Annotated in this window: 53 protein-coding genes and 2 tRNA genes; 30 read left to right on the forward strand and 25 right to left on the reverse strand. The window is 60.6% G+C overall.

Annotation, left to right across the window (positions count from 1 at the left end; all coding sequences use genetic code 11):
• Positions 1-35 precede the first annotated feature (35 nt).
• The gene (def, locus tag NW851_RS06590; RefSeq protein ID WP_414335842.1) at positions 36-620 is read left to right on the forward strand and encodes a peptide deformylase; all 585 of its coding nucleotides are present in this window, start codon (positions 36-38) and stop codon (positions 618-620) included.
• Positions 621-658: 38 nt separating this feature from the next.
• Here def and NW851_RS06595 read toward each other — a convergent pair whose 3' ends face one another.
• Positions 659-1,012 (reverse strand): hypothetical protein, encoded by a 354-nt coding sequence (locus NW851_RS06595; RefSeq protein ID WP_414335844.1) that lies wholly within the window; start codon positions 1,010-1,012, stop codon positions 659-661.
• A 223-nt stretch (positions 1,013-1,235) separates the two neighbouring features.
• Here NW851_RS06595 and cbiD point away from each other — a divergent pair, with 223 nt between their 5' ends.
• On the forward strand, positions 1,236-2,360 hold the full coding sequence (gene cbiD / locus NW851_RS06600; RefSeq protein ID WP_414337348.1) for a cobalt-precorrin-5B (C(1))-methyltransferase CbiD: 1,125 nt from the start codon (positions 1,236-1,238) through the stop codon (positions 2,358-2,360).
• 279 nt (positions 2,361-2,639) lie between these two features.
• Here the strand turns inward: cbiD and NW851_RS06605 are convergent, their stop codons facing one another.
• Entirely contained in the window at positions 2,640-4,106 is a 1,467-nt protein-coding gene (locus NW851_RS06605; protein WP_414335847.1) for a hypothetical protein, read from the reverse strand.
• A 315-nt stretch (positions 4,107-4,421) separates the two neighbouring features.
• Between NW851_RS06605 and NW851_RS06610 the strand changes: the two genes are divergently transcribed.
• Positions 4,422-5,876, forward strand: coding sequence for a BCD family MFS transporter (locus NW851_RS06610; protein ID WP_414337349.1), 1,455 nt, complete (start codon positions 4,422-4,424; stop codon positions 5,874-5,876).
• Here NW851_RS06610 and NW851_RS06615 read toward each other — a convergent pair.
• The 3 genes from NW851_RS06615 to NW851_RS06625 all read right to left on the reverse strand — a co-directional run bounded on the left by NW851_RS06615 (position 5,873) and on the right by NW851_RS06625 (position 8,402).
• A complete protein-coding gene (locus NW851_RS06615) occupies positions 5,873-6,226 on the reverse strand; it encodes a DUF6464 family protein (protein WP_414337350.1) in 354 nt (117 codons plus the stop codon). The genes NW851_RS06610 and NW851_RS06615 overlap by 4 nt on opposite strands.
• A gap of 231 nt (positions 6,227-6,457) precedes the next feature.
• Positions 6,458-7,951, reverse strand: coding sequence for a YcjF family protein (locus NW851_RS06620; RefSeq protein WP_414337351.1), 1,494 nt, complete (start codon positions 7,949-7,951; stop codon positions 6,458-6,460).
• Between the two features lie 283 nt (positions 7,952-8,234).
• On the reverse strand, positions 8,235-8,402 hold the full coding sequence (locus NW851_RS06625; protein ID WP_414333977.1) for a hypothetical protein: 168 nt from the start codon (positions 8,400-8,402) through the stop codon (positions 8,235-8,237).
• Between the two features lie 103 nt (positions 8,403-8,505).
• On the opposite strand from NW851_RS06625, the gene NW851_RS06630 reads away from it, so the two are divergent.
• Complete coding sequence (locus NW851_RS06630; protein ID WP_414337352.1) at positions 8,506-10,374, forward strand: phospholipase D-like domain-containing protein; 1,869 nt, start codon at positions 8,506-8,508, stop codon at positions 10,372-10,374.
• Here NW851_RS06630 and NW851_RS06635 read toward each other — a convergent pair.
• Positions 10,271-11,257, reverse strand: coding sequence for an acetyl-CoA carboxylase carboxyltransferase subunit alpha (locus NW851_RS06635; protein ID WP_414337353.1), 987 nt, complete (start codon positions 11,255-11,257; stop codon positions 10,271-10,273). The genes NW851_RS06630 and NW851_RS06635 overlap by 104 nt on opposite strands.
• Positions 11,258-11,428: 171 nt before the next feature.
• Here NW851_RS06635 and NW851_RS06640 point away from each other — a divergent pair, with 171 nt between their 5' ends.
• Positions 11,429-11,962 carry a hypothetical protein gene (locus tag NW851_RS06640; protein WP_414333982.1) on the forward strand — a complete coding sequence of 178 codons (534 nt, stop codon included), beginning with the start codon at positions 11,429-11,431 and terminating at the stop codon, positions 11,960-11,962.
• Here NW851_RS06640 and NW851_RS06645 read toward each other — a convergent pair.
• The 9 genes from NW851_RS06645 to NW851_RS06685 form a co-directional block, all read right to left on the reverse strand.
• The gene (locus tag NW851_RS06645; RefSeq protein ID WP_414333983.1) at positions 11,938-12,420 is read right to left on the reverse strand and encodes a hypothetical protein; all 483 of its coding nucleotides are present in this window, start codon (positions 12,418-12,420) and stop codon (positions 11,938-11,940) included. The genes NW851_RS06640 and NW851_RS06645 overlap by 25 nt on opposite strands.
• A 3-nt stretch (positions 12,421-12,423) precedes the next feature.
• Entirely contained in the window at positions 12,424-15,177 is a 2,754-nt protein-coding gene (locus NW851_RS06650; RefSeq protein ID WP_414337354.1) for a response regulator, read from the reverse strand.
• A gap of 1 nt (position 15,178) precedes the next feature.
• Entirely contained in the window at positions 15,179-17,416 is a 2,238-nt protein-coding gene (locus tag NW851_RS06655) for a methyl-accepting chemotaxis protein (protein ID WP_414333986.1), read from the reverse strand.
• A 40-nt stretch (positions 17,417-17,456) separates the two neighbouring features.
• Positions 17,457-17,990 (reverse strand): chemotaxis protein CheW, encoded by a 534-nt coding sequence (locus tag NW851_RS06660; protein ID WP_414333988.1) that lies wholly within the window; start codon positions 17,988-17,990, stop codon positions 17,457-17,459.
• 106 nt (positions 17,991-18,096) lie between these two features.
• Entirely contained in the window at positions 18,097-18,462 is a 366-nt protein-coding gene (locus NW851_RS06665) for a response regulator (RefSeq protein WP_414337355.1), read from the reverse strand.
• Positions 18,463-18,509: 47 nt separating this feature from the next.
• Positions 18,510-19,769 (reverse strand): response regulator, encoded by a 1,260-nt coding sequence (locus NW851_RS06670; RefSeq protein WP_414337356.1) that lies wholly within the window; start codon positions 19,767-19,769, stop codon positions 18,510-18,512.
• A 355-nt stretch (positions 19,770-20,124) separates the two neighbouring features.
• On the reverse strand, positions 20,125-20,604 hold the full coding sequence (locus NW851_RS06675) for an NUDIX domain-containing protein (RefSeq protein ID WP_414333993.1): 480 nt from the start codon (positions 20,602-20,604) through the stop codon (positions 20,125-20,127).
• A 5-nt stretch (positions 20,605-20,609) separates the two neighbouring features.
• Positions 20,610-21,851 carry a hypothetical protein gene (locus tag NW851_RS06680; RefSeq protein WP_414337357.1) on the reverse strand — a complete coding sequence of 414 codons (1,242 nt, stop codon included), beginning with the start codon at positions 21,849-21,851 and terminating at the stop codon, positions 20,610-20,612.
• 82 nt (positions 21,852-21,933) lie between these two features.
• On the reverse strand, positions 21,934-22,092 hold the full coding sequence (locus NW851_RS06685) for a hypothetical protein (protein ID WP_414333997.1): 159 nt from the start codon (positions 22,090-22,092) through the stop codon (positions 21,934-21,936).
• Positions 22,093-22,256: 164 nt separating this feature from the next.
• Between NW851_RS06685 and NW851_RS06690 the strand changes: the two genes are divergently transcribed.
• The gene (locus tag NW851_RS06690; protein ID WP_414333999.1) at positions 22,257-23,594 is read left to right on the forward strand and encodes a protein kinase domain-containing protein; all 1,338 of its coding nucleotides are present in this window, start codon (positions 22,257-22,259) and stop codon (positions 23,592-23,594) included.
• On the opposite strand, the gene NW851_RS06695 is transcribed toward NW851_RS06690, so the two are convergent.
• Positions 23,566-23,898, reverse strand: coding sequence for a hypothetical protein (locus NW851_RS06695; RefSeq protein ID WP_414334001.1), 333 nt, complete (start codon positions 23,896-23,898; stop codon positions 23,566-23,568). The genes NW851_RS06690 and NW851_RS06695 overlap by 29 nt on opposite strands.
• A gap of 365 nt (positions 23,899-24,263) precedes the next feature.
• On the opposite strand from NW851_RS06695, the gene NW851_RS06700 reads away from it, so the two are divergent.
• On the forward strand, positions 24,264-24,716 hold the full coding sequence (locus NW851_RS06700) for a phosphomannose isomerase type II C-terminal cupin domain (RefSeq protein WP_414337358.1): 453 nt from the start codon (positions 24,264-24,266) through the stop codon (positions 24,714-24,716).
• A gap of 24 nt (positions 24,717-24,740) precedes the next feature.
• On the opposite strand, the gene NW851_RS06705 is transcribed toward NW851_RS06700, so the two are convergent.
• A complete protein-coding gene (locus NW851_RS06705; protein WP_414334005.1) occupies positions 24,741-27,122 on the reverse strand; it encodes a M48 family metalloprotease in 2,382 nt (793 codons plus the stop codon).
• A gap of 183 nt (positions 27,123-27,305) precedes the next feature.
• Positions 27,306-27,752, reverse strand: a complete 447-nt coding sequence (locus NW851_RS06710) for a Fur family transcriptional regulator (RefSeq protein ID WP_414334007.1) — start codon at positions 27,750-27,752, stop codon at positions 27,306-27,308.
• A 310-nt stretch (positions 27,753-28,062) separates the two neighbouring features.
• Here NW851_RS06710 and NW851_RS06715 point away from each other — a divergent pair, with 310 nt between their 5' ends.
• Both NW851_RS06715 and NW851_RS06720 read left to right on the forward strand, forming a co-directional pair.
• Positions 28,063-28,443: a hypothetical protein gene (locus NW851_RS06715; RefSeq protein WP_414337359.1), complete on the forward strand. Its 381-nt coding sequence runs from the start codon at positions 28,063-28,065 to the stop codon at positions 28,441-28,443.
• Positions 28,444-28,501: 58 nt separating this feature from the next.
• Positions 28,502-29,785, forward strand: a complete 1,284-nt coding sequence (locus NW851_RS06720) for a D-alanyl-D-alanine carboxypeptidase (RefSeq protein WP_414337360.1) — start codon at positions 28,502-28,504, stop codon at positions 29,783-29,785.
• A 25-nt stretch (positions 29,786-29,810) separates the two neighbouring features.
• Here NW851_RS06720 and NW851_RS06725 read toward each other — a convergent pair.
• Positions 29,811-29,883: transfer RNA gene (locus tag NW851_RS06725), tRNA-Ile, on the reverse strand.
• Positions 29,884-29,957: 74 nt separating this feature from the next.
• On the opposite strand from NW851_RS06725, the gene NW851_RS06730 reads away from it, so the two are divergent.
• From NW851_RS06730 to NW851_RS06795, 14 genes are all read left to right on the forward strand, one after another.
• Positions 29,958-30,593 carry a TMEM165/GDT1 family protein gene (locus NW851_RS06730; protein WP_414334011.1) on the forward strand — a complete coding sequence of 212 codons (636 nt, stop codon included), beginning with the start codon at positions 29,958-29,960 and terminating at the stop codon, positions 30,591-30,593.
• Complete coding sequence (locus NW851_RS06735; RefSeq protein WP_414334012.1) at positions 30,577-30,906, forward strand: TMEM165/GDT1 family protein; 330 nt, start codon at positions 30,577-30,579, stop codon at positions 30,904-30,906. The genes NW851_RS06730 and NW851_RS06735 overlap by 17 nt, the downstream gene beginning before the upstream one ends.
• 100 nt (positions 30,907-31,006) lie before the next feature.
• Positions 31,007-31,156: a hypothetical protein gene (locus NW851_RS06740; protein ID WP_414334013.1), complete on the forward strand. Its 150-nt coding sequence runs from the start codon at positions 31,007-31,009 to the stop codon at positions 31,154-31,156.
• Positions 31,157-31,254: 98 nt separating this feature from the next.
• Positions 31,255-32,013, forward strand: coding sequence for a UMP kinase (gene pyrH, locus NW851_RS06745; RefSeq protein WP_414334014.1), 759 nt, complete (start codon positions 31,255-31,257; stop codon positions 32,011-32,013).
• Between the two features lie 265 nt (positions 32,014-32,278).
• On the forward strand, positions 32,279-33,439 hold the full coding sequence (gene mltG, locus NW851_RS06750) for an endolytic transglycosylase MltG (protein WP_414334016.1): 1,161 nt from the start codon (positions 32,279-32,281) through the stop codon (positions 33,437-33,439).
• A 6-nt stretch (positions 33,440-33,445) separates the two neighbouring features.
• Complete coding sequence (locus tag NW851_RS06755; protein ID WP_414334017.1) at positions 33,446-33,934, forward strand: YqeG family HAD IIIA-type phosphatase; 489 nt, start codon at positions 33,446-33,448, stop codon at positions 33,932-33,934.
• Positions 33,935-34,241: 307 nt separating this feature from the next.
• Positions 34,242-34,889 (forward strand): thermonuclease family protein, encoded by a 648-nt coding sequence (locus tag NW851_RS06760; RefSeq protein ID WP_414334614.1) that lies wholly within the window; start codon positions 34,242-34,244, stop codon positions 34,887-34,889.
• Positions 34,890-35,168: 279 nt separating this feature from the next.
• Positions 35,169-36,119, forward strand: a complete 951-nt coding sequence (locus NW851_RS06765; protein ID WP_414337362.1) for a LysR substrate-binding domain-containing protein — start codon at positions 35,169-35,171, stop codon at positions 36,117-36,119.
• Positions 36,120-36,291: 172 nt separating this feature from the next.
• Positions 36,292-37,224: an alpha/beta fold hydrolase gene (locus tag NW851_RS06770; RefSeq protein WP_414337364.1), complete on the forward strand. Its 933-nt coding sequence runs from the start codon at positions 36,292-36,294 to the stop codon at positions 37,222-37,224.
• 74 nt (positions 37,225-37,298) lie between these two features.
• On the forward strand, positions 37,299-38,300 hold the full coding sequence (locus NW851_RS06775; RefSeq protein ID WP_414337365.1) for a zinc-dependent alcohol dehydrogenase family protein: 1,002 nt from the start codon (positions 37,299-37,301) through the stop codon (positions 38,298-38,300).
• Between the two features lie 2 nt (positions 38,301-38,302).
• A complete protein-coding gene (locus tag NW851_RS06780; RefSeq protein WP_414337366.1) occupies positions 38,303-38,902 on the forward strand; it encodes a hypothetical protein in 600 nt (199 codons plus the stop codon).
• 53 nt (positions 38,903-38,955) lie between these two features.
• Positions 38,956-40,572 (forward strand): AAA family ATPase, encoded by a 1,617-nt coding sequence (locus tag NW851_RS06785; protein ID WP_414337367.1) that lies wholly within the window; start codon positions 38,956-38,958, stop codon positions 40,570-40,572.
• Positions 40,573-40,932: 360 nt separating this feature from the next.
• Positions 40,933-41,586, forward strand: a complete 654-nt coding sequence (locus NW851_RS06790) for a Crp/Fnr family transcriptional regulator (protein WP_414337388.1) — start codon at positions 40,933-40,935, stop codon at positions 41,584-41,586.
• A 59-nt stretch (positions 41,587-41,645) separates the two neighbouring features.
• Positions 41,646-41,718 (forward strand) — tRNA-Phe (locus tag NW851_RS06795).
• Positions 41,719-41,857: 139 nt separating this feature from the next.
• On the opposite strand, the gene NW851_RS06800 is transcribed toward NW851_RS06795, so the two are convergent.
• Genes NW851_RS06800 through cobU form a run of 3 tightly spaced genes read right to left on the reverse strand, consistent with a single transcriptional unit; the run spans position 41,858 to position 43,484 of the window.
• On the reverse strand, positions 41,858-42,391 hold the full coding sequence (locus NW851_RS06800) for a hypothetical protein (protein WP_414337369.1): 534 nt from the start codon (positions 42,389-42,391) through the stop codon (positions 41,858-41,860).
• Positions 42,388-42,882 (reverse strand): CRR6 family NdhI maturation factor, encoded by a 495-nt coding sequence (locus tag NW851_RS06805; protein WP_414334781.1) that lies wholly within the window; start codon positions 42,880-42,882, stop codon positions 42,388-42,390. Before NW851_RS06805 ends, NW851_RS06800 begins: the two co-directional genes overlap by 4 nt.
• 44 nt (positions 42,883-42,926) lie before the next feature.
• The gene (gene cobU, locus NW851_RS06810; RefSeq protein WP_414334782.1) at positions 42,927-43,484 is read right to left on the reverse strand and encodes a bifunctional adenosylcobinamide kinase/adenosylcobinamide-phosphate guanylyltransferase; all 558 of its coding nucleotides are present in this window, start codon (positions 43,482-43,484) and stop codon (positions 42,927-42,929) included.
• A gap of 515 nt (positions 43,485-43,999) precedes the next feature.
• Here cobU and NW851_RS06815 point away from each other — a divergent pair.
• The 4 genes from NW851_RS06815 to NW851_RS06830 all read left to right on the forward strand — a co-directional run bounded on the left by NW851_RS06815 (position 44,000) and on the right by NW851_RS06830 (position 48,893).
• A complete protein-coding gene (locus NW851_RS06815; RefSeq protein WP_414334783.1) occupies positions 44,000-45,460 on the forward strand; it encodes a hypothetical protein in 1,461 nt (486 codons plus the stop codon).
• Entirely contained in the window at positions 45,460-47,889 is a 2,430-nt protein-coding gene (gene priA, locus NW851_RS06820) for a primosomal protein N' (RefSeq protein ID WP_414337371.1), read from the forward strand. Before NW851_RS06815 ends, priA begins: the two co-directional genes overlap by 1 nt.
• A gap of 96 nt (positions 47,890-47,985) precedes the next feature.
• Positions 47,986-48,357, forward strand: a complete 372-nt coding sequence (locus NW851_RS06825) for a YtxH domain-containing protein (protein ID WP_414334785.1) — start codon at positions 47,986-47,988, stop codon at positions 48,355-48,357.
• Positions 48,354-48,893, forward strand: a complete 540-nt coding sequence (locus NW851_RS06830; protein ID WP_414334786.1) for a hypothetical protein — start codon at positions 48,354-48,356, stop codon at positions 48,891-48,893. Before NW851_RS06825 ends, NW851_RS06830 begins: the two co-directional genes overlap by 4 nt.
• A gap of 3 nt (positions 48,894-48,896) precedes the next feature.
• On the opposite strand, the gene metG is transcribed toward NW851_RS06830, so the two are convergent.
• Positions 48,897-50,447 carry a methionine--tRNA ligase gene (gene metG, locus NW851_RS06835; RefSeq protein WP_414337373.1) on the reverse strand — a complete coding sequence of 517 codons (1,551 nt, stop codon included), beginning with the start codon at positions 50,445-50,447 and terminating at the stop codon, positions 48,897-48,899.
• A gap of 71 nt (positions 50,448-50,518) precedes the next feature.
• Between metG and NW851_RS06840 the strand changes: the two genes are divergently transcribed.
• Together NW851_RS06840 and NW851_RS06845 are read left to right on the forward strand one after the other, a co-directional pair.
• Positions 50,519-52,384: an FAD-dependent oxidoreductase gene (locus tag NW851_RS06840; RefSeq protein ID WP_414337374.1), complete on the forward strand. Its 1,866-nt coding sequence runs from the start codon at positions 50,519-50,521 to the stop codon at positions 52,382-52,384.
• Positions 52,385-52,421: 37 nt separating this feature from the next.
• Positions 52,422-52,739 carry a hypothetical protein gene (locus NW851_RS06845; protein ID WP_414334789.1) on the forward strand — a complete coding sequence of 106 codons (318 nt, stop codon included), beginning with the start codon at positions 52,422-52,424 and terminating at the stop codon, positions 52,737-52,739.
• A gap of 442 nt (positions 52,740-53,181) precedes the next feature.
• Here NW851_RS06845 and NW851_RS06850 read toward each other — a convergent pair whose 3' ends face one another.
• Positions 53,182-53,550 carry a hypothetical protein gene (locus NW851_RS06850; protein WP_414337376.1) on the reverse strand — a complete coding sequence of 123 codons (369 nt, stop codon included), beginning with the start codon at positions 53,548-53,550 and terminating at the stop codon, positions 53,182-53,184.
• 438 nt (positions 53,551-53,988) lie between these two features.
• Here NW851_RS06850 and NW851_RS06855 point away from each other — a divergent pair, with 438 nt between their 5' ends.
• Entirely contained in the window at positions 53,989-54,708 is a 720-nt protein-coding gene (locus NW851_RS06855; RefSeq protein ID WP_414337378.1) for a response regulator transcription factor, read from the forward strand.
• 28 nt (positions 54,709-54,736) lie between these two features.
• Here the strand turns inward: NW851_RS06855 and NW851_RS06860 are convergent, their stop codons facing one another.
• Positions 54,737-55,642, reverse strand: coding sequence for an ABC transporter ATP-binding protein (locus tag NW851_RS06860; RefSeq protein ID WP_414337380.1), 906 nt, complete (start codon positions 55,640-55,642; stop codon positions 54,737-54,739).
• Between the last annotated feature and the right edge of the window lie 30 nt (positions 55,643-55,672).

Below are 55,672 nucleotides of genomic sequence, written 5' to 3' on the forward strand. Positions count from 1 at the left end.
ACGTCTGCTGTTGTTTATTCTGAGAGACCTGCCGGATGGTGGCCACTCTTTCTGTCCCCAAAGTGAAGCTCAAGCATCCGCCCCTGCGCATCTATCGCATGGGCGACAAGGTGCTGCGGCAGCCGGCCAAGCGTGTCAGCCAGGTCAACGATGAGATCCGCCAGCTTGCTCGCGACATGCTGCAGACCATGTACAGCTCGGATGGGATCGGTCTGGCGGCTCCGCAGGTGGGCATTCCCAAGCGCATGATTGTGGTGGATCCCCATCCCGACAAGCCGGAGGTGCCGCCGCTGGTGCTGATCAACCCGGAGATCCGCGAGTATATTGGCGAAGCAGTTGCCGGGCAGGAGGGCTGCCTGAGCATTCCGGGGGTATTTTGCGAGGTGATGCGCCCAGAAGGGATCGTGGTTTCGTTTAAAGATGAAACCGGTCGGCCCCGCACCATTCGAGCTGACGATTTGCTGGCGCGGGTGATCCAGCACGAAATCGATCACCTCAATGGTGTGCTGTTTGTGGATCACGTGGAAAACGAGCTGCTGCTGGATCAGGAGCTGCGCAAGCACGGCTTTCAGATGCAGGATGTACAGCGCAAAGGCAAGCCCTCTGTCGCCTCTCGCTGAAGCCCTGGCAAAGTTTTCACGTCTTAGTTTGTGTTGGTTTAGTGCTGCAGGCGCTGAGCCAAGAGCTGCTCCTCTAGGGCGGCGATGCGGTTGTAGGCAGCGGTTAATTGGGCACTCAGTCGCTGGACTTGGGCTTCTGGGGCAAGCTCGTGTCCCATGCTGCGGCTGCTTACCACGGTGGGTTCATCATCCAACAGGAAGTTGTGGCTGCCATCTTCCACCAAGTCTGAGATCAGAACGCTATAGCGGGAGGGGGCGGGGACATTTTTTTTAGCCTCCTGCTTTGCCAGAAGAGCAGCTGCCACCTGCTCCGGCATCCGCTCGATGGCAGCTTTCAGCTCCTGTATTTGCGACTCCAGACGCTCAAGATAGTGCTGCACTGCTTCGCTCATAGCTGCCCCAGTTTGACTCTTTACTTTTATTGAAAGAGATAAGTTCTCGCTTCTCCCCTTCTTCCCCTAGATCATTTAACGATTACGCAGTTGGAGAACTAAACGTCGGCTTCAGGAGTTTACCCTAGCAAGCCAGTCCTGCTGGTTGGCGTCGGCCACAATTGAGATAGGCTCTCTCCAAAGTTTTTTCCAGAGCAGGTTTCTCTCTATTTCCAGACAAAAAATGCAGGATGCGGTTCTCCCCTTTCCCCAACAGGGCTATACCTTGCCCGTGTTTGCGGTGGCTGCTGCTAAGGCTGCTCTCCACCGTCTCATCGGGATCGCTTTGGAGCAGGACGGCGCTCATCCTGTCATTGCCGTGCAGGTGGAGCCTGAGGCGGGATCCGCTGCCGGCTGGGTCAGGATCCCAGTAGAGCAGGTGGCAGCTTTGTCGGAGAACACGGCTCTGGCCATTACCCGCTCGGATCCCGGCCCTCACCTGGATCTCACCCGCAACACACCGGTCTGGGCCTGGGTGAGCTTGGAGGAACGGGATCCCACCGCTCTCCCTTTGCTCCTGGAAGCGGGGGAGGGGCTGGGGCGGCACGCCGACGGCAGCCCGGCCATCTATGCCTACGCCCGGCGCCTGTTTGAGATCAACCTTTTGTCTGGGATCCCAGAGGGTTATCGGCTGCGGGTGCGCATCATCTTGCCGGAGGGAAAACTCTTGGCGGAGCGGACTTCCAATGCGGCGTTTGGGGTGCTGGAAGGACTGGCTCTTTTGGGGACACGGGCGGAGGTGGAGCCTTCTGCCGGCGCCGAGAGCCTGGAGCGGGCCCGCTGCGAATTGCAGCAGAAGTTGGAAAAGCACAGGCATCTGGCCTTTTGCGTGGGTAGCCATGGGCAGCAGGTGGCCTTGAGGCAAGGGATCCCGGCGGAAGAGATTCTACTGGTGGCCAATTGGATCGGGCCGCTGCTGGTGGAAGCAGGGTTGCGGGGGGCGGAGTCGGTTCATTTGATCGGCTACCACGGCAAGCTGATCAAGCTGGCAGGGGGCATCTTCACCACTTCCAGCCATGTGGCCGATGCCCGCCTGGAAATCTTGGTGGCAGCCCTCATCCGCTGCGGGGGAACAGCCGAACAGGCGCGGCAGGTGCTAGAGCTAAGGACGGTGGAGGCAGCGGTGCAGTATCTGAAGGAGCTGGGCTGGGCAGAGCCGGTGCTGCAGGAGCTGTCCCGACAAATCCGCCAGCGGGCGACAGCCTATGTGCAAAAGTATGCTGCTCGATCCCTGCCGGTGCAGGTAACCCTGTTCGATCGGCAGGGCCAGGTTTGCGCTCAGGTTGGGATCTCCTCCCCAAGCCCTTGATCCCTGCTGTTGTTCCTCACCCCCAGCCCATCTCTCTAAGGCGAGCCCAAGCGCTCCGCGCCGCTAGCGCGACCACCCCCGGCCCCTCTCCCAAAGGGACACCCTCACCCCCGGCCCCTCTCCCAAAGGGAGAGGGGAGTTAGGGATCGCACTCCGCGCTGCCGGCACGTTTGCGACAGCGTTGCGTACCAAATAACGACGTAGAGAAACATTTCATTGCTATTTGAATTGCTACTTGAAACGACTCTAATGACCGTCAGGCTAGAGCCGAAAAAAAGGCTAATCTCCCAACTCAGGATCCGGCCGTACCCGCACCTCCATCTGGCGCAGCAGCCGCAGAGAGCTCTCCGGCCCGTCGATCATCTGCTGTTCGTTGATCCAGTAGGTGGCAATGCCCAGGTCTTCCAGAAATCGAATGTAGGGATCCGGGGGCGGACCATCGAAAACGGCCGCCTTGTGGACGGAGAAGCCCTGTTCGATCCAGGGGGTGAGGGCAAAGCGCTCGTAATAGAATAATTGCCCCACCACCTCCTGCAGCGCCTCTGCCGCATCTTTGTGGTGTAGCAATTTCACCTCGGCCAAAAGCAGGTTTCCATCTGCCACCGCCAGAAAGTCAAACGTGTGCTGGTCTTCCCGCACTTCTAGGCCAGCCAGGCGGAACCAGCGGCGAAAGTGGTGCAAGATCTCGTTGTGGCGCTCGCTGCGCTCCAACTGACGCCGACGGCGACGCTCTGCCATCAGCGGGTCTGTCCCCGCACAGGAAGGGATCCCACTGCTGCGAAACTGGGGCGGCTCATCCGGATCCAAGACCACCTTACCCCCGGCAGGTTGATGGAGAAGGGGCGGCATCTGGGGCAACAGCTCGGCGGATCCCCACTCCACCTCTGGTTGCGCTGCCAAAGCGAGCAGATGGCGATTGAGAGGGTGCTCAGGGTGGGTGTTGAACAACAGCTTGAGTTGAGAGTGGCTGAACTGAAAATCCAGGCGAAACTGCTCCACCGAAAGGCTGCTCCGCCCCTTCTGCAGAGTCTCCTGGCCAAAGTAGAGCAGCACCAGCAGAGGATAGATGGGCAGGGGGCGATGGGGCGGGATGAGCATGGCCCACATGTCCTCGGTCCAGTGGGGGAGCAAAATCTCCGCTTGCTTGCCCTTGCCCACCACCTGCAGCATTTTGGGATGCCCCGGTTGCCAGCCACAAGGGTGATCGTCGAAGCCGCAGGTTTGCCGCCCTTGATCCACGCTCAAGGGGTAGCGCCCGTCGTAGAGGCGAAAGGGACACAGATCCCGGTCTTCGGCCAGAAAACGCTCGTCCTGCCACAGATGGGCTGCCAGGGCATGACAACCAATGCCCTCCTGGCTGTTACAAGCTTTGAGCCAGCGCCGTTCTGCTAGTTTGCCGCCCACTTTGCTTGGCGCCAGGGGCTGGACAAGGCCATTTTCCCCTTGGTTGAACAAGGGCCACACCAAGGGCTCCCCCGTCTCCGGCAGGGTGGGCAGCAGGGGGTGGACTTTGCTGTAGAAGGGATCGCAAATGCGCTGGGCCACCTGCTGCAGAGGCAGGCCATGGGGGGATCCCACCGCCGGCAGAAGGGATCCCGAGCCGGCCTGGGCGCGATGGTACTGGATGGCCAGCGCCACCTCCACTCCCACCGGACGCAGTTCCGGCGTCAACTGCCGATAGCGCTGCAGCAGCCGCGAGGCTTGCACAAACAGGTCGTAGCGACGAACTGGAACTGCGTCAGCCATAAGGTTGCCGGGGAAATTCTTCGCCGACTTGAGCGAAAGTTGTCTATGGATTTGCCTCTCGGTCTCAAACAAGATCGAGATTGGGTTTGTTGTCTGTGCAAGGGCTGCAACTGCCGAGCGCCGCGGCCCGAAGGCTCGTTTCGCTTGGCACCAGGTCAGTTGTCAGTGTAGTAGAGAAACCCCAGCGCGGAAAGATTTAAGGCTCAGCTTTGTTCCCTCAGACAGGATTGGGTTGGGGCCTCTCCTTCTTTTCAGGATCCGGGGTTGGCTGGGCTACGATGAGAAGCTGTAGCGCCTTTGCCAACTTTGTCAATCATGGCTAGCATCCAACGGGATCCTGAGGTCAACGTGTCTGCGGCCACGGCCATTTCTTCAGAGTCTCAGCCTTCGGCACCCCCCTTGCCTTTGCCCGTCATGTTTCGCCTAGGCTTATTTCAGATGGGCCTGGGGATGATGTCGCTGCTGACGCTGGGGGTGCTCAACCGGGTCATGATCGACCTGGATCTCTTGGCCATCCCGGCCACGGTGGTGGGGGGATCCCTGGCCATGCACCAGTTGGTTTCCCCGGCCCGCGTCTGGTTTGGGCAGCTTTCCGATGCCAAGCCTTTGTTTGGGACGCACCGCAGCGGCTATGTGCGCCTGGGCTCGGTGCTGTTTGCCCTGTGCATCTTCTTGGCCGTGCAGGTGGTGTGGGGTTTGGGGCAGAGCTTTGCCAATAGCGGTTGGTCGCTGGCCACCTACGGTTGGATTGCTCTCGCCGCCTTGATGTTTGCTCTTTATGGGCTTTGCCTGAGCGCCTGCTCCACGCCCTTTGCGGCGCTGCTGGTGGATGTTTCCGATGAGCACAACCGCTCCCAGTTGGTGGGGATCGTCTGGTCGATGCTGATGGTGGGTATTGCCGGCGGGGCAATTGGCTCGGCAGTGCTGCTGCGCGGCCTGGATCCCGAGAACTTGCAGAGCACGATCAACCGCCTCTTCATTGTTATTCCTGCTGTGGTGATCCTGCTGGGGGTGATCGCCACCTGGGGGGTGGAAGAACGCTATTCCCGCTATGGATCCCGTTCCACCTTGGCCGGGCGAGAAGACCAGATCACCCTGGGCACGGCCCTCAAGGTGCTCACCGCCAGCCGCCAAACCCTGATCTTCTTTGGCTTTTTGGTTCTGATGACCATGGGCCTGTTTATCCAGCAGCCGGTTCTGGAGCCCTATGGCGGCGAGGTGTTCGGCATGACCGTATCCCAAAGCACCCAGCTCAACGCCTTCTGGAGCCTGGGCGTTCTGGCGGGAATTGTGGTGACCGGATTTCTGATCGTGCCCAGGCTGGGCAAGCAGCCAACGGCTCGGCTGGGCTGCCTGCTGGTGGCGATCTCCTTTGGGTTGACCATTTTGGCAGGGTTTACGGGTGAGCCAGCGATGTTGCAACTGTGCATGATCCTGTTTGGCCTGGCTTCCGGGATCACCACCAACGGCGCCATTAGCCTAATGTTGGACTTGACGGCAGCAGAAACCGCCGGCACCTTCATTGGAGCCTGGGGCCTGGCACAGGCCATGTCGCAGGCGCTCTCTACCCTCATTGGTGGCGCCTTGCTGGATCTGGGGCGGATTCTCTTTCCCTCTTCCCCCGTCCTCTCCTACGCCACTGTCTTCGGGGTGGAGGCGGCGGTGATGCTGCTGGCGGTGTATTTGCTGGGACGGGTGAGCGTAACCGAGTTCCGGGAGAAAACCAGCCGCGCCCTGACCGAGGTGCTGGCGCTGGAGCTGGAAGGCTAACGCCGCTGGGCCGGCTCGTAGTGGGGGCAGCCCTGGCAGGGCCCGCTGGGGTTGACGGCGCAGCGCAGCAGCGGCGAGTGGGCGTTGAACCGACAGGCGGGATCCCCTAGAAATTGGCCAACCTCAGGCGGGGAACTCACGGGGCGCACCAGAGCGCGGATGCCGCAGAGGTGATATTTGCCTTGCCGCAATTGGTAGGAGTGGCGCTTTTCCAAAACCAAATAGTGCTGCTCCGCCAGTTGAACGTAGGTGCCCGGATGGGGGCTGCTCTCCCAGGGGCATTCCTCCACCACCTCTCCCGAATCTGCATCGATCCACTGAATGGGCAAGGTCGGGTTGATGGAAGACATAGGGCGCCAAGGAAGTCAGTTTGGGGCAGCAGACTTGAGAATGCTGGACTGGGTCTGACCCATGATAAAACCTGTGCCGCTTTTCCCAGCAACACCGACTACAGTTAGTACAGACTTTACAGTCGTTTCAAACAAGATTGAGACGCTTTGCCCCCTCACCCCCAGCCCCTCTCCCTTTGGGAGAGGGGAGCTAGAGACGTAACAAACTGTTTCATTGCTGTTTGATAATGACTAGATGTTGGAGCGGGCTTGGCGAGCCAGTTGGGTGAGAAAAGCCAGCGGATGACGGTTGTGGAGTTGCTGCTTGAGCCGCTCTTGCAGAATCTCCTCCTGCCAGGGATCCCCCGATTGCAGCCACTCCAGGTAGCTGAGCCCCGCTACCCGCGTCAGGTAGGCCCCGCTGGCCGCCTGCAGGGGGATCCCCATGAGCATCCAGGGGCTGGCTTTGAGGGCAGAGCCCAGGGCCTGGGTGGCCAGCTCCAGTCCTCCTAGCTGCACGATCATTTGGGCCAGGCTGTGGGCCATTTGCTGGGCCTGCTGCAGGGTGATGCGGCGATCGAACACCTGATGCAGCTCGCCGATCATGCGCGCCTGGATGGCCACCCCCGCCAGCACATCCAAAGCCGGAAGAGGGGTCACGGCCAAGGCAGCAGCTGTCGCCCACTGCATCCGTTCCACGATCCGGCGACCCTGTTGGTGGCGCTCTTCCCGCAAAGCCTGCTGGACGGCCTCGCCCAGGGTTTGGGTCTGCAACAGGGCGTTGGCCAGGCGCAGATGGGATCCCTTTTGCTGCAGCAGGCGGGCCATCTGCTGGATGAGGGCGGCAGTATCGGGGGGCTGTGGCTCCCAGGTTTCTTGCCGGGATCCGTCTGGAAAGCAGTAGCGGACTTTCAAGGGCTCTGGGTCGGCAGCAATGGCCACCACCTGCTCAGGGGGGATGACGCCGGCGGTGCGCTGGCGCAGGTGGGCCAAGATGATCTCCACCTCTTCCGGCAGCATTTGATCCGTCTTGTTGAGGGCCAGGATGGTGGATTTCCCCAGCCGGGCCAGCTCCAGCAGCTCGGCATATTCCGAGGCCAGCAGATCCCCGGCCACCACCAAGATCAGCAGATCGGCCTTCTGGGCCAGGGCGCGCGCTTCTGCCTCGCCGGCGCCGCCGATGGTCAGCAGGCCAGGGGTATCGGTGAGGGAGATGGGGCCGCTCCAGCCCTCCAGTTGATAGGTGTGAATGGATCCCTGCTGGGTAGTGCCCAGGGTGGGAGCGGTTTCCCCCACAGGCTGCCCCATCAAGGCGTTGATCAGAGAAGTTTTGCCGGCAGAGGCAGTGCCGAACACCACCAGGTGCAATTCCTCCTGGGCCAGCCGCCGGTCGATTTCCTGCATCTTGGCTTGCAAGGCGCGACGGCTGATGTCGTTTTGCAGCTTCTGGATGAGGCGATCGACATCCTGCAGATCCGCCTGCACCTGATCCCGGGTCAACTTAACCCGCCGTTTGCCTGGGGTTGGATCCCTCTGCTGTTGGCGAGCCTGTTGCCACCAGTGCTGCACCGCCAGCCCTGCCGCCACCGTTCCTCCCAGGATGCCGGCCACCAGCAGATCTGCCAGCGGCACCGAATAGGGAGCAACAAAGCTGTAGATGCCACTAACCCATTGCAGGTATTGGCTGAGAGCCGCCAAGCCCAGCCCCGTCAATAACCACAGCCACGTGGAGCGCGACAGCACCATGCCAACCCACAGCTTGCCCAAATGCCCGATCCGGAACGGAGCCTGATCTCTAGAGAAGCTCTGAAGATCTATCCAGAGGTCTACAAAGGTGAGAGAAGCGATCGCAAATTCAGGACGGCTGAACCCTCTCCGCTGGCAACCCCGGCGCAAGCTGGATCCGCGGCCTCTTCTTTAGCATAGGGCTTAGTGTAGCTGAGCATACAATTTTTTCGGGTGAGCCGGCGCAGGGACGGCTGACCCCAGCTAGGGAATCAACGAGAGAGGCAGGCACTGGAGAGCGTCCTCAGCCCAAGCGGCCAGGGATCCCCGCCAAAACCGCCGGCGGCTCCAGCGGCGCCGGCAGAAACTCACCCCCCCGGTAGTCCAGTAGCTGCACCAGGAGCAAGTAGCCCACCCCCAGGGCAATGGCCAAAGCTCCCGTAACAATAGCCACCCACTTAGGCCGTTCCACGCTGCGCCTCCCCCGTCAACTGCCTATCCCTACCCATGATGCCCGAAACGACCACTTGCGGCCCAGCCAAGGATGTCTGGAAGTTTTTGTATCCTGAGGGGGTGTGAGGTCTGGAGAGATGATGAACGGGATCCCATCTTGGCGGCGGCAACTGCGGCGTTGGCTGCCCTGGGCTGCCCTGCTGCTGCTCCTGGTGGCAATTGGCTACTGGGTGGGCCCCCGACCCCGACCTTATCCCCAAGAGCCAGAGCTGCCCACCCTGGCCCCTCTGCCGCAGCACCCCCGCATCCGGGTGGCCTTCAACCAAAGCCGCGAGAGCACCTATCGAGATCCCTATCGCCAGGTCTATCGCTACGGCTACAACCTAGAGGAGTTGATTATCTCTCAGATTCGCTCTGCCCGGCAGTCGGTGGATGTGGCGGTGCAGGAGCTGAACCTGCCTCTCATTGCCCAAGCCCTGGCCGAGCGGCGGCAGGCCGGGATCCCGGTGCGGGTGATTACCGAAAACACCTATGTGCGGGCCTGGCACCAGCTCACCCCTGCCGAAGTGGGGGCGCTGGACGAGCGCAGCCGTCAAAAGTTCGAAGAGTACCGCCACCTGGTGGATGTGAACCGGGACGGACAGTTCTCCCCTGAGGAGATCGCCAGCCGGGATGTCTATGCCCTGCTCGATGGGGGGCAAGTGCCCTGGCTGGATGACACCGCCAACGGCTCCAAGGGCAGCGGCCTGATGCACCACAAGTTTGTGATTATCGACGGGCAGCGGGTGCTGACCGGGTCGGCCAATTTTACCCTCTCCGATATTCACGGGGATTTCGATGCCCCCGGCAGTGTGGGCAACGCCAATCACCTACTGCTGCTCGATAGCCCCGAGCTGGCCCGCATCTACACCGAGGAATTCAACCTCATGTGGGGGGATGGGCCAGGGGGATCGCCCGACAGCCGCTTCGGCGTGCAAAAGCTCAGGCGCCCCCTGGAGACGGTTTACCTTGACGATGCCATCGTGGGGGTGCATTTTTCCCCTGCCAGCCGCTCCCTGCCCTATGAGGCCACCTCCAACGGCCTCATCGCGGCCACCCTGGCCCAAGCGCGGCAGCAGGTGGATCTGGCTCTGTTTGTCTTTACCGACTCAGGCATTGCCAACCAGCTCAGGCAACTGCGCCAGGAGCGTAACGTAGAAATTCGCGGCCTGTTTGACCCTGGCTTTGCCTTTCGTGACTACAGCCGCACCCTGGAGATGTGGGGGCTGCTGCTCCCCGACGAAAACTGCCGGGTGGACGCGGCCCGCCTGCCCTGGACAGTGCCCGCCTCCTCTGTGGGCGTGCCCAACCTCGCTCCGGGAGACAAACTGCACCACAAGTTCGCCATCGTTGACCCCGGCACCCCCCAGGCCACGGTGATCACCGGATCCCACAATTGGTCGGTGGCGGCCAACCACCTCAACGACGAAAACCTCTTGATCATCCGCAACGGGCGGGTGGTGGATCACTTTGTGCGCGAGTTCGAGCGGCTCCTTGCCGAGGCCCGCTTTGGCCCCAGCCGCCGCCTGCAGCAACAGGCGGAAGAGAGAGCCCGCCTCTGCCCGAGCCCTGTCCCCGTTGCCCTCTCCCCATCTGAAGCAGAGCCGGAGCTGCTGGAAGTCGAGGCGATCTCCGTTCCTGACAGGGGATCCCCTTCCCAGCCGGCTACCCCGCAATCTTCTCGCGTGAACTTAAACACCGCCACCGCAGCGGAGCTGGAGCAGTTGCCCGGCATTGGCCCGGGCCTGGCGCAGCGCATCATCGAGGCCCGCCCCTTCTCCTCCTTGGAAGATCTGCAGCGGGTCAAGGGCATCGGCCCGGCCCGGATTGAGCAACTGCGGGATCGGGTCACCTGGTCTCCTGAGCCAGCTCCAGAAAAGCTCCCATACGACGAAACTTTTGGTAGCGCTCCTCCCGCAACTCCCGCCCGCTCAGGGCAGAAAGTTCCTTGAGATGTCGTAGGAGCGCCTCCTTTAGGGTCTGGGCAGCTTCCAGAGGAGCGCGGTGGGCGCCGCCAACCGGCTCTGGCAAGATCTCGTCGATCACCTCCAGTTGCAGCAGATCCTGGGCGGTAATGCGCAGGGCGGCAGCGGCTTGGGGCGCTTTCTTGGCATCTTTCCAAAGGATGGCCGCACAGCCTTCCGGCGAGATCACCGAATAAACGGCGTGCTCAAACATCAAGATGCGATCCCCAACGCCAATGGCCAAAGCCCCGCCGGATCCCCCTTCGCCGATGACAGTGCAGATGATGGGGATCTCCAGCCGAAACAGGGTCTGCAGGTTGGTGGCGATGGCCTCCCCTTGGCCCTCAGCCTCTGCCTTGACTCCCGGATAGGCCCCCGGCGTATCGATAAAGGTCAAGAGCGGCAGGCCAAAGCGGTGGGCGTGCTCCATCAGCCGCAGCGCCTTGCGGTAGCCGGCGGGGTTGGGCATGCCGAAGTTGCGGTGGATGTTGTCCTTGGTGTCGCGGCCTTTTTGGTGGCCCAGGATCATCACCGGCTGATCCCCCAGCTTGGCCAGGCCGCCGACGATGGCCGGATCGTCTTGGCCGTGGCGATCCCCGTGCAGCTCAAACCAGTCGTCGCAGATGGTCTGGACATAGTCCAAGGTGGTGGGGCGGCGGGGATGGCGGGCCACCTGCAGCCGCTCGACAGGCGTGAGCTGGCTGAAAATCTCGCGGCGCAGCTCTTCGGCTTTGGCCTCCAGCTGGCGAATCTGCTCGGAGGCGTCGATGTCGTTTTCTTCGGCCAAGGCCCGAATTTCCTGGATGCGCTGTTCGAGGGCGGCAACGGGCTGCTCAAACTCCAGCAGCAGTCGGTCGGTAGCTTTGGTCATGAGCAGTTGAAGTAACCTTGAGTTAAAGTGTGAGTCTGATGCGGGTCACAGCTTTTGAGGTGGTAGGCTGCTGAAGGCCAGGAGCCACTCGCATGGCGGCGCGTAGCGCTATCTTCTCACATCCGGATTTTCTAAGCTAGAGAAGGCCCTCTTCTGGCTCCGCTCAAACCTGTGTTTTCCTCCTCCCACTCCTCTGCACCTCTTCCCCCCTGGCTGCGCTGGGCGGTGGTGGGATCCGTCGTCCTGGCCATCGCAGGGGGCGCCTTTTGGCACTACGCCCAGCCGGAGCGGCAAATCCGAGTCCACACCCAGAGGTTGCTGCAAGCTGTAGAACGGCGAGATTGGGCCCAAGTAGAAAACTTAGTGGCCGCCACTTATCGCGATGGCTGGGGCTTGGACAAAGAGCAGGCACTGGCCTACAGCCGCGAGGTCTTCGGCCAGTTTTTGCGCCTGCGCATCCGGCCTCAAGAGCTACAGGTGCAGCTCGGCCCTGGGGATCAAGGCCAAGCCACCCTCTGGTTTATTATTGAGGGATCCGGCGGCCCTCTGGCCAACCTGACGCGGGATCAGGTAAACGCGCTGGAACAGCCCTTCCGCCTGGACTGGCAGCGGCGGGATCCCTACCGTTGGGAGCTAGCCCGCGTCGAGAACCCGGCACTGGAGTTACCCCCTATCCCCGCTCAGGGACGGACAGACCAAAGATGAGGGTCAAACACCAACAGGGGGAGCCGACCCTCGGCGGGCGGGATCCATCCCACAATGCCTCGTTGGCGGCCTTGGGCGGCGTAGCGGCTGGGGAGAGGTTGTACCTGAGAAGCAGCTAGGCGGCGCAGGATTGGCTGACTGGGAAGGGGCAGGGCCATCGTTTTCGAGTTATCGACCTGATTGGGTGGGCCGTCCTCACAACTGCCCGCTTGCAGCAACAGAACTCCCTGGGGCAGAAACGGGATCCCGCGGCCCAGCAATAGACGGCTGGTATCCAAAAGCTCAAGGCCGTCCTCCTGAACAGATTGAAAGTCTTGCCAGGCCAAAACCCGTCGCGCCCGTTCAATGGGTAGACCAAAACAGTAGGAGCTCAGTTGAAAGGTAATCAAGGTTTGCTGGTTTCTCAGGTGCTCCTGGCGGGCCAGACGGCGCAAGCGCAGAGGAGAGAGGAGGGCCATGGTCTACCTCGCTACCGACAATATCGGCGGGGCCGGCTGCAGCAGATCCCGTAACTGTTGGATCAGCTCCTGTTCCTGAAAGGGCTTGGAGAAATAGGCGCTGGCTCCCAGCCGTTGGGCCAATTGGCGATGTTTCTCGCCGCTGCGGGAAGTCAGGATGACCACAGGGAGCTGGCTATACAGGGAGTGGCCACGAATCCGGGCCAACAAGCCAAAGCCATCCAGCCGCGGCATTTCGATATCACTGATCACCGCTTGGATGGGAACTCCTTTCTCAAGCCGTTCCCAAGCCTCTTGTCCGTCGCGGGCTTGTTCAACCCGAAACCCCGCCCTTTCCAGGGTTATGGCCAAGAAGCGGCGCACGTTAACTGAATCTTCCACCACCAGCAGATGGGGCTGGGCGGCAAACCTGGACTGGGGAAGGGGATCCCTTGCTGGCCGGCAGGGCCGATCCCGCTGGGCCAGCAGCCAGCTTAGGAGGGCAGGCGGATCCACGAAAAGGGCCATTCGCCCATCCGCCAAAACGGTGCAGCCAGAGAACCCCGGCGGCAGAGGCAGACCTCCCTCCACCGGACGCAGGGTGACCTCTTGCTCCCGCCAGAACCGATCCAGCAACAGACCGTAGGGCTGGTTGCCTTCCGCCACCAACAGCACCACAGGTCGGTCGAGGAGGGGGGTCCCATCCATTTCCTGGACAGGCTGCCGGCGGGCAAAGCGAAACCAACGCCCTACGGGGATCAAAGGAACCTGCTCTCCCTCCCAAAGGAAGGCATCGGCAGGAAGCTCAGGAGCCAGCAGCACCTCTTCCACTGCGTTGGCCGGAAAGGCCAACATCAACCCCCGGCACTCTGTTAGCAGCACGCGGCTGACGCTCAGGGAAAGAGGCAGAGTCAGGGTAAACAGCGTACCCTCCCCCGCCCTAGATTCCACCTGAACCTGCCCCCCAATTTGTTCCAAGTTGGTGCGCACCACATCCAAACCCACCCCCCGCCCCGAGAGCTCGCTGACTTGCTCGGCGGTGCTGAAGCCCGGCTGGAAAATGAGCTCAAGCAGCTCCTCCTTGGAAGCCTGATCCAAGTCGGCGGCAGAAAAGCCCATTTGCAAGGCCCGGGCACGCACCTTGTCCAGAGAAATCCCTCTTCCATCGTCGCGTACCGTAATGAAGGTGCGGTTGCCCCGTTGGCTGGCGGCAATTTCAATCAGCCCTTTGGCCGGCTTGCCCCGAGCCAAGCGGGTGTCCGGATCTTCAATGCCGTGGTCGAAGGCGTTGCGCACCAAGTGCAACAAGGGATCCGCCAAAGCTTCCAAAATCGAACGCTCGATTAGGGTGGATCCCCCCAGAACCCGCAGCTCCACAGGCTTGCCATGGGCTAAGCTCAGCTCCCGCAGTGCCCTGGGAAAGCGATCCGTCAAATCCGACAGCGGCTGCATGCGCACCTGGTCGAGACGCATTTGCATTTGCCGGGAGAGGCGGCTGAGCTGGCGGGCGCTGCCCTCGGTCTCCTGCAGCGTGGTGTCGATATCGGCGGTAACCTCGTCAATTTGCACGATGGTCTCCATCATCTCTTGGGCCAAAAGGTGCAGCTCCCCATAGCGATCCATCTCCAAGAGGTCAAAGGTATCGACCAGGGTCAGGCCGGGATCCCTTGCTTGTGATAGCAGAGAGGCGGGCACAGTGGCGGCGACGCGGTCGTAGCTGCTGCGCAGGCGGCTGTTGGTTTCTTCTAGGGTGCGAACCCGCTGTTTGAACAAGTTGGCCAGCTCCCGCAGCCGCTGCAGGCGGCTGTTGAGGCGGTTGCGCTCACTCGTGAGCTCTCCCAACAGCTCCCCCAACTGTTCTAGAGGGCGAGCCGGCACCCGTAGCATCTCGGCGGGGCTTTTGGCCCTGGCTGAAATTGCATCCGGCAGCTCGGCAGTGGCCCCTGGGGGGGGAGGGGCTTCTGCTGCGGAGGAGACCGGAGGCTCTGCCGCATCCCAGGAGCTGGGGAGAAGATTCGTCTGGCCCACCAGCACTAGGGCCTGCGAGTGTCGCCAAGCCTGTAAAACCGCCTGAGCAACGGGCAACACCTGCTCTTTCTCAGTTGGCGGCAGCGCTTCCAGAGCCTGGGCTGCCGAGCTGCACAAGCTGACAAAGGCAGGCAGATCCAACATTTCCCCCAGCGCCCCCAGCTCTTGGGCAGCGATGAGAAACTCCTCCCGCAGACAGGGCTGGTCGGGCGCGGCCAAAACTCCCTCCAGCCGCTGCAGGCAGGCTTCCACCTCCGTTTCAAACAGCAGTACCCGGATATCGCCCCCGGCTTCTGCAGCCAACACCTGCGCGGTATCTTCCGGCCGCAACTCTCCCACCTGCTCCCGCAGCCGCTGGAAGATGGGCTCCACTTTCTCCCTCAGCCAGTCTTCTTGCAACGGCTGCCTCTGCTGGTGGCGCTGGACAATTTGGCGCATGCAATCCAACGCCGCCAACAGGGTACGCTCTACTGCGGGCTTGGCTTTTTGGGGATCCACCTGCAAGATCTTGAAGCCGTCCTCCAGGCGGTGGGCCAGGTCGCTGAGCGCCGAAAACCCCATCATCGCCGCCCCACCCTTGATGGAATGGGCAGCCCGCAGCAGGCGATCCAAACGGGGGCGATCCAACTGCCGGGATCCCAGCCCCACTACCTCTGTCTCCAGGGTGTTGAGGTAAGTCTGGGCCTCCTCCAAAAACTGCAGCCTCACCAGCCATTCGCGCGGGTCGAGGCCATCGGGATTTGGCTCCATACTAGACTGCCTCCCCCACCTTGAAGGTGGACACCGAAGCCTGTAGCTGACGGGCAACCGCCACCGTAGCTTGGAGAGAGTTGGCCACCTGTTGCGAAGCTGACGCCGTTTGGGCGGCAATGTTGGCGATCTGCTGCATCAACTGCCGCACCGTTTGGGAGGTGTCGACCTGGGCCTCGGTGGAGCGGGCGATGGCCTGGAACAGTTGGTTCACCTGCCGCGAGACTTCCACAATTTGCCCTAGGCTCTGCTTGGCTGTTTCCACCAGGCGGGTGCCTTCCACCACCTGGCCGGTGCTGGTTTCCATCGCCTGCACCACTTCGCTGGTCTCCCGTTGGATCCCTTCCACGATGCGCTCGATCTCGCGGGTGGCCTCCGCCGACTGGGCGGCCAGAGCCCCCACCTCTTCGGCAACCACCGCAAAACCCCGCCCTTCTTCCCCGGCGCGAGCCGCCTCAATGCTGGCGTTTACGGCCAACAGGTTGGTTTTCAGGGCAATCTGGTTAATCAAGGACACCACCTTGGAGATCTGCTGGGAAGATTCCCCCAGCCGTTTCACTTTCTTGGCCGTTTCGGCCACCGTCTCCCGCAGTTGCAGGATGTTCTGTACCGTGCGATCCATGGTCAAGCTGCTGTCGGTAGCCGTAGTGGCAGCAGACTCAGCTACTGTGGCAGCCTGCTGGGCCTTATCGGCCACCTCCTGGATCGAGAGCGTCATCTGTTCCACAGAGCGCAAGGTCTCTTCAATTTGGATGGCCTGCCGGAGAGCCGCCTCGGCCAGCTCGCGAATGGCTGCCTCGTCCCGGCCAATCGATTGGTTGACTTGCCCGGCAGCCTGCTGCACTTGAATCACGATGTCGCGCAAGCTCTCGATGATGACGTTGAAAAAGTCTGCCATGATGCCAACCTGTCCGGCGGTTAGCTGCGCCCGCACGGTGAGGTCTCCCCGCGAGGCCTCTGTAACCTCGCCAATAAGCTGCAGCAGCTCTCTTTGCAGCGCTTCCGACCGCTCTCGTTCTTGGGCGGCCACGGCCTTTTGCTCCAGCGCCCCCAGGTTACCCAAAGCTTGACTCAGGCGGTTGGCCAGCTCGGCCAGGTTTTTCTGGTCTTCGTCAGACCAGCTCTGGCTTTGGGCGCGGCCTACGGCCAAAAAACCGTAAAGCTCATCGCCACGTACCACCGGCGCCACCATCTCGGCTTTTAATTGGATTGTGCCCAACATCTGCAGGTGGTCGGCGCCCAGGTCTACCCCAGGCACCGGGCCAAAAGCGTAAACTTGCCCACTGTGGAGAGCCTGCTGGAGCGGAGCCGGGATCCGGCGGAGGAAGGTGCCCAAGGTGTCAGGCAGGCTGCTGTCGCGGGATTCAGCAATAACCTGCGCCTCTTCGGGAGCGGTCAGGCGATAGAAGGCCACTCGTTGGGCACCAAAGCGCTGACGCATCTCGCCCAACAGCTCGCTCAGGGGATCGATCAGCTCTTGCTCTTGGCGAATCCGGGCAATATCGGCAAACCGTTGGGCCAGCCGGGTATCGGAGACTTGTCGCTCGTAGGTGGCGTTGCGTTCCCGCACAAAGTTGCGCACCAGGATCAAGATGATCCCCCAGCTAACCAGCAGGATCGGGAAGCTGGTAGCCGAAAGGATCAAAGCCCCCAACAGATCCCGCTCGTAGAGCCGGACGCTGCTCTGAATGTTGCCGCGAATGGCCTCCAGGGTTTGGTTGATCCCTTCGGCGTAGATGCGCTTTTGCTCTTCGTACTCGGGGCTGTGCAGCAGGTCAAAGGCGCGTTCTTGCTCGCCGGCTCGAATCAAGTCAAAAGCCTGCACCTCCCACTCCACCAGTTTGATGTTGGCTTCTGTCGTTTTGGCTGCGTAGGCCTCGTAAGAAGCGGGATCCAATCGCTGAATCTCCGCCAGCACCTTATCCAACTGAGGTACATAGCGGTTGTAGCGCTCTTCCCAGGACAGATCCCCGCTGGCAGCAGCCATGCGGGCAGACATGGTCAAGACTTCATCCAAATAGATCACCTGATCGCTCAGGTTTTGCAGGGTGAACTGCCGCGAGATGGAAGGCTCGAAATCGAAGTAGGTGCGGGCTACGCTGCCGGCAGAAACGGCAAACAACAGGGAGCTGATGCCCAGCGGGAGACTGATCGCCAGAGCCAGACGGGATCCGGCGACTTTACCCTGGGGTCGAGAAGAGGGGGCCAACTTGAGGAAGAGGGGACGGAAGGAGACCATAGAGTTTTACCTATAGCTAGGAGAAAACGGTTGAGAGGGATCAAGGATTGGCTTGGGAATAGGCCGAGTTGAGCCTTTGGAGAATGGCAAGGGGGCTGAGTACCCAGAGAGTCTCTTCCTTTTCCTTTTCCCAGACCAAACCACTGCAACAGTCGCAGAGACTATCCAGCCGGAACCTATCTTGGACGGGTTGAGCTTCTGCTAGAGGCTGGATCTGCTGGCTGACCACTCGAGCCACCCCCCTCACTTGTTGCACAGCCAGGCCCAGCCCCCCACATTCTGGGCGCATCACCACCAGATGGTATTCGGGCTGCCCAACGTCCAAAGGCTCCAGGCCAAGAAACTGTCCCAGATCCACGCCCCAGAGGATGCGGTTGCGATAGTTGAACAAGCCCAGCACCCATGCGGGCTGGTTGGGGAGAAGAGTAAAGTGCTGTGGGGCAACAATTAGCACTTCCTGGGCAACTGTCATGGGCAAAAGGGCCCGACAGTCCACCCCCAACTGGAGATGTAAGTACAATTCTCCGGTGCGGACGGCAGTAGAGCTTTGGGAAGAAAAAGAGGTCGCCAGCATCTTTGCTCTCGCTCTGCAACGTCTAAGGCCCAACCAGACTGCACCCCAGAACCACGACCGCAACTTGGACTCAGCAAGGGAGATTCGCTGCAAAAAATCCCGAGACTCAACTCAGCAGCACCGACTTCACGGCCCGCACAATGTCCTCGCGGCTAAAAGGCTTGGTCAGATAAAGGTCGATCCCTTGCTTCATGCCCCAGAGTTTGTCCAGCTCTTGATTTTTAGAAGTGCAGGCCACAACGGGCAACTTTTGGGTCTCCGGGTTTTTCTTGATTTGGCGGCACAACTCCAGCCCGCTCATGCCTTCCATGACCAAGTCCGTCAGCACCACATCGGGTTTGTCGCTGCGGATCTGCTGCAATGCCTCTTGGGCGCTGGCCACTGCCACCACTTGATAGCCTTCTGCCCGCAGGTAATCGCTGATGAGCTGGCGCTCCGAGGCCACATCTTCCACCACCAAAACTTTCACCATGATCGACAACTCCTTTGTTTTTCAACCACCGTAAGCTTAAGGTGCCCCTAGGTAAGATAGCGAAACACCATCTGCAGCAATTCTTCCTGCCGAAAGGGCTTGGTCAGGTAATCGGTAGCACCGGCCAAGCGCGCCTTAACCCGATCGATCAGGCCTTTGTGGCCCGTAACCATCACCACCGGCACATCTTTGAGTACAGAGGACTTGCGGATAAGGCTGCACAATTGGTAACCGTCCACGTTGGGCATGCCCACGTCCAGCAGGATGAGATCCGGCTTGAGAGTGGTCAGCTTCATCAAGGCTTTCAAAGAGTCGCTGATGGTGTGGATGACCAAGTGGTGCCCTTCCAGCAACCGCTGCAGCTCGCTGAGCATGGCTTCACTGTCGTCAATACAAGCCACAACCCAGGTTTTCGAGACTGGGGGGGATGGGCCCAGATCCGCAAGCCCGTTGGCCAGTTGGAGAGGCACGGTGGGGGTTTCTGAGGGCTGCAATTCCGTCTCAAGCCTGGCCGCGTAGGTTTTGGGCAGCCGATCAAAGGGGGGCTGGGGATCCCGTAGGACAAGGATGCCGGCTTGGATCAAAGGATGTAGGCGGCGAGCGATCCGCAGGTCGTCTTGATCGAGAAGAGCGCTCAACTGGCGGAAGCTAAACCCCTTCAGCAACCGGCCCAGACGTTCCTGTTGCTCGGCGGGAAGGCGTTCTGCCTGAGCCCGGCTGGCAAAGTAGGGCCGTTGGTAGGGGGAGGTGATCTCAGGCCCCAAAGATTGCCAAGCCTGTAGCCGCTTTTGGGTCAGATCGAGCAGGGATCCCACCTCCCACTGACCCAGGGTGGGCACCGTGTCCAACGGGATGATCTCCTGCCGAAAGCTGGTTGGAACCAGCAACAGATTTTGCAGCACCTCCTCGCTGATCCAGGTGTTCAGCCGACGCGCAGCTTCCCAAGGCAGCAGTTGTTCCGTCACCATCCAACTCAGCCCCAGAAGGTCTGCGGGCAGAGGTCCCGTCTCCTGAGCCAGCAGCGCTTCCACCTGCCTATGGATACGCAGGCAATTTTGGCGGGTCAGAGAAAAAACTTGATGGCTGAGCCGACGCAGGTGGCGGTCCAGTCGCTCCAAAGGCTCGAAGCTGTGGTGTGCAAATCCCAGACGACCTTGGTGGAACACCAATGACCAAGTGTCCAGCTCCTCGCTTCTGTCCAGAGCACTGCAATACCGAACAACCCCTGTGAAACCAGCCTCCACCTTCAGCAAATGGTCAGAGACTTGCGTACAGACGTTGGGGCAATTCATCGGCGGAGAGGACATGCTTGGGCAATTTTCTGCGCTGAGATTGACAATATCGGTGCAACTCTATGCTCCACTCACAAGTCGGCGCAAGAATGTTTTCAAGAATACGATTCAAGTTCAAGCACAGCTCCGACCCAGACAACCGCTTTTGAACTAAGCCCAGCAGAACGGGACAAGGCTGCACAAAACTTAGAGTAGGTTTTACAGAGTAGGTTATCGATGACTGGGGATCACCAGTCGATCGTCACAAATGAGAATTAACCTTCAGATCGTCTGGCGGTTTTCTTCCCCGGAAACTGTCCACGGAAAGCCTGCAAGACGCAAGACAATATAGAAGTAATCCGAATAAATCTCTTCCGTAAACATACGGAACTTAGATGCTCTCCAATTTCCAAAGCGGCTCCAGATAGGCTTGGCAGCGGCGCAGCAGTTGCCGACTTTCTTCAAAGCTGATCTGCTCCAAGGCTTCGGGGTAGGAGCACCAGCGGTAGGCGGCCACCTCCTCCGGCTGTACCTGCAGCTGAGGGGGAGGAAACTGGGGCGGCAGCAGGGCCACGTAGTAGGTAACGGTCTTGGCCACCGCGTTCCCCTCTGGATCTGTGAAGGTGTAGGCCTCCTGCAGCGTCAGGGGGTCGGGCTGGCCGGGCAGGGTCAGAAGCTGGTAGTCGGTCAGGCCGGTTTCCTCGCGCAACTCCCGCTGGGCTGCGGCCAGGTCGCTTTCGCCCTCATCTTTGTGCCCTTTGGGGAAGGCCCAATGCCCTTTCTGGTGCTGGATGAGCAGGTAGAGGTGGGATCCCTGGGCGGGCGGGAGGGGCAGCACCGGGATCACGCCGTAGGCAGCATCGGTCAGCATGGGAGCTAGTCTCCAAAGAGTTTGATGGCAGGTGGCTTGGGATCAAAAACCCCGTTGGGATCCACCCGCGGGCGCTCCACCCCTTGCAGGGGCGAGAGAGGGCGACCGGTGTCGAATTGAAAGAGATAGATCGGCAACTGGCTGTCGCCTAATGGCAAGAAGGCCAAGGTATCGATCTGGGTGAGGGCATTGCGGCTGGCCGGTCGGGTGAGGTTAAAGGCGGCGATGCGGTCTTCCAAGGGGGTCTCTGCGGCGGTGCGTCTGCCCAGGCCAATGCTAAATTGCTGGTTCCCCCGCTCGTCCACTCCTAAGGGCCGCACCTCTCCCAGCTCCAGTTGGGGACTGCTCTCCGGCAGACCGGCCACCACCGGCGGTGCATCCAGCGGCGGCTGTGAGGGCAAAAAGCGCAACTGCACCCCCTCTGGCAGAAGGCGATAGTCCTGGTAGTCGTGCCGGATGGCAAGGGATCCCCTGAACACGCGGCGGGTCAGGCCCTCCAGCGTCCAAAACCCATAGCCCACATTGATGCGGCTGCTCTCCGGCAGCCAGTAACGGGCGCCTCCCTGGGGAGCAGGCACTGCCGTAAACCCCATGAGGACATAAGCCTGCCCCCACACCCCTGACAAAAACAAGAGCACCTGCCGCGGCAGCCCTGACTCCGGCTCCAGCCACAGCTCCCGCAACTGGCCCTCCTGCAGGGGCTCCAGGCGCAAGTGCTGGACAGGGGATCCCGCCAGATCTGCTCGTTCTGAGGAGACGACGCGGTAGCGGCTGGGATCAGCCTCTAGCTCAAAACTCACCGAGGGCAGGAGCGCTTCGGGCCGGCTCACGTACACCGAATACAGCTTGAGCAGGTCCGATTGGTTCACCACCTCCAGTTGCCGCGAATCCAACAGGCGAATGCGATCCCCTTCAGCTACCCACGCCTGCCAACTGCCGTCACGGCGGCGGAGCACATCCAGGGTGGCTGTGAAGGTTTGGGATCCCTCCACCCGCACCTGCTGGCGGTACTGCAAGTTGGGCAGCGGCGGCAATTGCTTTAGAGCAGTGTTGAAGCGCTGCAGCCAAGCTTGGGGATCCAGCTCGGAGCTTGGGGGAGCAGCGCGATCCGACTGGGCCAAGGCCGGATCTGCTGCCTGTAGGGCAACCAGCCCCATTAGCAGGAGCACCACTCCGCCGAGGTAGCCGCAGCCTCGAAGGGATCCCGGCCGTCGCCATCTCCTGAGTTCGGACTGTCCAGGGGACATTGGCTTACCTCAGCTCACCCTACCAAACGGGGACGCCTCCCAGACCCCAGAGAAAACCCTCCGCAAGGGATCCCTGGTACCTCTATTCGATGGAAATAGACTGGGGACCTTGGGTGGGGGCGGGCGAATCCTCCACCCTCAAGCCCTGCGACTCCAGCCAACTGCGCAGCGGATCTTGCCTGACATCCAAACGCAGCAGGCCGCTCAGGAAGCCCCCACAAAAAGGAACAGGATTGCTCAAAAAGGTCTTCCAGACCTCATTTATCTCCATAGCCACAACACCAACCACCCCCCAATCCTAGCAAGGACGGCAGTTGGGGATCCCCTACGGCCTGGCAATCGCAGCATTCCCGTATCCCCGCTGTTATTGGATATACTCAGCTCAGAGCTGCGCGGGCGCTTGTGATGACCTCTGCAAAACAGCTTGGCAAAATTCTGCTGGTGGACAGGGATCCCGCGGTTAGCCAGCAGTTGAAACGCAGCCTTGAGCAAGCTGGATACAGCGTCTTTGCAGCGCAAAACAACATCAAGGCTTTGGAAGCCATCATTCATCAATCGCCAGATCTGGTGCTGATGGAGTTGGTGCTGCCGGGGCTGAATGGGCTGGAGCTGTTGCAGAGGATCCGCTCGGCTCGTTCCCGCTTGGAGTTGCCGGTGCTGATCCTCTCCAGCTACAACGATGCAGCGGCCATGGTGGCCGCCTTTGACCTAGGGGCAGATGACTACCTCACCAAACCTTTCCTTCCTGAGGTGGTGCTGGCCCGCATTCGCTCTCAAATTGCTCTGGGCGCAGCCCGGCGAGCTGGCACTGCCAAGCAACCCAACCAGGTTGGCAAGGGGCGCTACCAAATGGAACGCTTGATCGGCATCGGCGGCTTCAGCCAAACCTACCTGGCCCGCGATACCCATCGTCCTGGCAACCCGCTCTGCGTGGTCAAGCGCCTGCGACGCATGGACGATAAAGAAGACAAAGACCGAACAGAAGAGCACGAGAAGATAGCGGAAATTGCCAGGGCAGCTTTTGAGCGGGAAGCGCAAATCCTCGAGAAGCTGGGCCATCATCCCTACATTCCCAAGCTGTTGGCCCACTTTGAAGAAGATGGGCAGTTCTACACGGTGCAAGATTTTGTCCGGGGATCCTCGCTGCGGCAGCATGCCAACCGGGGGGTGATCTGGTCGCCGGCCCAGACCGCCCACTTCCTTTGTGAACTCCTCAAGATCCTCGTCTTTGTCCACCAGCATGGCGTCATCCACGGCGATATCAAACCCTCGAATATCATCCAAACCCGACGAGACAAACGCACCCATTTCACCCTGATTGATTTCGGTGCCATCCAGCACATTGATGGCCCGCCTGGCCAAGATCCCTTCTCTGGCGTCTTCATCGGCACCGGCGACTATGCTCCTCCTGAACAGTTGTCTGGCTGCCCCCGCTTCAACAGCGATATTTTCGCCCTTGGTCGGGTGGCCGTAGAAATGTCTATGGGGACGTTGCCGCGGATCGGCGAACCCCTGGCCGAAGCCATTCCCTTCGGCTTCGGGGATCCGCGCCTGCTGGCCATTTTGGAGCGCATGGTTACCCCCGATGCAGATGCCCGTTACCCCACCGCCCAAGCCCTCTTGGATGAGATCCGGCCCCTATACAGGCAACTGCTGGCCGAATGCGCCCGACCCTCGCGGCAGCCGGTGCTTGTAGAACCGGAAGAGATGGAAATCACGGCTGCCGGGCGAGATCGTGGCTAAATGCCTCGGCTTCAAAGTGGCCGCTCATGCCCACAACTTGCCATTCGGCGCTGCGATTTCCCTGCTGGAAGCGCAACCGCTGCGCCCGCAGGGGCACCACCTGGATGACCTCGGCTGGAAACGCCTGGTACTCTCCCAGGTACTGCCGGGGATCCGGCGGCAGGTCGGCACTGCTTTCGATTTGAATCCAAAACACCCGCCCCGCCTGGTTGCCGTAGGCCCGGATCTGCTCTTGGCCCTGGTAGTGCTCCACGCCGCGTAGCCGCTGCCGCCCTACCTGCATAGACTTAGCCCACTCCGGCAAGGGATCCCCCAAACTCACAGCCCACGCCGGCCCGCATAGCCCCAGCCAACACAACAGCAGCAGCCCGCAAACCCAAGGCCATCGGTGTGACCTTCGGTTCCCGCTTTTCAAGGCTCGACCGAACATAGCAAGTTTTCCTCCGCAATTCAAAAAATCGCATCCCTCTCCCGGCTTTGGGGGCGGGGGAAGGAGTTGGGGGTGGACGACAAATTGTCAATTTGGGGCTTCTGGGTTTCCAATCTACCCTTTTAGACGCGGCCCAGTAGCAGCGCCCACAGCCGCCTGCTCTCCGGCAGGCGGGAGTTTACACCCTATCCCCAAACTACGTGAGATAAGCTGAAGGTAAGCCCTAAGGAGAGCATCCCATGCTGGAAACCCCCAATGCCAACCCGGCCTCCCTGGAAAAGCCCTCGCCTTTCCTTTCTGCCGAAACCCTCAACAGGCTGATCGAGAGCAATACTGAAACTCGTCCCTGGGGCAGTTTCACGGTGCTGGAAGAGGGCCCCGGCTACAAAATCAAGCGGATTGTGGTGCTGCCCAAGCATCGCCTCAGCTTACAGATGCACTACCACCGCAGCGAACACTGGATCGTCGTTGCCGGCACCGCCAAAGTTACCTGCGGCGATGAAGAGCGGCTGATCACCACCAACCAGTCCACCTACGTGCCCCCCTGCACCAAGCACCGCCTGGAAAATCCCGGCGTCATCCCCCTGGTGATCATCGAGGTGCAAAACGGCCAGTACCTGGGCGAAGACGACATCGTCCGCTTCAGCGACGACTACGCCCGCGCCAACGGTGGGCAACCGGCAAAAGCCTGAGCTTGGCATCCTTGGCCAGATAGCCTAGAACGGGAAAAAGACCATCAGCAGCAAGGCAGCAATCAAGCCCAGCGCCACCTGCACCGCCTGCCCAAAAGGAGGATGGCTGGTCACCACTTCGCCATAGCTGCTCTGGAAGCGGGACAGATCCAGGTAGGGAACTACCCCCCGCCGGAACCATCCCACCACCGCTCCTTCTTGGCCGATCAGCCTGCCTGCCCGGCTCTCCCCAAACAGGAAGTTGCCCAGCGGCCCAAACCGAGAAACATAGCGCAAGAAAATCATCCCCGTCTCATCCTGGAACTTGAGATCGGCGCCAAAGCGATAGCCTGGATCCCCTCGCCCAATCACCCGCCCCTGCAACTGCATCGGCAAGCCGCGCAAGGGGCTGGCGTAGGGGTTGCTCATCGCCTTCAACACCGTCAACGCCGGCGGGTTTTCCAAGCTGGGGTACATCACCGTCATCTTCAGCAGTAGGCCCAAGCTGGCTCCCGCCACGGCCAGGCCGGCAAACATGCCGTAAGACCCTGCCCGTAGAGCCGGGATCCCGAGCACCATCCCCAAGATCGCCCCCAGCCACTCGGCGTTTAACAAAACCACGTCCAGAAGAAAATTGCCGTAGAGCTGCTGGCGGTTGAGCTGCTTGCCCTGGGCCACCACGCTGGCCATGTCGAACTCCACCGGCAGATCCAGTTGTTCGGCATAGGTGCCCAGCGCCCGCACCCGCTTGCCGGTGAGGGGATGGGTGGAGTTCAGCTCCATCCACCAGGCCCAAGGGTTAAACAGATCCCACAAAAACACCCTGCCCACCTGGCTGGGATCCGCAGCCACCCGGTAAGCTGTCCCCGCCATCACCGCCGCCTTGGCATCGTAGATCCCCAAGGCCCGCGTCCCTTCCAGCAGGCGAGCACTGCGCTGTCGGGCTTCCTCATCCTGTTCCCGCTCCCCTTCTTGCACAATGCCAAAGGCTATTTTCACCAGAGCCCGCGAGAGGGCGTTGGGGTTGCCGGTGGTTTCGGCGGCAAAGTGATCGGCAAAGTACTCCCGCACCCGCGACAGATACAGCACCAAGTAGGAGCCAGCCACGTAGAAAAAGTAGGCGACCAGCGCCAAGGAACCTATGTTTTTGCCCCCTCTGCGATCCCGGCGCGTGTCGCGCAGGTAGACGTAGAGGAGGTAGAGGATCTGCACCAACGTGGAAGCCAGGGTCATGACCGCGAAATCCCAGTGGATCACATGCCCCAGCTCGTGGGCATAAACTGTAGCCACCTCCTCATCTTCCAAGTAGGTGAACAGGCCCTCGCTGACGACGATGCGGGCCGTATCCGGCAGGCTGCCATAGGTAAAGGCAGTGGGGTTTTGGTCGCGGATCAGACCCAGCTTCGGCTGCTTCAGCTTGTACTGGCGGCAGACCCGTTCGATCACCTCCGCGCTTTCGGGGCTGCGACGCCCGATTTCTGCCAGGCTCACCCACTGGGTGCCGTAGAGGCTGTGCTGGATCCAGTCCATCAGCCAGGGGGACAAAAAGAAAATCAGGGCGTTGAAGGCCAGGGTGAGCAAAACAGCAAAAAGGAGAGAGCCAAAAGAGAACCCCCCTTCCAAGGTGCCGAAAACGGCCAGGGCCAGCACAAACACCATGCCAAACAATAAGCTCAGGGTTACGCCGGCGGACATTGTCAGGTTGCCGGCAAAGCTGGCCAGAATCAGCGAAACCCCCACCTGGGGGGCGCGGTAGCTGCGCCTTGTTTGTCCGGTTTTAAGACCTGAGGTGGCGGGATCCAATTCGGCCAAGGTGCGGCTGGGATTGAAGCAATAGCGGCTCAGCCAAACGCTCAACAGGCGCAGCTCATGGGGATTGAGGCTTTTGAGAGGTTCCAGCCACAGGGATGCTTCCACCGACAACGTCACCGTCGAGACGGCGCCGGGGTTGCGGAACAAGGTGGGCAGTAGGGGCAAAACCTCCTCTTTTTGCCCAGCGGTGAGGCTATGAAAACCCAAGACCGCCTGGCGCACCACGCTCGAAGGTTGAGGCAGGTCGGCAGTGAGCAACTGGCGGTCTTGGACAAAGCAGTAGCGGCTGAGATCTGGACTGTCGGCGGGATCCCCCCTGCCCGTCGCCGCTTCCGGAGCCAGCCTCACCTGAGTTTTCCAGTTGGCCTGCTGTTGGCCGATGGGGCGGCTGTAGAGGGCCAAGCGCTTGACTTGAGGATAGCGGCTGGGAATTGCCTTCTGGAACCAGGCCGTCAGCCTCTCATGGTTGAGAGCAACGTGAGCAGGGTGGTTGATCATGACCACCAAGGCGTAGTCCTCGGCATTGTCTTGGAGGGGCTGGGCCTTCACCTGGATCCTCAGACGCAGGTTTGCCAAAGCTTGCTCTAGCCACTGCGCCACTTCCTGCTCGTTCATAGCCATCTCCCGGATTGGGTAGGGTAAGCTCAGCTATTGCTGCAACTGCCAATGGCTTGCGACTTTACAGCGGCTATTCTGGCATGTTCCCTGCCAAGGGGATCCCCATCTCCCTACAAACTCAGTACAGCCCCGCTGCCGGGAGAGCGCCCAGAGCCAGCCTGAGCTTCGGGAATTGTTTGGCTACAAAATCGAGCGCTGCCCCTCCGGGCTGATGCCGATGATGGTGAGCTGGCAATCCAGCACCTTAAAGCCGTACTTTTCGGCCACTTTCTGGGTGATGTTGAGGATGGCGCTGTTTTTGAACTCGATCACCTTGTTGGTCTTAACGCACACCAAATGGTGGTGGTGGTGGGGGGCCGGCTGGTTGATCTCGTAATGCTTGTGGCCTTCGGTCAGTTCCAGCTCGCGCAAAATGCCCATGCGAGCCATCAGCTTGACGGTACGATAAATGGTAGAAAGGCTGATGTTGTGGCCTTCTTCCCGCAGCTTTTTGTGCAGATCCTCCGCGCTCAGGTGAGTCCCCTCAGGCAAGTTTTGAAAGGTCTGGAGGATGATCTCCCGCTGCCGAGTGGCTCGCCAGCCTTTTGCATTCAGCTCTGCTTTGAAAGCTTCTTCCGTGTAGACCATGATGCCGCCCCTCCGCTGTTGGGCAACGTCGCCGTAACAGTCAATAAGTTCTGTAATTGATAATAACTGCATTTGCAGCGATGCTAACGACCTTGGTTGTCAACACCAGGAAACCTGCCGGCAGAGGGCGAGAAAGTGGGTGCGGGAAACCGGATGCCCTATTCATTCGGGATGAGCTAGCCTACAGAGCATGGCTAGGGGATGGATTTTTCTGGTGTGCGGGTGAGTCTGGGCTAACATACTCGGGAAAAGGCCCGCGGCATCCCGGCAGCGTTGGTCAGCGTAGTCAATACGGGAAGGGAAAACAAAGATGCGGTTTGAGCAGCCCAAAACCTATTCCATTTCTCTAACCGGCTGGGGCTTCTGGCTGGGATCCCTGGCCTTGGCAGCTTTGCTGACCCGTGTCGGGCTGGGGTGGCTGGTCGCCGGGTTGGTGGCTCTGTTGGTGTTCTTGCTCTCTCTGCCGGTGTTGGTGCTGCTGGCCTTTCGCTGGTGGGCGCGCCGCTGGATCGCCACGGATCGCTGCCCGGTGTGTGGGTCAGAATCGCAGGCCATCGAGGGCAGCCGCTTCTTTTGCCCCAGTTGTGGCGAGCCGCTGTTTGTTGCCGATGGACATTTTTATCGACAAACGCCCCCCGGCACCATCGATGTGGAGCCGCTAGAAGAAAGCGGCTGGGAGTTGCCGAGCTGAGGGATCCGCTCCTGCGGTGGGTCGGCGTTTTTAGAGGGCATTTTGGGTGAAAGGTGCTGTGCAATACTATTGCGAACGACAGCGGCGGGTCTGGCTGCTGGTTGCGATCTGGGTGGGGATGCTCTCGGCGGCGCTCCTGCTGTTGAGCTCAGCTCATTTTTGCCAGGCGACGGCGCAGGGATCCCTGCAACCCCAGGTGGAGACCTACTTGGCCCAGCTGAGCGGTCGCGGCTTTGCTTCCGCCGCCCAGGGGGTTTGGCTGCAGATGGGCGACCAGGTTTTGGGGCAACATCAAGGATCCAAGGCTCTGCCGGCGGCCTCTCTGACCAAGGTGGCCACTACCCTGGCCGCTTTGCAGCAGTTTGGCCCGCACCATCGCTTTGTGACTACCTACTTGACAACAGGTTCCCTGGGAGCGGATGGGGTTTTGCAGGGCGATCTCTGGGTGCTGGGAGGGGAGGATCCCTTTTTTGTTTGGGAGGAAGCCTTCGCGGTGGGGAACGCCCTCAACGCCCAGGGGATCCGCCAGGTGCAGGGGGATCTGGTGGTGGTGGGCCGCTTTTACATGAACTTTTTCCAGGATGTGGCCCGCTCGGGCGCGCTGTTGCGGCAGGGGCTGGATGCCCGCCTCTGGCCGCCGGAAGCCCAGGCGCAATTCCAGACCTTGCCCCCCGGCACGCCCAGGCCGCAGGTGGAGATTTTGGGATCGGTGCGGGTTGCCCAGCAGATCCCCTCGGAGGCCCAGGTCTTGCTCAGGCATGAATCGCCCCCCCTCATTCACCTGCTCAAGCTGATGAACCTCTACAGCAACAATGCCATGGCCGAGATGGTGGCCAATGCAGTGGGGGGAGCAGCTCAGGTGGCACAAATGGCCCAGGCCATCACCGCGATCCCGGCAGAAGAGCTGTACCTGATCAACGGCTCGGGGTTGGGGGTAGAAAACCGCATCTCTCCACGGGCCAACGTGGCCCTGTGGCAGGCGATCCAATCGCTTCTCGAGGAGCAGGGGCTTTCTCTGGCCGATGCTTTTGCCGTCGTCGGCCAGGACGTGGGGGTGCTGGAGCGGCGGCTGCTGCCGGCGATCTTGATCGCCAAGTCGGGCACCCTGAGCGGCGTCAGCACCTTGGCGGGGGTATTGCCCACCCAGCAGGGGGATATCTGGTTTGCCCTGATGAACGGCGGATCTGACCTGGCCGGCTTGCGCGCCCAGCAGGGGCAATTCCTCAGCCAGCTCCAAGCGCAATGGGGATCCCCTGCCGCCTTACCCAAACGCTGGACGCCCCGCTCTCTGGATACGGGATCCCGCACGGAGCCTTTGCTACGTCCTCTTTGGCCACTCTAACCCTTTTGCAGGGAAGCTTTGCCGATGGGGCGTACAGGGATCGAACCTGTGTAAGGCAAATTATGAGTTTGCTGCCTAAACCGCTCGGCCAACGCCCCTTATTCTTCTACTCTAGCGCTCTTGTCTTTATCCAAAACGGGGTGAAAAAGAGCTACTCGACGGGATAAGCTGCATGTCGGTGATTGTGAGGGCAGAGGCGATGGCAAGGGACTCCGTCCCGCTGGCGCGAACGGCGCGTTCTTGGCAGGGTCAACTGACGTTGGGCTTGGGTCTGATTGCCGTGTCCCTAGCCCTCTGTTTTGGCTTTTTGACCTTTGGTCAGCACTACCTCAACGGCGAGCGAGCCGCCGCGGATTTCCGGCCTGCCGGGGAGAGCTTGGCCCCCTCTGTTGCCCTCGATACTGAGCTTCCGACGGCACCGCCCCTCACTGACCTCCCCTCTGCCGAGGGATCCCCGCTGCAACTCTGGCTTGTTACTTTTTTAACTGTGTTTGTGGCGGAAATGGGCGACAAGACGCAGTTGGCAACCTTGCTCATGAGTGCCCAATCCCAATCTCCTTGGGCGATCTTTTTCGGTTCCGCCAGCGCTTTGGTAGCTGCCAGCTTGCTCAGCGTGGTGCTGGGGGAAGGTCTGGGGCAAGTCATCCCTCCAGGCTGGCTACAATGGTTGGCGGGTGCAGGGTTCCTGGTGATCGGGGGCTATGTGCTGTGGCAGGAATGGCGCGGCGACGATCCCCCAGAGCGCCAGCCCCTTCTAGAAGGCAGAACAGAGCAGAGAGCAACAGAGGAACGTGTTGATCCAAGATAACGACAGCCAGACCCCACCGTTTTTGCTGCGGCAAATGGCTGGACGGGCGGCGCTGGTGAGCTTCGGCTCGATTCTGCTGGCGGAAATGGGCGACAAAACTCAATTGGCCACTCTGCTCCTCAGCGCCCGCTCGCAAAACTCCGGGGTGATCTTTTTGGGCGCTGCTGCCGCTTTGATCAGCACCAGCCTCATCGGAGTGTGGGCAGGAGCTTGGGTGGCGCGAATGATTCCACCCCGCTGGATCAAGACCCTGGCAGGAGTGGGGTTTGTTTTGATGGGCCTGGCCCTGTTGGGGGAATCCCTAGCCGGCTGAGCAGAAGGCTCCAGAAAAGTGCCGGCCAAGCATGTTAGGATAAAAACCACCTTCTTTGGGCACTCCACTTCATACCGGATAACCGGTCAGGAAGACCAGCATGGCCAAAAAACGCAACCTGAAGCGGGAAAAAGCCGAGCGCAACCGCGAATATGCCAAGCAGTTTCAGAAAAGTCGTGCTCGCAATGGCCGCCGCTTCCGTTCTGCTCCCCGCGACAATGAGGCCAGCGCTGGCGAAGAACAGCCGTGAGGGGGGTTTTGTCGAGAGAGTCTGTGGATCCATCCTGTGAACAGAGCTAGCCCAACAAACCTGCTATCGTAGGCAGGGGTGGGCTGGAGCGGATGAAGATGAAATACCGACGAATTCTCCTAAAGCTGAGTGGTGAAGCCCTGATGGGGGAACGTCCCTATGGGATCGATCCCGAAATCTTGCAGGCCATTGCCAGCGAAGTGGCCGCGGTGGTGCGGGCCGGTGTGCAGGTGGCGATCGTGGTGGGCGGGGGCAATATCTGGCGCGGGCGCAAAGAGGCGGCTGCCCAAGGGATGGATCAGGCTTCTGCCGACTACGTGGGGATGCTGGCCACCGTCATCAACGCCCTGACCTTACAAGATGCCATCGAGCGAGCCGGGATCCCGACGCGGGTACAGACGGCCATCGCCATGCAAGAGGTGGCAGAGCCTTACATTCGTCGTCGCGCCATTCGTCACCTGGAAAAGGGGCGGGTGGTGATTTTTGGCGCTGGATCTGGAAATCCCTTCTTTACCACCGACACGACGGCGGCCTTGCGGGCGGCGGAGATCGATGCCGAGGTGATCTTCAAGGCCACCAAGGTGGATGGGGTTTACGATGCGGATCCCAAGACCCACCCCCAGGCCCGCCGCTACGATGTCCTCAGCTATCAGGATGTGCTCACCCACGATTTGCGGGTCATGGACAGCACCGCCATCGCCCTCTGCAAGGAAAATCAATTGCCCATTGTGGTCTTCGACCTGACCACCCCCGGCAACATCTATCGCGTGGTGCAGGGAGAGCCCATCGGCACTTGGATCGGGCAACGAACTGTCGAAAACAACGGGATCCCTGCCAGGTTGGCCCAGGAGACTTGATCCCAGCTGGGCGCAGTCCAGGCTACCCAAAAAACTGGGCCTAAGGCCCCGTCCTACCGCTACGCCGTTCCCCTTTGGTGGGCCGTAGGCCCTTGCTGTTGTAGAACCACCAGTAATCCTGACGCGAGGAGAATCCTTTGCCTCTAGGCGAGGGAGTATGTCAAACTGAGGTCGGCCCTGAGTGCCCAGCGATGCCCTGGCATGAGTTGGAGTTGAGGAGTAACCTGGCCCAAAGGTGTGCTCAGGCCATTGGGAGGAGAAGGCGATGACAGAGCAGATCCGGCATTCGGCCCCAGGGGATCCCGTCTCGCCCAGACCCTCTGCTGTCCAAAGCGCTCCCCGCCGCTTCCGTGGGCGCTGGGGTCGGCGCTTGCTGCAGGGCTTGGCTCTCCTGCTGGCTTTGGCCGTCGGCTTCGGCTACTGGCGGTGGCAGACTTGGATCCAGCCTGTAGGAGGTTCAGAGCCGATCCAGGTGAGGATCCAGCCGGGCAGCAGCAGCCGTCGGATCGGGCAACAACTGCGCCAAGCAGGGGTGATCCGCTCGGCTCTGGCCTGGGAGCTGTGGAGCCGCACCTTCGGGCGCGACTGGGTCTTCCAGGCGGGCACCTACGCTCTGGATCCCAACCAAGACATGCTGACCGTAGCCCAACAACTGCGGCAGGGAAGGATCTTGCAGAGACGGCTGACCATCCCGGAGGGTTGGCGCATCGAGCAGATGGCGGCAGCTTTGGCCGAGCGCAACTGGATGCCAGCCGAAGTTTTCATTGCCACAGCCCGCGTGATCCCTCCCCTTGATTGGCTGCCCCCCAGCTTGAGCTCTTTGGAAGGCTACCTGTTCCCGGATACCTATCTTTTTCCCGTCGAACAGGTGGAGGGATCCCTGCCGAACCGGCAAAAGGCCCAGGCGGTGATCGATGCCATGCTCCAGCGATTTGTTGCGGTGGCTCTGCCCCTGTTCCGGCAGCATGCCACTTCCCTGTCTCTGCATGAGTGGGTCACCCTGGCCAGTATTGTGGAGCGGGAAGCTGTGGTGCCGGAAGAGCGCGCTTTGATCGCGGGTGTCTTCTTGAACCGGCTCAAGCAGGGAATGCCCCTGGGAGCCGATCCGACGGTGGAATATGCCTTGAATATCCGGCAAACTCCGGATCGCCGCCTCACCCTTGCCGAGGTGCGTACTCCCTCTCCCTACAACACCTACCTCAACCCCGGCTTGCCCCCTGGCCCCATCGCCAGCCCAGGCTTGGCCAGCCTCAAAGCCGTTTTGGAGCCTGAAAAGACCGATTACCTCTACTTTGTAGCCCGCTACGATGGCACCCATGTTTTCAGCAAAACTTTAGCCGAGCACGAGGCAGCCCAATTGCAGATTCTTCAAGAGCGCCAGCAAGCTGCCCAGGGATCTCGGCCCAGTTCTCAAACAAGTCCTTAGCCGAGAATGGTACGTAAGCCTTGGTTCAAGCTCCTGCAACCGGATGTGGTGGTGCCCGGCACTGTCTTGAAGTTGCGGGCCGAAGACCTGTGGGCCTGGCAGGTAAAAGGCGTCATCTTCGATGTGGACGATACGCTGGTGCCGATCCGACAGGCTGAGGTGGCTCCTGCTGTGGCCGCTTGGCTGGAGCAGTTGCGTCCGCACTTTCAAATTTGGCTGGTGAGCAACAACATCAATCGCAACCGCATCCAACAAATTGGAGAAAGCCTGGATCTACCTTACATTCACCGCGCTGGGAAGCCTTCACGGCGGGCCTTGCGGCGGGCCGTAGCTCAGATGGGCTTGCCGGTGGAGGCAGTGGCCATGGTGGGAGATCGCCTATTGACCGATATTTTGGCGGGCAATCGGCTGGGCTTGGTGACCGTGCTGGTCAACTCCCTCCTATCCGCAGAAGTCGAGAAGAACCCTACTACCCTCTTGGATCCCCGCTTTTGAGAGATTCTTTGGACAGCCCAGGCGCTCCGCGCCGCTAGCGCGACCTCTCCCTCAGGGACAGCCCTCACCCCCGGCCCCTCTCCCTCAGGGAGAGGGGAGCTGGGAAATAACGAGCTGTTTCCTTGTTATTTGCAATGACTCTATAGATTGTCACGGGGTAGCGCATCCGCCAGTTGAAATCGAGAGATAGCCCGCAGAACCGACCCATCTGCCCAAGTTTTTTGTAGAGTGACGGCAGGCCGGATCCCGCATTGAGGCCCAGTGGGCGGCGGTGCGAGGGCGGCGTGAGATCTAGCCAAAGTTCAACATGCGAACCATCCCTATCGTCAAGTCTGTCCTGCAACGGCTAAAGTCCGTGCTGAAAAAATCTCTGCGTTCTGCTCCGAGTTCTCCTCGCCCCAGATCCCTGCTTGTAGCCAATGGACGGAGCCTTATCAAACTGGGCAGCGTTCTGGCTTTGCCCTTGCTGTGCTCGGCATGGCCCGCTTGGGCCCTGACACGGGTGGCGCGTCCGGAGCTGCGCGATCTAAAGCGTGCAGCCATAGTTCGGGTGGTCGACAACAACACCCTGGTTGTCCAGCTTGAAGGGGATTTGGATTTGCGGCTGGTGCAACTGATCGGGATCGATCCCCTGCCGGCGGAGATCAATCCTACGTGGACGGAGCTGCGCGGACAAACCCCTTTGGCGGTTTACAATGCCGGCCAATATTTGCAGACGGCTTTGCTGGGACGGGAGGTGTTTCTGGAGTTGGATCCTGCCCTGGCTCCCGCTCCCACGTTACCTGCCTACGTTTGGCAGGCCAATACCCTCATCAACCAGGAAATGCTGTTTTTGGGCCATGGCCTGTTGTCTGGGCGAACCGATGGCCTCAAGTATGGCCCTATCCTCAGAGAAGCAGCCACTGCGGCAAGGCAACAGGGGCGCGGCTATTGGACGTCCTATGGCCCTCGCTGACCTGCTCCCCACGGCCAGTCGCGTTGGCGGGATGAAGTCCTGGCGTAGCTCTTAACTGGGAACTTTAGGTCGCTTTTCGCTAAAACAGCCTGTAAGTTCCAGGCCTCCCTCTCTATCCTTGGCTGGTCAACCCCCGCAGCCGAGCTGCCGGGGAGGGGCTGAGCTGTTCTCTTTAGATTTCTCGCTTGTTTATGATGATCTCATGTGGGTTTCCAATCCTGGGCTGCCCAGCTCCTCAGGGAACTGAAAGAGATCCCGCCGGGCAGTTTGGAGTTCCTTATGCCGGATGAGTTGCCGTTTACCCTAGATCAACTTCTCATTGTGCGGGCAATTGCCCAGCAGGGTAGTTTTCGCCGTGCTGCCGATAGCCTGTTTGTCTCCCAACCCGCTGTCAGCTTGCAGGTGCAGAACCTGGAGCGGCAGTTGGGGGTGGTGTTGTTCGACCGCAGTGGGCGCAAGGTGGAGTTGACGGATGCCGGGAAAGTATTGCTGCAGTACAGCGAGCGCATCCTCAAGCTGTGCCATGAAACCCTCGAGGCTCTGGCAGATTTGCAAGCAATGGAGCGAGGGCACCTGGTTTTGGGGGCCAGCCAAACGGTGGGCACCTATGTCATGCCTTCTTTGATTGCGCAATATCACCGCTGCTATCCCCAGATTTCGATGCAGCTCTTGGTGCAATCCACGCGGCGAATCGCCCAGAAGTTGGTGGATGGTCAATTGGACGTGGCCATTGTCGGTGGGGAGATCCCGTTTGACTTACAGCGGCACTTGAAGGTGATGGCTCTGGCGGAAGATGAATACGTGCTGGTCGGCGCCCCCGGCTGTGCCGTTGACTCTCCTGCTCTAGCGGATCTGTTGACTTTGCCTTTTATCACTCTGGATCCCCAGTCTTCCACGCGGCAGACCATCGACCGGGTGTTGAATCGCCACGGCATCAACCCGGCTCAACTGAATGTGCGGCTGGAGCTCAGCTCGATTGAAGCCATCAAAAATGCAGTCCAGGCGGGTTTGGGGGTGGCTTTTTTGTCGACGGTGGCGGTGGGAGCCGATGTGGAGCAAGGTCGGTTCCAAAAGCTGGCGGTGGAAGGGCTGCAGATACGGCGTACCCTCTGGCTGGCTTTTAACCCGGAGCGCTATCAATCGCAGGCGGCCACCCGCTTTCTCCAAGGGCTACTGACCCGCCAGGACTGGCTGAAAATCCCCCCTCCCCATTTGCAGTTGCTCGGTTGAGTCGCAGCTTTTCCCGACCCCGTGGGAGTTTTTGGGATCAGTTAAGATCTCTACAAGATCCTCAGAAGAAGTGCTGCCTGGGATCCATCAAGGGCTCTGTCCCCTCACCCGTTCGCGGCGGGGTGACCTTGGCGTAGCACGGGAAAAGGCTGTATCTGCTGACGATGGGCCGATGATCGAGCAAGAGCTGTTGGAACGGCTGCCTTTGGCGCAGCGCCTGGCGGAGTTACGAGCGCGCGTTCAAGCGATCCCGCTGCAGAGGGTGAAATTGGAAGGATTGAACATCCCAGGGGCAGAGTCCTGCTGGGCCGCCTATCGAGAGTGGGGAGACGGGATCCCCCTGCTGTTTTTGCACGGTTTTATGGCCACCCACGCCAATTGGTGGCCGCTGATGCAGGGGTTGGGAGGCGAGTACCGCTGCATCGCCCTCGATTTGCTGGGGTTCGGGCAGTCCAGCCAGCCGGCCTTGCGCTACGACATCGGTGCAGAAGTGGAGTTTGTGCGCGGATTTGTCCAGGCGCTGGGCCTATCGGCTCCGGTTCTGGTGGGCCATTCTTTTGGCGGCTGGGTGGCAGCGGCCTATGCCGTGCGGTATCCACTGCGGGGGTTGGTCTTGTTGGCCCCTGCCGGGATCCGCGACGACAGCTTTGTCAAACGCTACCGCCATTTGCGGCCCTTGCTCTGGGAAAGCGTTTGGGTCGATTGGCTGTTGCGGGCGATCACCCCCCTGGCCCGATGGTGGCATTGGGAAGACAAACTGGCTCAACTCTTGTGGTTGCGCGGATCCCTGCGCCAACAACCGGTGGCCCGGCAATTTCTCCGACAACGTCTGCGCCCGCAAGCTGCCGTCGATACGGTTGAGCGTTACCTCAAACACATTCAGGCCCCCACCCTGGTGGTTGCCGCCGAACAGGACGACACCATCCCCCTCTGGCACTGCCGAACCTACGCCGCAGGGATCCCCGGAGCGCAGCTCAAGATCCTGCCCGGCGCCAGCCATGCTATCCCTGCCTTGCATGGGGAACAAGTGCTGCCCCTCATCGGGGAATTTCTCGATGCAGCTTTTTCCAAATGTTACCCGAATGCTATGGGAGTTCCCCGGTGATGGTCGATAATGCCAAGTCTTATCTTGCATCCATTGAACGGGCCAATCCAACCAGAACCGAACAACTTGAGCGCATGAAAGCTGTGGTCATGAGTGTGGCCGGTGGGCCAGAGGTTCTGCAGCTCCGAGAAGTCCCTGAACCTCAGATTCGCGGTGAGCGGGAGCTGCGCATCCGCCTCAGGGCAGCCGGCGTCAACCCCATCGACACCAAGCTGCGGCGGCGAGGCACCTTCTACCCCGAAGAGATGCCAGCCATCTTGGGGTGTGACGGTGCCGGCGTTGTGGAAGCCGTGGGATCCGGCGTCAGGCACTTTACGGTGGGAGATGAGGTTTACTTCTGCCACGGCGGTCTGGGCAGGCAGGCGGGCAACTATGCCGAGCTGATCGTGGTGGACGAGCGCTTTGTGGCTCCCAAGCCCAGAACACTGAGCTTTGCCGAAGCTGCGGCTGCTCCGCTGGTGCTGATCACCGCCTGGGAAGCCCTTTACGACCGGGGACGGCTGCAGGCCAGCCAACGTGTGCTTATCCACGGGGGAGCGGGTGGAGTTGGCCATGTGGCCATCCAACTGGCCCGCCTACGGGGATCCAAAGTGGCCACCACCGTGAGCACCCCAGAAAAGGCGGTGTTTGTCCGTTCTTTGGGGGCCGACTTGCCCATCTTCTACCGGCAGACCGACTTTGTGCGGGCCGTTTGGGACTGGACAGGGGGGGAAGGGGTGGATCTGGCCCTGGATACTTTGGGCGGCGCGATCTTGGAGCAGACCTTCCCCGCGGTGCGCGTGTACGGGGATATCGTCACCCTGCTGGCGCCGGCCCCGGAGACCGATTGGCGGGTGGCCCGCGACCGCAACTTGCGGGTGGGGTTCGAGCTGATGCTCACCCCGATGCTGAAAAACCTCACCAACGCCCAGCAAAACCAGGCGGAAATTCTCAGGCAGTGTGCCCGCCTCATCGACCAGGGCCAACTGCGGATCCAGCTCAGCCATACCTTTCCTCTGGCCGAAGCGGCTGCCGCCCACCGGCTGCTGGAGCAGGGATCCGTTCTGGGCAAAATTGCCTTAACCATCCCCGAGTAGGCATGCTGGAAAAGTTGGTCGAGGATCTGCCCATGGTCGCTCCTCTCACCCCCCACCTGTTGGAGAACGAGAGCTTCTACGAAAATGCCCTCTGCTGGCTGGGACGGCCCCAGACGGCCTATCGGCTGTTGAGTGAAGCGGTTTTTCCTGCCATCTCCTCTTGGGTGCGGGGAGAGGTGGATAGCCACTCTTTTAACCACTGGCAACTGGAGGATGTGCGCACCTTTCTGTATCCGGTGGTGGCCTTGGGAGACCAGGAAAGCCTCGTTCTCTGCAGTGAAGCCCTGCTCCTCTGTGGCATCGGCAACTATTACAACCCCTGTGACTTGGCCATTGTGGTGTTTGTGCAGCAGCCCCAGGAGCTGTTCAGCCAATTGATGCAGCGCATTCGCCGGGCCGAAGCCACCATCAGCCGCGGGCCAGAGGTGCGCATGCTCTCGGAACAGGTGAACCTGGCCAAGCGCGGACAAGACTACATCAACACCAAGTATCTGGTCTGGCCCTACGCCCTTTCCGGTGCAGCTCAAGATACCCTAATTAAGCAAGGGATCAGCCTGATCCGCCTCTCCCCTCAGGAGGCTGCCTTGCTCTTCAGGGAATAGGTGGCGGAAGATCGGGATCCCTAACCCCAACCTTTCCATCTCTATCGTTTTTCATGGCCGATGCCCACCTGCCCCCTTTGATCCAAGCGATGCTGGATCCCGCCTTCTACCCTCATCCGGCGCAGGATCCCATTCAGCTTATTCAAACCCACATTTCCTATATTCTGCTGACGGGGGACTATGCCTATAAGGTGAAAAAGCCTCTGGATTTCGGCTTTTTGAATTTCACCACCCTAGAGCAGCGGCGCCACTTTTGCCAAGAGGAGCTGCGCATGAACCAACGCGGCGCTCCCGGCCTTTATCTGCAGGTGTTGCCTATTTTTCAAACCAATGGCCGCTTTCAGTTCAGCGGCAGCGGCGAGCTTGTAGAATACGCCCTGCAAATGCGGCAATTTCCCCAAGAGCAACTGTTCAGCAACCTCTTTGAGCGAGGAGAGCTGACGCCGGCCTTGATGGAAGAGCTGGGGCGGGTGGTGGCGATGTTTCATGCCCGGGCCGAGACCAACGATTACATTCGCAGCTTTGGCCGGCCAGAACGGGTGCGCGAGGCCTTTGACGAGAATTACGCCCAAACCCAGCGCTACATCGGCGGCCCCCAAACAGCTCGGCAATATCGAGAAACCCGAGCCTACACCGATCGCTTTTTTGCCGAGCGGCAGGAGCTTTTCCAACAAAGAATAGAACAAGACCGCATTCGTGAATGCCACGGGGATTTGCACCTGCGCAACATCTGTTTTTGGGAAGGGAAGATCCTACTTTTTGATTGCATCGAGTTCAACGAAGCCTTTCGCTTTGTGGATGTCATGTACGACGTATCCTATGCAGTGATGGATCTGGATGCCCGCTATCGTCCGGATCTGGGCAACGTCTATTTGAACACTTACTTGGAAGAAACCGGAGATTGGGAAGGGCTGAAAATCCTGCCCATCTACCTCAATCGCCAAGCTTATGTGCGGGCCAAGGTTACCTCTTTTTTGCTGGAGGATCCCACGGCAACAGAGGAAACCAAGGCAACGGCCTTCCGCACTGCTGCTCGGTACTATCGCCTGGCCTGGGAATACACTCTCCCCAAGCAGGGGCAGTTGTTCTTAATGTCGGGATTGTCGGGATCCGGCAAAAGTACGGTGGCCCGTCACCTAGCCCGTCAGCAGGGAGCCATTCACATTCGCTCCGATGCCGTGCGCAAGCATTTGGCCGGGATCCCCTTATGGCAACGGGGGGGGCCGGCGGTCTATACCCCGGAGATGACCGATAAAACCTACCGCCGCCTGGTGCAGTTGGGCGTGGAGCTGGCCCAGGAGGGCTACACCGTGATTCTGGATGCCAAGTTCGACCGGCAGGCGCTGCGGGGAATAGCCATTGCGCAGGCCCAACAACGGGGGATCCCGCTGCACATTCTCCACTGTTACGCCCCTGAGCCTGTTTTGCGAGAGCGCCTGCAACGCCGCAGCCAAGCTCCTCAAACCGGCTGCATCGATGGAGTTGAGCAGCGCCCTGCCGACATTGCCGATGCCACGGCCGAGATGCTTACCGAGCAACAAGCCCACTGGGAGGAGTTTTCCGAGTTGGAACGGCCTTTTTTGAGGGTTCTGGATACCAGTCAAGATTGGCCCTCTCAACTTCAGCAGCTTTGGGTCTCGACTCAAACTGCACCCAGTCAGGAAAATTGACATGAGCAAGGTGGATTTCACCGTTTGCGGGTTGAGGTTATTTCCAACCCGAAAGACACTTCCCGAACCCGCCGCGCCCCGGCCCCTCTCCCAGAGGGAGAAGGGAGTTGGGGATCGACACAACCATCCGCTGCATCGCTATTTGCAATGGCTGTAGAGGAGGGCAGCAGCTCTTGTTGAGCAGGGAACAGGGGTGCGCTTACCCGAACATTTCGCCTTACACAAAGCCAGCAGGAGGTTGGGAAGTGTGTCAACGTGTCTTTAAAGGCCCCCACCCTTTTCTCACCCAACTCGACCAGAATTGACCGCCTGCAGGAGGATCCAGCGGTGAGCGATGTAACTTCAGATGACCTGCGCCTGATGCTCCTGTTCGAGGGCTTCCCTCCTGAGAAGCTAGAGGTTCTGGCCGGGCAAATGTCGTTGCGCTCCCACCCGGCCAATCAGGCCATCTTGCTACAAAATGACTGGGGCAACGCCGTTTACTTTATCCTGGAAGGGTGGGTCAAGATTCGCACCCATGATCTCGAAGGCCGGGAGATCACCCTCACCATTCTCGGCCCAGGAGAAGTCTTCGGGGAGATGGCCGCCTTGGACGAAGCGCCCCGTTCCACCGATGTCATAGCCCTAACAGCCACCAAAGTCAGTTGTCTGTCGGCCCAGCACTTTCGGGCTTTTTTGGCCTCGGATGCCCAGGCCGGCATCCGACTTGCTCAACTCATGTCGCGTCGTTTGCGGCAGATCAACCGTCGTCTGCAGTTACGCGAGGCCAGTAGTACGGCCCGTGTTGCCGATATCCTGCTGTTCTTGGCCGAGTCTCGTGGCCGGGTCAGCCGGGGTGGCGTAGAGATTCCCAACTTGCCCCATCGGGAGCTGAGCAGCTTGAGCGGCTTGGCTCGGGAAACGGTCACCCGTGTCCTGTCTAAGCTGGAGCAGGAAGAGCTGATCCGCCGGGATCGCACCCGAGAGGTTCTCTGCATTCCCCAGATGGAGGCTTTGGAGAAACTGATTGGCTGAATGGGGGGTATTACCAGTTGCCGAAAGCCTTCGCAGGGTTGTAAGATAATAAGCCCAGAGCCGGGATAGCTCAGTTGGTAGAGCAGAGGACTGAAAATCCTCGTGTCACCAGTTCAAGTCTGGTTCCTGGCATCTGACGCTACCCTCACCCCCAGCCCCTCTCCCATCCCTCACCCCCAGCCCCTCTCCCTGAGGGAGAGGGGAGTTAGGGATAGCGCTCCACAACAAGGGCTTGGCGGGCGAGCCTCAGGCTCCTGTCATGGGAAGGAGATCAACGAACGTAGCCCAGTTGCTCCAGGAAATCGGTGTCCCAAAGGATCTGCCCATCCAGAGTCATTCTCCCCAGCACCGGTATTCCGACTTGAGCCTCCAGGTGTGGGATCAAAGTTGCATCCAGCTCTTCCAAAGCTTGGGGATCCTCGGTTTCGGGCAGGGATCCGACCAGCACCCACCCCAAGCTGCGGGCCTTGGCTTGGCGCATCAGGGCGGCAAAGACGGTTGCTTGGCTCAGGGCGGCCTTCCGTTGCAGCGTTAAGAGCAAGCTGAACCCCCACGCATGGGCCAGATCCGCCCAGGTTTGGCCTGGCCCCAGGGGATCGGCGACACTGCCCGGCAGAACCAGTAGGGGATCTTTTTCTCCTGCCCACTCGCAGATTTGTTGCCAGAGGGCCTTGAGCTGAGCTTCCGAAGGGTTGGAATCCACCCTGAGCCGGCCCCAAGGGTTTTGGGTCACCTCTTGCCAGGCGCCGGCCACTGCTGCGGCTCCGGGGATCGCCGGCCAAGTATCGGCCACCATCACCCTCATGATTCTGGATCCCCCGCCTCAGACTCCCAGAGAGTGAGAAACTCCGGCTGAACCTCGAAGCCAAACACCAAAGCCATATCCCGCAGCATCGAGAGGGATCCCAGTTTCTGCTGCTTGAACCAACGCATCAACACAAAGATCTTCTGATAGACAAAGATTTCCAGTGCTTCTGGGTTGTAAACAATGCCCTCGCGAGGGTTGAATTGATGAGGCACCAACATAGCTGCGTAGCGGGCCAGCTCTCCTTGGCGCCAGTTGAGGAAGTAGGGCATCCAGGGGCAGACCGTATCCCAACGGATAAACCACAGGCGCACCTCCGGGATCTCCGACAGCTCGCGCGGATCGTCGGGGCTGCGCGGCCAATCGATGGCGCATTGCACCTGTTGGGCAGCCCGGACGGGATCCGCCATCAGGGTTTTCATTAATTCGTGGCCAGGGGTGAGATCCAGAGATTGGATGGCCTTGGCAGGAAGGTAGAAGGTAATCGGCACGACGACACGGCTATCTGATATCTGACTTGCAAATGCAGCTTATCTCAGCTCTGCCCCACCTCGCCTGCCACCGGGATCCCCCAGCGGGTGAGATCGAGGGCAAAGCCTGCGGTTACCAAAAACACCTGGTCGGCCAGAGGAGCCAGCTTTTGGGTGAGCTCCCCCATCCGATCCCGAAAGCGGCGTCCCAACGGATAGGCGGGCACCACCCCCCAGCCCACCTCTTCTGACACCAGGATGATCTCCCCCCTGTGGACTGGCAAGGTTGCCAAGAAGGATTGCACCAAGGGATCCCATTCTGCAGCGGGACAGTCTAGGCCCTGCGCCACCCACCCCCCCAGCGAATCCACCAGAGCACAACAGGGCTGGGGCAGCTTTTGCAGGTCGGCCCCCAGGTCGGGCCCGGTTTCCCAGGTTTGCCAAGTGGGGGGACGCCGTTGCCGATGCCGCTGAACCCGTTCGGCCCACTCCGGGTCGGCCTCAGGGTCGGGTTTGGGCCCGGTGGCCAGATAGATGACCGGCAGGCCGGAAGCAGCCGCCAGGTTCTCCGCCAGCCGACTTTTGCCGCAGCGGGCAGGGCCACAGATGAGCACAATCGGCATTGGGCATGAGGATGGAAGTCCATTGTTAGATTAGCTTAGCGGTTGGTCGCCCCTATCCCCTTCAGCTTCATTCCTGGAAACCCCTGCGCGGAGCTTAGGCACATTCTACTTAGGTTGACGTTTTAGAAGAAGCCCAAGCTGTCCTGCGTAGCACTTCGCGATGGGAGTGTGGCACAATGGTGCAGCCGCAGGGTGGGTGTTGTGGGTGATCCAAGGGGGCAATCGTGGCCGGTTCTCGGAGCAGCAGCGGGTCAGAGTCCCCATTCCGTCGGGCTCGCGCCCCACGACCGAAAAAAAGTCAGCCGAGCGCTTCTGCCCAGTCCCAGTTTCGGGATTCTGGAACTGCACAAGAAAGAATGCGTCCAAGCCAGTCTGATGGCACTTCGTCTGGCGCAGAGCGGGATCGGCAAGAGATCTCGCGAGTTCAATCTTCTGGCTTGAACCCGCCCAAAAATCTCTCTATACTGCAGGGAACTTTATCATTCACCCCAACTGCTGCATCTCCCCTTCAACCTATGCGTGCTCCCTCCTCAGGCGACTCGGATCCCATCCTTCCAGAGGCTCAAGCAGGCAGGTCGGCCAAGGATTCCGTCCGAGGAGCGCGAACGGAATCGGATCCCGACCCAGAGCGCCATTTGGCCCAGCGACAGCAACTGGAGAACCGTCTGCTCAAAGCCGAAGCCGAGCTCCAAGAGCGGCGAATCCTTCAGGAGAAACTGCAGGCCGAGGTTCAGGCTCTGCGCAGTCAACTGGCTCAGGCGGAATTGCAGTCCCGCCGGCAGCAACAGCAGATAGAGCTTTTGCAACTGAAAGCCCAACCCTCTGCAGATGCTGGCCTTGAGGCAGAATGTTGCGCTTTGCGCCAGAAGGTGGCCGAACAGGAGAAGGCGCTGCAGGAGCGGGAGCGCGTCCTGCAACAGTTGCAGCAGACTTTGGCGGAGCAGAAGGTCCAGATCTCGGAGCAGGAAGCTCAGCTTGCCGCTCGACAACGTTTAAATGACCGGCAGCGGCAGGATATCGAGGCTTTACAAGAGCAGATCGAGCAGCTCCGCCTGGCCCACGCGCAGGAGCGCCGTCAATGGGAACACCGTCAGCAGGAGCTGCAAGCTTCTCTTCTGGAAGCCCAAGATGTGGCAGAAAAGCGGGTGGAAATGCTGCAACGCTTTAAGGCGGAGCTTTGTCTGGCCCGCACCCAAATTGCCGAAGCTCAGGCGGAGCTGAGCAGCCTACGGGCTCTGTACAGCGACCAACAGGCCGCCTGGCAAGAGCAACGGGAGCATCTCGAGGCCCGTTTGGCCGGCTATGCCGAGACAGAAGCGGAAGCCGAGCAGCGCTGGCGGGAACAACGGCAGGAGCTGGAAGCAGCCCTGGCCGAAGCCCAGGCTCAGCTGGCCGCTTTGCAAGCTCAGCAGGAACATCTGCATCAGGGATCCCAGGAGCAGCAACGGCTGCAACAGCAATGGCAAGCTCAGGCCGAGGCGCTGCAAGCGGCTCTCTCCCAAGCCCAGGCAGAAATTGCCCATTGGCAGCAAGAACACCGCCATCTCCAGGAACGGTACGCCCAAGCCCAGCAGCATCTCTCCACCCTGGAGCAGCAGTTGCAGGCTGCCTTGGAACAGTTGGCCGCCCAGCCTGACCGGCAGCCAGAATTGCGCTCTGCCCAGAGTGCCATCGCCCATCTGCAGAAGCAAGCGGAAACTTTGGCAGAGCAGTTGAAGGTCTTACAAGCAGAACGAGCTGCTCTCTGGGAAGAAAACCGATCCCTCAAAGACAAGTACGAGCAGCAGCAGATGCATGTGCTGAGCTTGAAGGCGGCGTTGGAGCGCAAGGGCCTGGATGTCCCGCCTCGTGCCGATACCTCCAGACCTGCTGGCGCGAGCGATCAAGCTCTGTCTCCCAAGCCCCCAATTCAGCCCCTGCCGGCTCGGGCAAGCAAGCGGGCGGTCGATCTGCCCAGGTTCTTGCCCCGTCCGTGATGCAGCCTCTTCCCCCCCGCTGGCTGGAAGTGTGGGTGGATCATCCCCATTTGGGCGGTTGCTTTACCTATCGCGTGCCAGAGGGATCCACCCCAGAGGCCGGCGACCTGCTCAGTGTGCCCTTTGGTCAACAGATCGCAGGGGGGGTGGCTTTGGGCTGGCGCTCGGAGCTGCCGGCAGGAGTGGATCCGCAATCGGTGCGGGAGATCGAGGCGGTGGTGGCCAAAGGGATCCTGCCCAAGGAATTCTGGCCCTTGCTGCAGCGGGTGGCCGACTACTACCTTACCCCTCTGGCCCAGGTGGTGCGCACGGTTCTGCCCCCTGGTTTGCTCAGCCGTTCTCAGCGGCGTATCCGCCTGGTGCGATGCCCGGAAGCGGTGGGGGGATGTTCGCCGGCTGCCCAAACCCTGCTGGAGCTGCTGCAGGCCAAAGGGGGAGAGCTGTCTTGGCGCTACATCCAACAGCAGATGCCCGGCGCCGAGCTGGCCCTGCGGGAACTGCAGCGACGGGGTTGGGTGGAGAGCTTTTGGCAGGAGCAGCAGGGGGGTAGGATGAAAACCCAACTGGCTGCCAGTCTGGCCGACGACTCCTCGGAGGGGCTGAGCTTGCCCCAGCAGAAGGCGCTGCAGATCCTCAAGCAAAAAGGGGGGGAGCTGCTGCTCACCGAGTGGGAGCGCTTGGCAGGAGTGAGCCGAGCGGTGTTGCAGGGGCTGGCCCGCAAAGGCCGTGTCCACCTCTACGAGCGACCGCTGCTGCGGCTGGCAGATGCCCACTTGCCGGGGTGGCGGGATCTGCCCAAGCCCCTGACGGCAGCCCAGGCCGAGGCGGTGGAGGCGATCCGACAAGCCTTGGGTCGGCCCCGGCGGTTTCTCCTGCACGGGGTCACCGGTTCTGGCAAGACGGAAGTGTACCTGCAGGTGATCGCCCAGGTGCTGCAACAAGGGCGGTCGGCGCTGGTGCTGGTGCCGGAGATCGGCCTTACCCCACAACTGATGGATCGCTTGCGGGCGCGGCTGGGATCCCAGGTGTGGGCCTACCACAGCGGCCTCTCGGAGGGGGAGCGCTACGACACCTGGCGACAGATGTTGACCGCCACTCCCCAAGTGGTGATTGGCACCCGCTCGGCGGTGTTTGCCCCCTTAGCCAACCTCGGCCTCATCGTTTTGGACGAGGAGCACGACGACAGCTTCAAGCAGGATCAGCCCCAGCCCTGCTACCACGCCCGTCAGGTGGCCGAGTGGCGGGCCGAGCTGGCCAACTGTCCCTTGGTCTTGGGCAGTGCCACACCGGCGGTGGAAACCTACGCCGCCCATCTCCAGGATCCGCAGCGGTGGATCCGGCTGACCCTACCGCAGCGCATTCCCCAAGCTGGGATCCCGACCACCCTGCCCCAACTGGAGCTGGTGGATATGCGCCAGGAGCTCCAGGCCGGCAACCGCAGCATCCTCAGCCGCCGTCTGCACCAGGCCCTGCAGCAGACGCTGGAGCGGGGGGAACAGGCCATCCTCTTCGTTCCCCGCCGCGGCTACAGCACCTTTGTCCTCTGCCGCGGCTGCGGCTTTGTCCTCACCTGCGCCCATTGCGACGTCTCCCTCACCTTTCACCTGGAGGGCCGGCAAGAGCTGCGCTGCCACTACTGCGGCGCCCGCCAGCCCCATCCGCAGCGCTGCCCCGCCTGTGGATCCGCCTACCTGAAGCACTTCGGCACCGGCACGCAAAAAGTAGTGGAAGTGCTGCACCAGCATTGGCCACAGCTAGAGATTCTGCGCTACGACAGCGACGCCACCCGCCGCAAGGGATCCCACCGGGAGCTGCTGGAGCAGTTTCGCAGCGGCAAGGCCCAGGTGCTGGTGGGCACCCAGATGCTCACCAAAGGGCTGGACATTCCCCAGGTGACGCTGGTGGGGGTGATGGCTGCCGACGGCCTGTTGCACCAGCCCGACTACCGCGCCGGCGAGCGCACCTTTCAACTGCTCACCCAAGTGGCGGGCCGCTCAGGCCGGGGATCCCTGCCGGGGCAGGCGATCATCCAGACCTATCTGCCGGAGCACCCGATTTTGCGGGCCGTGCTGGCCCACGACTACGAGGGGTTTTTGCGGGCCGAGCTACAGCAACGGCAAGAGGGGGGCTATCCTCCCTATCGAGCCTTGATCTTGATCCGCTTGAGCAGCACTCGCCTGGAGGCTCTGGAGCGCTACTGCCATCAGGTGGCCGAACGTCTGCAGGGGATCCCGGCAGAGGTGCTAGGGCCGGGGCCGGCCCAGGTGGAGCGGGTTGCCGGACGCTACCGCTGGCAGATCCTGTTAAAGCAGCTTCCCGATCAAGCTTGGGATCGCTCCCAGCTCGCTGCACAGATTCACACCGCGATTGGCCATCCCCCCCAAGGGATCCGCGTCAGCTTGGATGTGGATCCCCTGCGGATTCTCTAGGGGCGGCCAGCAGAAGCAGAAAGCCCGTCGATCCGCAGAGATCTTGAGGTAGTCTGGTTTCGGGGCCACCCGTATCCAACTCAACTCTGGCAAAGCATGGCGGAGAACCGAACCGGCGCGTTTATTGGTGGGCTGTTGCTGGGAACGGCAGTGGGCACGGCTATTGGCCTGCTCTTAGCTCCCCGCAGCGGACGGGAGACGCGGCGACTCTTGAAAAAATCGGCAGAGGCGCTGCCGGAGGTGGCAGAAGACGTGACCAGCAGCCTGCAATACCAATCGGAAAAGCTGCTTGACTCTGCTCAAAAAAGTCTGGACGAAGCACTGCTACGACTGCAGCAGGCGGTGGCGGTGGGCAAAGAGGCCATGCTGCAAAAACGACAAGAACTGAGCCAAGCCCAAAACCGCAGCGCCTGGGCCAGGGAAGAAGCAAACTTAGAAGCCCAAGATCGACAGGAAGAAGCGCGATGACCGAGCCGGTATTTTGGTTGGGCCTCTCGGTAGGTCTGGTGGCAGTGGGCATTTTGGCGGTGATCCTGACCCTGCTGCCTGCCGTCATTCAATTGGGTCGAGCCGCCCAGAGCGTGGAACGCTTTTTCGACACGCTGCTGCGGGAATTGCCCCCTACGCTGGAGGCTTTGCGTCTGACCAGCTTGGAAGTGAGCGAGATCGCCGACAGCCTCGACGAAGGGGTCAAGGGGGCCGGACAGGTGGTGAAGCAGGTGAACCGCTCCCTGGAAGGGGCCCGCAACCAAGCCCGTGGCGCTCAGGTCAATGTCCGCAGCCTTTGGGCAGGGGTACGGGCGGCCTGGCAGGCGCTGTCCAGCGAGACTCCCCCCACCGCCATGCGTAACCCTCAGTTGCGCTCAGGCCAAGCTGGTCGACCTTTTTCTGCTGCTGCGCCAAGCATTCCCTTGGGAGATATGCGCTCTTTTGCCAGCAAAGCAACGCCAGAGGGATCCCCCCCCAATGCGCAGCCTTCCCGACCCGATGCCACCAATCCGTGAGAGCTATCTGAGAATCCTCTGGAAGACGGGCACAGGAGGTTGGGGCTCTTGCCCGGCGGGAAGCCGGCCCCAACTGGCGTCTGGATCCCAGCGCAATTGGGTAACATCCTGCAAAGGAAACCCCATCTGCTGCAGGATCTTGAGGCTGAGGCTAGGAATAATGGGCGAAAGGGCTACCGCCACCCAGCGCACGCTTTCCAAAACGGCGTAGAGGATCTGGGCCACCTGTTCGCTTTGCCCCTGCTTGTGCAGCGTCCAGGGAGCCTGCTCGTCAAGGTATTTGTTGCTGGCTTGGGCCAAGCTAAGGGCTTTGCGGGCAGCGGAGCTGGGATCCAGCCGCTCGTAGGCATCGGCCACCGCCGGGGCTAGGCGCTCGACCAGGGTTTTGAGGGGGTGATCCGCTGCGATCTGCACCGGGGGAATGCGGTAGTCGGGCTGGTATTTTTTGAGCATATTGAGGGTGCGGTTGAGCAGATTCCCCAGGTCGTTGGCGAGGTCAGCATTGAGAACCTCGATGAAGCGGCCCTCGCTAAAGTCGCCATCCTTGCCCAGCTCAATTTCGGTCAAGAAATAGTAGCGCACGGCATCGGCGCCGTAGCGTTGCACCAGCTCAAAGGGATCCAGCGTGTTCCCCAGGCTTTTGCCCATCTTGAGGCCATCTTTGGTGAGAAAGCCGTGGCCAAAGATTTGTTTAGGCAGCGGCAGCCCTGCCGACATGAGCATGGCCGGCCAGTAGATGGCATGAAAACGGACGATGTCCTTACCCACTAGATGCACATCGGCAGGCCAGTAGCGGCGCAGGGCGTTCTCCAGGGTGGGCTCGTCGTGAGGATCCAAGGCGGCGCTGAGGTAGTTAATGAGGGCATCAAACCAAACGTAAAGGGTTTGGCTGGGATCCGCCGGGAAGGGGATCCCCCAGGAGACGCTGGGGCGAGAGATGGAAAAGTCCCGCAGGCCCTGCTTGACAAAGTTAATGACCTCGTTGCGGCGGCTTTCCGGTTGAATGAACTCCGGGTGCTCCGCATAGAGGGCTTCCAGTTTTTCCTGGTAGCGAGAGAGGCGAAAAAAGTAGTTTTCTTCGTCTTTCCACTCCACTTTCTTGTTGGGGTGAAGGGGGCAAAACCCACCTTCTAGGAGCTCTGACTCGTCCTTGAACTCCTCGCAGGCAACGCAGTACCAGCCCTGCTGCCGTCCAACAAAAATATCCCCCTGCTCCCAAACCCGCTGAAAAAACTCCCGCACAATGGCCTTGTGGCGAGGGTCAGTGGTGCGGATAAAGCGGTCGTAGCGGATATCCAGCAACCGCCAAAGCTCCACAAACTGGGCGGCAATCTCGTCACAGTGCTGCTGCGGCGGAAGGCCGCGCTCTTCAGCGGTGCGCTGGATCTTCTGGCCGTGCTCGTCAGTTCCCGTTACCATCAGCACATCCTTGCCCCGCAGGCGGTGGTAACGGGCGATGGCATCCGCCGCCATGGTGGTGTAGGCGCTGCCGATGTGGGGGGCAGCGTTGACGTAGTAGATGGGTGTGGTGATGACGAAGGTGGAATCCGGCATGAGCAGTTGCAGCGCTTTCCCCCATGATAAAAGTTGCCGGAAAGTCCGGCAGGCCGAGTTACGGGGCAGGGATGAAGCTGGCATTCAACCTAAAGGGATGGGGCTGCGGTGCCCTGGGGGCCGGGATCTTGGGCGCCGGGGCGGCTCTGGCCCAGCCTCTGCCGGAAACCCGCATCCCTTGCGAGATCCTCATCGCTGGGGGCGGGCTGGGGGGGGTGGCGGCGGCCTACGATGCCCTGCGCTTGGGGCGACAGGTGTGCATGACCGAAATGACCGACTGGATTGGCGGCCAGGTGAGCGCCCAGGGGGTCTCGGCTTTGGATGAGCGGCCCCTGCAGCGGGAAAACGAGATCTTTCCCCAGGGCTATAGAGAGTTTCGCCGCCGGGTGCGGGAAAAGTACGGCGGTGATCCCAACCCCGGCAAGTGCTGGGTGAGCGTGCTCTGCTTCTCACCCCAGGTGGGCCACCAGGTCATCCGAGAGATGTTGGATCCCTACCTGCAGTCGGGGCAGTTGCGGCTGTTTACCGAGACGGTGGTCAAGGACGTGGAGATTGAGAACTACCAAATCCGCAGTGTGCAGGCCATCCGCAATATTCCCAAACACGCCGGCGTCCAGCCGGAGAATCGGGGGGATCTCTCCACCTACTTGCTGGATTTTTACCGCCTAGAGCCCACCGCAGACTGGGACAAAGAGATCCTGCGCTTTGAGCCGCCGCCGCAGCGGCAGGGCAAAACCCTACCTTGGGTAGTTATCGATGCTACCGAAACCGGCGAACTGTTGCCCCTGGTGCGGGTGCCCTACCGCCTTGGCACGGATGGGGAAAGCCGCTGGGAGCCCAGCTCCAAGCCCTACAGGGATCCCTACTGCACCCAGGGGTTTACCTACACCTTTGTTGTCGAGCGCTCCGCTGTGCCCCAGGTGCCCATCAAGCCGGAGTTCTACAACGACCCGCTGCACGGCCCCTACTACAGCTTTGAACAGCCGCGCTTTAACTTTGCCCTGGTCTTCACCTACCGCCGCATCCGGGGACAGGTATTTGGCTTTGGGGAAGAGGCCATCCGGGTGGGGGATCAATCCCTGCAGAACTGGACCTGGGGCAACGACTGGCGCATCACCGGGCCAGACAAGAACCTCATCCTCACCCACGAGCAACTGCAAGCCCATCTGGATCCCGGCGGCTGGATGGGGGGCTTGCGGGTAGAGGCGCTGCGGCGGGCCGAGCAACATGCTAAAGGCTTCTTCTACTGGCTGGTGGCGGGGCGGACGGATTTTCTCCTGCAGCAGGCGGATCCTGACTTTCAAAAGGACTTTTACCTGCGCTACCGCTACCTCAAAGGGCCCAATAGCCCGATGGGAACTGCCAGTGGTCTCTCCAAGTACCCCTACATCCGCGAGTCGCGGCGCATCCTCGGTCGGCCCAGCCTTGCCTACCCGGAGGGGTTCACCATCTACGAGTCGGATATCACCACGCGGGAATCGGAGCTAAACCGCGGGCGCCCCTTCATCTTCTACGATTCGGTGGGGGTGGGGCAGTACCCTATTGATTTTCACGAGTGCCTGCTGCCGGATTTTTCGCTGCCCCCCAGCCACAACCAAGATGCCCAAGCCCCTACCTACCCCTACCAGATCCCGCTGCGGGCCCTGATCCCCCAGCGCATTGACAATCTTCTAGCTGGCAGCAAGAACATCGCCACCAGCCGCATTGCCAGCGCCTCTTACCGGGTGCATCCTGTGGAATGGGCCATTGGCACGGCAGCGGGTCATACGGCCCACTTTGCCCTGGAGCGGGATCTGATCCCGGCGGAGATCCTGCGGGAGCCGCTGCTGGACTTGCGGTTGTTGCCCGCTCTCCAAGCCCAGATCCAGAGCTTGGGCAATCCCATTCAATTTCCCGGCACCACCATTACTGCCACCGACTGGGCCCAATCCCGCTAGCCTAGAAAGGCAGGGTTGGGAGCTGGCCATGGAGGCTATGGGGGTTGAATTTGGGGGACTGGAGGCGATCCGCCCTTCGTTGTGGGCGGCCACAGCCCTCTGGAGCCTGGGGTTGATGTGGGGGTTGTCGCCACTGCACCGCCGCCTGCAGGAGGGTTGGGAAAAGCAGTTGTCCTGGGATCCCAGTGGGGCTCTGGCCTCTCTGCTCAGCGTCATCCCTTTCCTGTTGGCAGCAGCGGTGGTGGTGGCTTTCACCGAGATCTCGTTGGGCAAAAGCTGGGCCGTCTCCTGGGGCCTTATTGCCTGTGTTGGCGGTGGCCTCTACGAGCTGGGCCGGCGGGACAACGCCCGCTGACCCAAGCGCTCCGCACCGGCCCTCACCCCCAACAGTATGGACAATGCTAAGCGCTAGAGCAATTTAACTTTTGAGGGGCTCGGGGAGCTCTAAGTCCCGCGCCCTAGCTGAAAGGTGAGCATCGGGATACAGGGGCTCCCCTCGTCTGGCGATTCCCTATGCTGCCAGCGATGGATGAGCTAGACAAATAAACCTTGTCTTGCAAGGCTTTACTGCACTGCTATTCGGATGTGGTGTTATTGGGAGAGTTGGGAAGTACTGCAGGACAACTGGGAAAGAGAAACACTCTGCGCAGTCGGTCTGTCGAGGGGAAACTCCAGACCGGTAGCGAAATCTATCTTTGGGAATGACCGGAAAAGCTCAACAGAGATGTTGGGAAGCCGGCACTGTACCGCCTGGGATCGGTGACGGGAGCATGTCAACCCCTACTCATTACCCCCACTCAATTGGTAAACTTGTTTTGCCAGTCAGTTGTCAAAATCTCTCGACCAAACACCCATCCGGCCAAGATTAGAGGCAGGGACAAGCCCAGGAAGCCGAAAAAACTAATCACCTGGGCTATTTGCCGCTGCGCTTTTTTCTGTTTCGGATCTCGGAGGTTGTTGGCAGCTACCGTTAGCTTCGAGCAAAAGGCCACCACCACTGCACCTACCGGCCCCAGAACCAAAGAGGGCCACAGCCAATCTGCCACTTGCGAGAACGCATAGGCTCCGGTGAAGGGGATGATGACAAAACAAGCCAGCTCCAGGATCCCCCAGGTGAAGAGGGCCAACTGGACATCTTTGCGGAAAACTTCATCGGGATTGTACATAGGTCTCCAGGATGAACTGCTACGATATCACGCTAAGGCATAACCTTCGAGATGGGAAAACAAAGTGCTAAGGCTTCTAGGTTAACTCCAGGTGTAAGGATCTGCCTGGCGGATCCTCTTCCCCTTCCATCTAGGCAACCCTAATGCCCAAGATCCTTGAATAAACCCCCGTTAAGGAGAGAAAGACGGCCTCAGCAAGGATAAACTCCCCCATGTGACCCTATTCACAAAGACCTGAAATAATCTTAAGTAGTTAGTGAGTCGTTTGTGTTTGCTGCCCTTTCCTGCCGAGTTAGGGCGTCTCTTTTCCCTTTTTGGCTGGCAAGCTGGGAGCATGGTGTATCTGCGCAATCGCCGCCCATGAGCTGCCGAAGGGATCCCGATATACCAACACTCTGTACCCTTGACTCTTGCTGTCTTCGAGAGTGTCGAGCCGCCATGCCCCGCATCCTCATCATCGATGATGATCCCAGCATTTGCACTCTGCTGCAGCGGTACTTGCAGCGGCAGGGTTACTCAGTGGAGCTGGCGATGACGGGGGCCGAGGGCCTACAGCAGTTGCGCGCTTTTCAGCCGAGCTTGGTGATTTTGGATCTGAACTTGCCGGATGTGAGCGGCTACGACCTTTGCCAGCAGATGCAAGAAGAGACCGGCGTGTATGTGTTGATGTTAACCAGCCGAGTGAATCCTGCCGACAAGCTGCAAGGATTTCAGTTGGGGGCAGATGACTACCTGACCAAGCCCTTCAGCCTGCCGGAGCTCCTGGCACGGGTGCAGGCCATCCTACGGCGACAACGAACGAAGACCGGAATGGCCGGCGCACCGGTCTTGACCTTTGCCTCTTTGGTAATCGACCCGGAAACCCGAGAAGTCACCCGTGACGGGCGCCCAATTAACCTAACAGCTTTGGAGTTTGACTTGCTCTACACCATGGCCCGACACCCAGGGCGGGTCTGGCGACGGTCTGAGCTGATTCAAGAGGTGTGGGATTTTAACCACGAGGGAGATGAACGGGTGGTCGATGTCCACATCGGCCAAATTCGCAAGAAGCTGGAAACCGATACCAGCCAACCGGAACTGATCCGCACCGTGCGCGGCGTTGGCTACAAGTTCGAGCCTCCCACTCCCAAAGAGGGGTGGGGAGAGGAAAAACCGTAACCTCCCTCTTTCAAAGGGAGAGAGCGCGCTAATCGAGGCGACGGCCTGTCAGACGCACAAAAATGTCTTCTAAGTTGGCAGGGCGCACCATCAGGCCGGTCTTGTCGGGTTCGGCTTCCAACTGCCGCTGGGCTTCCGCCAGGCTGGGGAAAAAGGTGTAGCTCACCTCCTGGCCAGGGCGGGAGCGCACCAGCAGAGCTTCCCCGTACTTCGCCCGCAACTGGTCGGTGCTGCCCAACTCGATCAACTTCCCGCCGTCCATGATGCCGATGCGGTCGCACAGCTCCTCGGCCTCTTCCATGTAGTGGGTAGTAATCAGCAAGGTCATCCCCTGCCGATTCAGATCCCGCAGGATCTCCCACAACAGCCGCCGCGCCTGGGGATCCAACCCAACGGTCGGCTCGTCCAAAAACAAAATTTGCGGCCGGTGCAACAGCGCCCTGGCCACTTGCAAGCGCCGCTTCATGCCGCCGGAGAGGGTCTTCACCTTGTCCTGCCGGCGGTCGGCCAGCTTCACGTACTCCAGCCACTCGTCGATGCGCCGCTGCCGATCCGGGTTGGGGATGTGGTGCATGCGCCCATGGAACTCCAGATTTTCCCAAACCGTCAGCTCTGCCTCCAGGGTGATGGGCTGCAACACCACCCCAATCTGCCGCCGCACCGCCAAGGGATCCCGCACCACGTCATACCCTCCCACCCGGATGGATCCCTGGCTGGGGCGGGTGAGGCTGGTGAGCATGCGGATGGTGGTGGATTTGCCGGCGCCGTTGGGCCCCAGCAGGGCAAACACCTCCCCCTGCGGAATCCGCAGGCTCAGGTCCTGCACGGCCACCTGCTGCCCAAAGCGCTTCCACACCCCCTGCATTTCCACTGCTGCCGGCTGGGTCTGGGGCAGGGCCGGGGCCATCGAAAGAGCGGTTACAGTTGGCTCCATCTGCGGGTGTAAAGAAATCTTTCTTCTCCA

Origin of the sequence: Synechococcus sp. H55.7, from assembly GCF_047462395.1 — a bacterium.
Lineage (GTDB): Bacteria > Cyanobacteriota > Cyanobacteriia > Thermostichales > Thermostichaceae > Thermostichus.

Coding starts and splice junctions, on each gene's coding strand:
- def (WP_414335842.1), top strand. CDS start 36: ATGGTGGCCACTCTTTCTGTCCCCAAAGTGAAGCTCAAGCATCCGCCC.
- NW851_RS06595 (WP_414335844.1), bottom strand. CDS start 1,012: ATGAGCGAAGCAGTGCAGCACTATCTTGAGCGTCTGGAGTCGCAAATA.
- cbiD (WP_414337348.1), top strand. CDS start 1,236: ATGCAGGATGCGGTTCTCCCCTTTCCCCAACAGGGCTATACCTTGCCC.
- NW851_RS06605 (WP_414335847.1), bottom strand. CDS start 4,106: ATGGCTGACGCAGTTCCAGTTCGTCGCTACGACCTGTTTGTGCAAGCC.
- NW851_RS06610 (WP_414337349.1), top strand. CDS start 4,422: ATGGCTAGCATCCAACGGGATCCTGAGGTCAACGTGTCTGCGGCCACG.
- NW851_RS06615 (WP_414337350.1), bottom strand. CDS start 6,226: ATGTCTTCCATCAACCCGACCTTGCCCATTCAGTGGATCGATGCAGAT.
- NW851_RS06620 (WP_414337351.1), bottom strand. CDS start 7,951: ATGGTGCTGTCGCGCTCCACGTGGCTGTGGTTATTGACGGGGCTGGGC.
- NW851_RS06635 (WP_414337353.1), bottom strand. CDS start 11,257: ATGACCAAAGCTACCGACCGACTGCTGCTGGAGTTTGAGCAGCCCGTT.
- NW851_RS06645 (WP_414333983.1), bottom strand. CDS start 12,420: ATGGCCCTCCTCTCTCCTCTGCGCTTGCGCCGTCTGGCCCGCCAGGAG.
- NW851_RS06650 (WP_414337354.1), bottom strand. CDS start 15,177: ATGGAGCCAAATCCCGATGGCCTCGACCCGCGCGAATGGCTGGTGAGG.
- NW851_RS06655 (WP_414333986.1), bottom strand. CDS start 17,416: ATGGTCTCCTTCCGTCCCCTCTTCCTCAAGTTGGCCCCCTCTTCTCGA.
- NW851_RS06660 (WP_414333988.1), bottom strand. CDS start 17,990: ATGCTGGCGACCTCTTTTTCTTCCCAAAGCTCTACTGCCGTCCGCACC.
- NW851_RS06665 (WP_414337355.1), bottom strand. CDS start 18,462: ATGGTGAAAGTTTTGGTGGTGGAAGATGTGGCCTCGGAGCGCCAGCTC.
- NW851_RS06670 (WP_414337356.1), bottom strand. CDS start 19,769: ATGTCCTCTCCGCCGATGAATTGCCCCAACGTCTGTACGCAAGTCTCT.
- NW851_RS06675 (WP_414333993.1), bottom strand. CDS start 20,604: ATGCTGACCGATGCTGCCTACGGCGTGATCCCGGTGCTGCCCCTCCCG.
- NW851_RS06680 (WP_414337357.1), bottom strand. CDS start 21,851: ATGTCCCCTGGACAGTCCGAACTCAGGAGATGGCGACGGCCGGGATCC.
- NW851_RS06690 (WP_414333999.1), top strand. CDS start 22,257: ATGACCTCTGCAAAACAGCTTGGCAAAATTCTGCTGGTGGACAGGGAT.
- NW851_RS06700 (WP_414337358.1), top strand. CDS start 24,264: ATGCTGGAAACCCCCAATGCCAACCCGGCCTCCCTGGAAAAGCCCTCG.
- NW851_RS06705 (WP_414334005.1), bottom strand. CDS start 27,122: ATGAACGAGCAGGAAGTGGCGCAGTGGCTAGAGCAAGCTTTGGCAAAC.
- NW851_RS06710 (WP_414334007.1), bottom strand. CDS start 27,752: ATGGTCTACACGGAAGAAGCTTTCAAAGCAGAGCTGAATGCAAAAGGC.
- NW851_RS06715 (WP_414337359.1), top strand. CDS start 28,063: ATGCGGTTTGAGCAGCCCAAAACCTATTCCATTTCTCTAACCGGCTGG.
- NW851_RS06730 (WP_414334011.1), top strand. CDS start 29,958: ATGTCGGTGATTGTGAGGGCAGAGGCGATGGCAAGGGACTCCGTCCCG.
- NW851_RS06740 (WP_414334013.1), top strand. CDS start 31,007: ATGGCCAAAAAACGCAACCTGAAGCGGGAAAAAGCCGAGCGCAACCGC.
- pyrH (WP_414334014.1), top strand. CDS start 31,255: ATGAAATACCGACGAATTCTCCTAAAGCTGAGTGGTGAAGCCCTGATG.
- mltG (WP_414334016.1), top strand. CDS start 32,279: ATGACAGAGCAGATCCGGCATTCGGCCCCAGGGGATCCCGTCTCGCCC.
- NW851_RS06755 (WP_414334017.1), top strand. CDS start 33,446: ATGGTACGTAAGCCTTGGTTCAAGCTCCTGCAACCGGATGTGGTGGTG.
- NW851_RS06760 (WP_414334614.1), top strand. CDS start 34,242: ATGCGAACCATCCCTATCGTCAAGTCTGTCCTGCAACGGCTAAAGTCC.
- NW851_RS06765 (WP_414337362.1), top strand. CDS start 35,169: ATGCCGGATGAGTTGCCGTTTACCCTAGATCAACTTCTCATTGTGCGG.
- NW851_RS06770 (WP_414337364.1), top strand. CDS start 36,292: ATGATCGAGCAAGAGCTGTTGGAACGGCTGCCTTTGGCGCAGCGCCTG.
- NW851_RS06775 (WP_414337365.1), top strand. CDS start 37,299: ATGAAAGCTGTGGTCATGAGTGTGGCCGGTGGGCCAGAGGTTCTGCAG.
- NW851_RS06780 (WP_414337366.1), top strand. CDS start 38,303: ATGCTGGAAAAGTTGGTCGAGGATCTGCCCATGGTCGCTCCTCTCACC.
- NW851_RS06785 (WP_414337367.1), top strand. CDS start 38,956: ATGGCCGATGCCCACCTGCCCCCTTTGATCCAAGCGATGCTGGATCCC.
- NW851_RS06790 (WP_414337388.1), top strand. CDS start 40,933: ATGCTCCTGTTCGAGGGCTTCCCTCCTGAGAAGCTAGAGGTTCTGGCC.
- NW851_RS06800 (WP_414337369.1), bottom strand. CDS start 42,391: ATGAGGGTGATGGTGGCCGATACTTGGCCGGCGATCCCCGGAGCCGCA.
- cobU (WP_414334782.1), bottom strand. CDS start 43,484: ATGCCGATTGTGCTCATCTGTGGCCCTGCCCGCTGCGGCAAAAGTCGG.
- NW851_RS06815 (WP_414334783.1), top strand. CDS start 44,000: ATGCGTGCTCCCTCCTCAGGCGACTCGGATCCCATCCTTCCAGAGGCT.
- priA (WP_414337371.1), top strand. CDS start 45,460: ATGCAGCCTCTTCCCCCCCGCTGGCTGGAAGTGTGGGTGGATCATCCC.
- NW851_RS06825 (WP_414334785.1), top strand. CDS start 47,986: ATGGCGGAGAACCGAACCGGCGCGTTTATTGGTGGGCTGTTGCTGGGA.
- NW851_RS06830 (WP_414334786.1), top strand. CDS start 48,354: ATGACCGAGCCGGTATTTTGGTTGGGCCTCTCGGTAGGTCTGGTGGCA.
- metG (WP_414337373.1), bottom strand. CDS start 50,447: ATGCCGGATTCCACCTTCGTCATCACCACACCCATCTACTACGTCAAC.
- NW851_RS06840 (WP_414337374.1), top strand. CDS start 50,519: ATGAAGCTGGCATTCAACCTAAAGGGATGGGGCTGCGGTGCCCTGGGG.
- NW851_RS06845 (WP_414334789.1), top strand. CDS start 52,422: ATGGGGGTTGAATTTGGGGGACTGGAGGCGATCCGCCCTTCGTTGTGG.
- NW851_RS06850 (WP_414337376.1), bottom strand. CDS start 53,550: ATGTACAATCCCGATGAAGTTTTCCGCAAAGATGTCCAGTTGGCCCTC.
- NW851_RS06855 (WP_414337378.1), top strand. CDS start 53,989: ATGCCCCGCATCCTCATCATCGATGATGATCCCAGCATTTGCACTCTG.
- NW851_RS06860 (WP_414337380.1), bottom strand. CDS start 55,642: ATGGAGCCAACTGTAACCGCTCTTTCGATGGCCCCGGCCCTGCCCCAG.